50 protein-coding genes (2 of these 50 running past the window's edge) are annotated in these 57,063 nt (G+C 68.6%); 23 read left to right on the top strand and 27 right to left on the bottom strand.

The window, feature by feature from the left end:
• Window positions 1-301, bottom strand: partial view of a mannose-1-phosphate guanylyltransferase/mannose-6-phosphate isomerase gene (locus tag GBB76_RS12545; protein WP_152303612.1) — the 5' end (the start) only. Its footprint begins 1,148 nt before the window's first position; 301 of the gene's 1,449 nt are visible here — the first part of the coding sequence; its start codon is at window positions 299-301; its stop codon lies beyond the left edge, outside the window.
• Window positions 302-441: 140 nt separating this feature from the next.
• On the opposite strand from GBB76_RS12545, the gene GBB76_RS12540 reads away from it, so the two are divergent.
• Window positions 442-1,803, top strand: a complete 1,362-nt coding sequence (locus GBB76_RS12540) for a phosphomannomutase (protein ID WP_152303611.1) — start codon at window positions 442-444, stop codon at window positions 1,801-1,803.
• Here GBB76_RS12540 and GBB76_RS12535 read toward each other — a convergent pair.
• Window positions 1,800-2,729 (bottom strand): alpha/beta fold hydrolase, encoded by a 930-nt coding sequence (locus GBB76_RS12535; RefSeq protein WP_152303610.1) that lies wholly within the window; start codon window positions 2,727-2,729, stop codon window positions 1,800-1,802. The genes GBB76_RS12540 and GBB76_RS12535 overlap by 4 nt on opposite strands.
• 96 nt (window positions 2,730-2,825) lie before the next feature.
• On the opposite strand from GBB76_RS12535, the gene GBB76_RS12530 reads away from it, so the two are divergent.
• Window positions 2,826-3,440 (top strand): TetR/AcrR family transcriptional regulator, encoded by a 615-nt coding sequence (locus GBB76_RS12530; protein WP_152303609.1) that lies wholly within the window; start codon window positions 2,826-2,828, stop codon window positions 3,438-3,440.
• A gap of 122 nt (window positions 3,441-3,562) precedes the next feature.
• On the opposite strand, the gene GBB76_RS12525 is transcribed toward GBB76_RS12530, so the two are convergent.
• Window positions 3,563-3,757 (bottom strand): hypothetical protein, encoded by a 195-nt coding sequence (locus GBB76_RS12525; protein WP_152303608.1) that lies wholly within the window; start codon window positions 3,755-3,757, stop codon window positions 3,563-3,565.
• A gap of 294 nt (window positions 3,758-4,051) precedes the next feature.
• Here GBB76_RS12525 and GBB76_RS12520 point away from each other — a divergent pair, with 294 nt between their 5' ends.
• A complete protein-coding gene (locus GBB76_RS12520; protein WP_152303607.1) occupies window positions 4,052-5,302 on the top strand; it encodes a lipase family protein in 1,251 nt (416 codons plus the stop codon).
• Between the two features lie 25 nt (window positions 5,303-5,327).
• Here GBB76_RS12520 and GBB76_RS12515 read toward each other — a convergent pair whose 3' ends face one another.
• The 6 genes from GBB76_RS12515 to GBB76_RS12490 all read right to left on the bottom strand — a co-directional run bounded on the left by GBB76_RS12515 (window position 5,328) and on the right by GBB76_RS12490 (window position 11,494).
• Complete coding sequence (locus GBB76_RS12515; protein WP_202911097.1) at window positions 5,328-5,867, bottom strand: hypothetical protein; 540 nt, start codon at window positions 5,865-5,867, stop codon at window positions 5,328-5,330.
• A gap of 60 nt (window positions 5,868-5,927) precedes the next feature.
• Window positions 5,928-6,299: a response regulator transcription factor gene (locus GBB76_RS12510; protein ID WP_152303606.1), complete on the bottom strand. Its 372-nt coding sequence runs from the start codon at window positions 6,297-6,299 to the stop codon at window positions 5,928-5,930.
• A gap of 120 nt (window positions 6,300-6,419) precedes the next feature.
• A complete protein-coding gene (locus tag GBB76_RS12505; protein WP_152303605.1) occupies window positions 6,420-7,076 on the bottom strand; it encodes a response regulator transcription factor in 657 nt (218 codons plus the stop codon).
• Window positions 7,073-8,557 (bottom strand): nitrogen regulation protein NR(II), encoded by a 1,485-nt coding sequence (locus GBB76_RS12500; protein WP_152303604.1) that lies wholly within the window; start codon window positions 8,555-8,557, stop codon window positions 7,073-7,075. The genes GBB76_RS12505 and GBB76_RS12500 overlap by 4 nt, the downstream gene beginning before the upstream one ends.
• Before the next feature lie 151 nt (window positions 8,558-8,708).
• Window positions 8,709-10,286, bottom strand: coding sequence for a DHA2 family efflux MFS transporter permease subunit (locus tag GBB76_RS12495; protein ID WP_152303603.1), 1,578 nt, complete (start codon window positions 10,284-10,286; stop codon window positions 8,709-8,711).
• 11 nt (window positions 10,287-10,297) lie between these two features.
• Entirely contained in the window at window positions 10,298-11,494 is a 1,197-nt protein-coding gene (locus tag GBB76_RS12490) for an HlyD family secretion protein (protein WP_152303602.1), read from the bottom strand.
• 323 nt (window positions 11,495-11,817) lie between these two features.
• Between GBB76_RS12490 and GBB76_RS12485 the strand changes: the two genes are divergently transcribed.
• Window positions 11,818-12,699, top strand: a complete 882-nt coding sequence (locus GBB76_RS12485; protein WP_162375581.1) for a helix-turn-helix domain-containing protein — start codon at window positions 11,818-11,820, stop codon at window positions 12,697-12,699.
• A 100-nt stretch (window positions 12,700-12,799) separates the two neighbouring features.
• On the opposite strand, the gene GBB76_RS12480 is transcribed toward GBB76_RS12485, so the two are convergent.
• From GBB76_RS12480 to GBB76_RS12470, 3 genes are all read right to left on the bottom strand, one after another.
• Complete coding sequence (locus GBB76_RS12480) at window positions 12,800-13,363, bottom strand: cytochrome b (RefSeq protein ID WP_152304866.1); 564 nt, start codon at window positions 13,361-13,363, stop codon at window positions 12,800-12,802.
• On the bottom strand, window positions 13,360-14,493 hold the full coding sequence (locus GBB76_RS12475; protein ID WP_152303600.1) for a catalase family peroxidase: 1,134 nt from the start codon (window positions 14,491-14,493) through the stop codon (window positions 13,360-13,362). Before GBB76_RS12475 ends, GBB76_RS12480 begins: the two co-directional genes overlap by 4 nt.
• Before the next feature lie 177 nt (window positions 14,494-14,670).
• Window positions 14,671-16,185, bottom strand: a complete 1,515-nt coding sequence (locus GBB76_RS12470; RefSeq protein ID WP_152303599.1) for an MFS transporter — start codon at window positions 16,183-16,185, stop codon at window positions 14,671-14,673.
• A 422-nt stretch (window positions 16,186-16,607) separates the two neighbouring features.
• On the opposite strand from GBB76_RS12470, the gene GBB76_RS12465 reads away from it, so the two are divergent.
• The 3 genes from GBB76_RS12465 (at window position 16,608) to GBB76_RS12455 (ending at window position 20,303) form a co-directional block, all read left to right on the top strand.
• A complete protein-coding gene (locus GBB76_RS12465) occupies window positions 16,608-18,851 on the top strand; it encodes a TonB-dependent hemoglobin/transferrin/lactoferrin family receptor (protein WP_246668908.1) in 2,244 nt (747 codons plus the stop codon).
• Window positions 18,852-18,889: 38 nt separating this feature from the next.
• Window positions 18,890-19,471: a biliverdin-producing heme oxygenase gene (locus tag GBB76_RS12460; RefSeq protein ID WP_152303598.1), complete on the top strand. Its 582-nt coding sequence runs from the start codon at window positions 18,890-18,892 to the stop codon at window positions 19,469-19,471.
• A gap of 142 nt (window positions 19,472-19,613) precedes the next feature.
• The gene (locus tag GBB76_RS12455) at window positions 19,614-20,303 is read left to right on the top strand and encodes a YoaK family protein (protein WP_152303597.1); all 690 of its coding nucleotides are present in this window, start codon (window positions 19,614-19,616) and stop codon (window positions 20,301-20,303) included.
• Between the two features lie 22 nt (window positions 20,304-20,325).
• On the opposite strand, the gene GBB76_RS12450 is transcribed toward GBB76_RS12455, so the two are convergent.
• On the bottom strand, window positions 20,326-21,036 hold the full coding sequence (locus GBB76_RS12450; protein WP_152303596.1) for a LytTR family DNA-binding domain-containing protein: 711 nt from the start codon (window positions 21,034-21,036) through the stop codon (window positions 20,326-20,328).
• On the bottom strand, window positions 21,021-22,133 hold the full coding sequence (locus tag GBB76_RS12445) for a sensor histidine kinase (protein WP_152303595.1): 1,113 nt from the start codon (window positions 22,131-22,133) through the stop codon (window positions 21,021-21,023). Before GBB76_RS12445 ends, GBB76_RS12450 begins: the two co-directional genes overlap by 16 nt.
• A gap of 136 nt (window positions 22,134-22,269) precedes the next feature.
• Between GBB76_RS12445 and GBB76_RS12440 the strand changes: the two genes are divergently transcribed.
• The 3 genes from GBB76_RS12440 (at window position 22,270) to GBB76_RS12430 (ending at window position 30,590) form a co-directional block, all read left to right on the top strand.
• Complete coding sequence (locus GBB76_RS12440; protein ID WP_152303594.1) at window positions 22,270-23,997, top strand: type I secretion system permease/ATPase; 1,728 nt, start codon at window positions 22,270-22,272, stop codon at window positions 23,995-23,997.
• A complete protein-coding gene (locus GBB76_RS12435) occupies window positions 23,994-25,310 on the top strand; it encodes an HlyD family type I secretion periplasmic adaptor subunit (protein ID WP_152303593.1) in 1,317 nt (438 codons plus the stop codon). Before GBB76_RS12440 ends, GBB76_RS12435 begins: the two co-directional genes overlap by 4 nt.
• 147 nt (window positions 25,311-25,457) lie before the next feature.
• The gene (locus GBB76_RS12430) at window positions 25,458-30,590 is read left to right on the top strand and encodes a Calx-beta domain-containing protein (RefSeq protein WP_152303592.1); all 5,133 of its coding nucleotides are present in this window, start codon (window positions 25,458-25,460) and stop codon (window positions 30,588-30,590) included.
• 191 nt (window positions 30,591-30,781) lie between these two features.
• On the opposite strand, the gene GBB76_RS12425 is transcribed toward GBB76_RS12430, so the two are convergent.
• The 8 genes from GBB76_RS12425 to soxY form a co-directional block, all read right to left on the bottom strand.
• Window positions 30,782-31,198 (bottom strand): CBS domain-containing protein, encoded by a 417-nt coding sequence (locus tag GBB76_RS12425; protein WP_152303591.1) that lies wholly within the window; start codon window positions 31,196-31,198, stop codon window positions 30,782-30,784.
• Window positions 31,199-31,262: 64 nt separating this feature from the next.
• Entirely contained in the window at window positions 31,263-32,531 is a 1,269-nt protein-coding gene (locus GBB76_RS12420; protein WP_152303590.1) for an FAD-dependent oxidoreductase, read from the bottom strand.
• Window positions 32,532-32,539: 8 nt separating this feature from the next.
• The gene (locus tag GBB76_RS12415) at window positions 32,540-33,061 is read right to left on the bottom strand and encodes a DsrE family protein (RefSeq protein WP_152303589.1); all 522 of its coding nucleotides are present in this window, start codon (window positions 33,059-33,061) and stop codon (window positions 32,540-32,542) included.
• Window positions 33,062-33,113: 52 nt separating this feature from the next.
• On the bottom strand, window positions 33,114-33,785 hold the full coding sequence (locus GBB76_RS12410) for a c-type cytochrome (protein WP_152303588.1): 672 nt from the start codon (window positions 33,783-33,785) through the stop codon (window positions 33,114-33,116).
• The gene (gene soxC / locus GBB76_RS12405; protein ID WP_152303587.1) at window positions 33,769-35,046 is read right to left on the bottom strand and encodes a sulfite dehydrogenase; all 1,278 of its coding nucleotides are present in this window, start codon (window positions 35,044-35,046) and stop codon (window positions 33,769-33,771) included. Before soxC ends, GBB76_RS12410 begins: the two co-directional genes overlap by 17 nt.
• Before the next feature lie 75 nt (window positions 35,047-35,121).
• Window positions 35,122-36,816, bottom strand: a complete 1,695-nt coding sequence (gene soxB / locus GBB76_RS12400) for a thiosulfohydrolase SoxB (protein ID WP_152303586.1) — start codon at window positions 36,814-36,816, stop codon at window positions 35,122-35,124.
• 49 nt (window positions 36,817-36,865) lie between these two features.
• On the bottom strand, window positions 36,866-37,195 hold the full coding sequence (gene soxZ / locus GBB76_RS12395; RefSeq protein ID WP_152303585.1) for a thiosulfate oxidation carrier complex protein SoxZ: 330 nt from the start codon (window positions 37,193-37,195) through the stop codon (window positions 36,866-36,868).
• Window positions 37,196-37,259: 64 nt separating this feature from the next.
• On the bottom strand, window positions 37,260-37,724 hold the full coding sequence (soxY, locus tag GBB76_RS12390) for a thiosulfate oxidation carrier protein SoxY (RefSeq protein ID WP_152303584.1): 465 nt from the start codon (window positions 37,722-37,724) through the stop codon (window positions 37,260-37,262).
• A 226-nt stretch (window positions 37,725-37,950) separates the two neighbouring features.
• Between soxY and soxA the strand changes: the two genes are divergently transcribed.
• Entirely contained in the window at window positions 37,951-38,820 is an 870-nt protein-coding gene (gene soxA / locus GBB76_RS12385; protein ID WP_152303583.1) for a sulfur oxidation c-type cytochrome SoxA, read from the top strand.
• A gap of 11 nt (window positions 38,821-38,831) precedes the next feature.
• Window positions 38,832-39,482 carry a sulfur oxidation c-type cytochrome SoxX gene (gene soxX, locus GBB76_RS12380; RefSeq protein WP_152303582.1) on the top strand — a complete coding sequence of 217 codons (651 nt, stop codon included), beginning with the start codon at window positions 38,832-38,834 and terminating at the stop codon, window positions 39,480-39,482.
• 3 nt (window positions 39,483-39,485) lie between these two features.
• On the opposite strand, the gene GBB76_RS12375 is transcribed toward soxX, so the two are convergent.
• Both GBB76_RS12375 and GBB76_RS12370 read right to left on the bottom strand, forming a co-directional pair.
• On the bottom strand, window positions 39,486-40,043 hold the full coding sequence (locus tag GBB76_RS12375; RefSeq protein ID WP_152303581.1) for a thioredoxin family protein: 558 nt from the start codon (window positions 40,041-40,043) through the stop codon (window positions 39,486-39,488).
• Window positions 40,044-40,068: 25 nt separating this feature from the next.
• On the bottom strand, window positions 40,069-40,794 hold the full coding sequence (locus GBB76_RS12370; RefSeq protein WP_152303580.1) for a cytochrome c biogenesis CcdA family protein: 726 nt from the start codon (window positions 40,792-40,794) through the stop codon (window positions 40,069-40,071).
• 129 nt (window positions 40,795-40,923) lie between these two features.
• Here GBB76_RS12370 and GBB76_RS12365 point away from each other — a divergent pair, with 129 nt between their 5' ends.
• From GBB76_RS12365 to GBB76_RS12355, 3 genes are all read left to right on the top strand, one after another.
• Window positions 40,924-41,310 carry a thioredoxin fold domain-containing protein gene (locus GBB76_RS12365; protein WP_152303579.1) on the top strand — a complete coding sequence of 129 codons (387 nt, stop codon included), beginning with the start codon at window positions 40,924-40,926 and terminating at the stop codon, window positions 41,308-41,310.
• 53 nt (window positions 41,311-41,363) lie between these two features.
• Window positions 41,364-41,729, top strand: coding sequence for a metalloregulator ArsR/SmtB family transcription factor (locus tag GBB76_RS12360; protein WP_152303578.1), 366 nt, complete (start codon window positions 41,364-41,366; stop codon window positions 41,727-41,729).
• Between the two features lie 67 nt (window positions 41,730-41,796).
• On the top strand, window positions 41,797-42,918 hold the full coding sequence (locus GBB76_RS12355; RefSeq protein ID WP_152303577.1) for a YeeE/YedE family protein: 1,122 nt from the start codon (window positions 41,797-41,799) through the stop codon (window positions 42,916-42,918).
• A 21-nt stretch (window positions 42,919-42,939) separates the two neighbouring features.
• Here the strand turns inward: GBB76_RS12355 and GBB76_RS12350 are convergent, their stop codons facing one another.
• Complete coding sequence (locus tag GBB76_RS12350) at window positions 42,940-43,347, bottom strand: helix-turn-helix transcriptional regulator (RefSeq protein ID WP_152303576.1); 408 nt, start codon at window positions 43,345-43,347, stop codon at window positions 42,940-42,942.
• Between the two features lie 4 nt (window positions 43,348-43,351).
• Entirely contained in the window at window positions 43,352-44,005 is a 654-nt protein-coding gene (locus GBB76_RS12345; RefSeq protein WP_152303575.1) for a peroxiredoxin, read from the bottom strand.
• Between the two features lie 99 nt (window positions 44,006-44,104).
• Here GBB76_RS12345 and GBB76_RS12340 point away from each other — a divergent pair, with 99 nt between their 5' ends.
• The 3 genes from GBB76_RS12340 to GBB76_RS12330 all read left to right on the top strand — a co-directional run bounded on the left by GBB76_RS12340 (window position 44,105) and on the right by GBB76_RS12330 (window position 47,589).
• The gene (locus GBB76_RS12340; RefSeq protein ID WP_152303574.1) at window positions 44,105-45,046 is read left to right on the top strand and encodes an MBL fold metallo-hydrolase; all 942 of its coding nucleotides are present in this window, start codon (window positions 44,105-44,107) and stop codon (window positions 45,044-45,046) included.
• Window positions 45,047-45,112: 66 nt separating this feature from the next.
• A complete protein-coding gene (locus GBB76_RS12335; RefSeq protein ID WP_152303573.1) occupies window positions 45,113-46,804 on the top strand; it encodes a bifunctional protein tyrosine phosphatase family protein/NAD(P)/FAD-dependent oxidoreductase in 1,692 nt (563 codons plus the stop codon).
• A complete protein-coding gene (locus GBB76_RS12330; RefSeq protein ID WP_202911095.1) occupies window positions 46,801-47,589 on the top strand; it encodes a sulfite exporter TauE/SafE family protein in 789 nt (262 codons plus the stop codon). The genes GBB76_RS12335 and GBB76_RS12330 overlap by 4 nt, the downstream gene beginning before the upstream one ends.
• Before the next feature lie 616 nt (window positions 47,590-48,205).
• On the opposite strand, the gene GBB76_RS12325 is transcribed toward GBB76_RS12330, so the two are convergent.
• Window positions 48,206-51,340 carry an autotransporter domain-containing protein gene (locus GBB76_RS12325; RefSeq protein WP_162375579.1) on the bottom strand — a complete coding sequence of 1,045 codons (3,135 nt, stop codon included), beginning with the start codon at window positions 51,338-51,340 and terminating at the stop codon, window positions 48,206-48,208.
• 84 nt (window positions 51,341-51,424) lie between these two features.
• Here GBB76_RS12325 and GBB76_RS18970 point away from each other — a divergent pair, with 84 nt between their 5' ends.
• From GBB76_RS18970 to GBB76_RS12300, 5 genes are all read left to right on the top strand, one after another.
• Window positions 51,425-51,763, top strand: coding sequence for a hypothetical protein (locus GBB76_RS18970; RefSeq protein ID WP_162375577.1), 339 nt, complete (start codon window positions 51,425-51,427; stop codon window positions 51,761-51,763).
• A 1,471-nt stretch (window positions 51,764-53,234) separates the two neighbouring features.
• Window positions 53,235-53,771 carry a hypothetical protein gene (locus tag GBB76_RS12315; protein ID WP_152303569.1) on the top strand — a complete coding sequence of 179 codons (537 nt, stop codon included), beginning with the start codon at window positions 53,235-53,237 and terminating at the stop codon, window positions 53,769-53,771.
• A 67-nt stretch (window positions 53,772-53,838) separates the two neighbouring features.
• Entirely contained in the window at window positions 53,839-54,063 is a 225-nt protein-coding gene (locus GBB76_RS12310; RefSeq protein WP_152303568.1) for a helix-turn-helix domain-containing protein, read from the top strand.
• Window positions 54,063-56,258: a bifunctional DNA primase/polymerase gene (locus tag GBB76_RS12305; RefSeq protein ID WP_152303567.1), complete on the top strand. Its 2,196-nt coding sequence runs from the start codon at window positions 54,063-54,065 to the stop codon at window positions 56,256-56,258. The genes GBB76_RS12310 and GBB76_RS12305 overlap by 1 nt, the downstream gene beginning before the upstream one ends.
• A 359-nt stretch (window positions 56,259-56,617) precedes the next feature.
• Window positions 56,618-57,063, top strand: partial view of a site-specific integrase gene (locus tag GBB76_RS12300; protein ID WP_152303566.1) — the start only. The gene runs 784 nt beyond the window's last position; only the first 446 of its 1,230 coding nucleotides appear in the window; its start codon is at window positions 56,618-56,620; its stop codon lies beyond the right edge, outside the window.

Below are 57,063 nucleotides of genomic sequence, written 5' to 3'. Positions count from 1 at the left end.
ACTGCACGGCGGCGAGGATGGCGGGGGCGGTGTTGCGCGGGCTCGGCTCGATGAGGATGGCGCCCGGCTCGATCCCAGCCTCGGCGAGCTGCTCCGTCACGATGAAGCGGAAATCGGAATTGGTGATGATGATCGGCGGGCGGATGTTGGGGCCGCTGGTCCGCCGCGCCGCCGCCTGGAAGAGCGTCTCGCCTTCGCCGAGCTTCACGAACTGCTTCGGGAAGCTCTTGCGCGACAGCGGCCAGAGCCGCGTGCCGGAGCCGCCGCACAGGATGACGGGGTACAGATTGGAGACGCTCACGGGGGCGATTCGCTGCCTGGAGGAAGGTATGGCGAGGCTACCCTGCCGCGCCGCAATGGAAAAGCGAGGAGCCCGAATTGGCTTGACCGGGCTCTGTCGCCGGGGTTAGCGGCAGGATGCGGCTTTTCCGGGACTGCGCCATGCTTACCTGCTTCAAGGCCTATGACATTCGCGGACGCCTCGGCGCCGAACTGAACGAGGACATCGCCCGCCGGATCGGGCGCGCCTTCGTCGAGGCTCTCTCCGCCCGGCGCGTGGTGATCGGGCGCGACTGCCGCGCCTCCTCGCAGGCGCTGGCGGATGCCTGCATCGAGGGCCTGCTCGCCGGGGGCGTGGAGGTGCTCGATCTCGGCCTGTGCGGCACCGAGGAAATGTACTTCGCCGTGACCCATTTCGCGGCCGATGGCGGCATCGAGGTGACGGCCTCGCACAACCCGATGGACTATAACGGCATGAAGCTGGTGCGGGCGGGCTCGGCCCCGCTCGACACGGCGACCGGGCTTGCCGCCGTGCAGGCGCTGGCGGAAGGCCCGGAGCCCGCGCCCCGGCCGGGCGGCTCGGTGCGCCCGGCCACTGGCGCCCGCGCCGCCTATGTCGAGCGCGTGCTCTCCTTCGTCGACCTCGCGCGGCTGCGCCCGCTGACCATTCTGGTGAACGCCGGCAACGGCGCCGCCGGCCCGACCTTCGACGCCATTGCCGCCGCGCTGGAATCGCGCGGGGCGCCGCTGCGCTTCGTGCGGCTGCATCACGAGCCGGACGGGACGTTCCCGAACGGCATTCCCAACCCGCTGCTGCCGGAGAACCAGCCGGTCACCGGCGAGGCGGTGGTGGCGGCCGGCGCCGATATGGGCGTCGCCTGGGACGGCGATTTCGACCGCTGCTTCCTGTTCGACCAGTCCGGCCGCTTCATTCCCGGCGAGTACATTGTCGGCCTGCTGGCGGCGGTGTTCCTGTCCAAGGAGCCGGGCGCCACCATCGTCCACGATCCGCGCGTGGTGTGGAACACGCAGGATGTGGTGGTGGGCGCCGGCGGGCACGCCGTGCAGGCGCGCACCGGCCACGCCTTCCTCAAGCAGGCGCTGCGCGACACCGGCGCGGTCTATGGCGGCGAGATGTCGGCGCACCATTATTTCCGCGACTTCATGGCCTGCGATTCCGGCATGATTCCCTGGCTGCTGGTGGCCGAGCTGATGGGCCGCACCGGGGAGAGTCTGTCCGAGCTGGTCTCCGAGCGCATGGCGGCCTTCCCTTCCTCGGGCGAGATCAATTTCCGCCTCGACGATCCCGGCGCCGCCATCGCCCGCGTCGAGGCGGCGTTCGCCGGGCAGGGGCCGGCGCGCGACGAGACCGACGGCATCTCGCTGGCCTTCGCCGACTGGCGGCTGAACCTGCGCCGCTCCAACACCGAGCCGCTGCTGCGCCTGAATGTGGAGGCGCGCGGCGACGGGGGCGAGATCGGGCGCCGGGTGGCGGAGCTGACCGGGCTGATCCGGGCCGGCTAGCCGCCGCCTTCCCCCGGCTCCCTGCGCGCCACCACGCGGTCCGGCCACGGGTTGCGCCCGTCGCGCAGCCAGATCAGCGTGTCCAGCCAGAAGCCGGCGGCGTGGCTGTCGTGGAACAGGCTGAAATGGCCGAGCGCGTCGCGTCCGTAATCGGCCGGGTCGATCTCGACCTGGGTGCGCGCGGCGCCGGCATAGTAGGCAAGGGCGCGGGACAGCGCCGGCACCGTGCCGAAGGGGTCGTCCGAGACACCGACGGCGAGGATCGGCGCGCGCACATGGGCCATGCGCTCGACGACCGCCGCCCGCTCGGCGCGCGGATGGCTGGTCTCGAAACGGGGCCCGCGAAAGGCCCATTCGCGGGCGACGCCGGCCGGCAGGTCTTCCAGCCATCCGAGCCGCCGACCCGGGAAATAGCCGAACAGCGCGGTCGCCGCCGGCATGGCGAGGTGCCAGCGGGCGAGCAGGCCGAGCCGGTGGCCGGGCGCGTAGTCCGCCCACCACGCATATTGCGCGCCGACGGTGAGCATGCGGTCGATGCGGTGCCCGGCCGGCGCGAGGCCGGGCAGGAAGCCGCCAATGCTGTGCCCCACCACGGCGAGCGGCCCGGGCCGCGCCCGCCCGGCGAGTACGCGCAGCGCGGCGTCGACGTCGCGCTCGCCCCAGTCGCGCCAGCGATAGCGGCATCCGCGCATCCGCGCCGGCCGCGAGGCGCCGATGCCGCGATAGTCATAGGTCAGCACGTCGAAGCCGTGGCCGGCGAGGAAGCGCGCATAGCGGTGGTAATAGCGCGCCAGCACGCCGGTCGCCGGATTGACCAGCACCGCCCCGTTGCCCGCCGCGTGTCCGGCGCCGGGCCAGAAATGGCCGCCGAGCACGACGCCGTCGCCGCAGGCGATCTCGATCGTCTCGGGTGTGATCGCGACCATGCTCCTCTCCCGGTCCTGCCGGGCCGCCGCCCGGACGACCCTGCATAGGGCGGCGCGGCGTTGCTGTATATTCACTGGTCAGTATACCTTGGCCGGATGGAGACCGTCCCCGCACCGACGCGCGAGCGCATCCTTCAGGCGGCCGGGAGGCTGTTCCACGGCGAGGGCATCCGCGCCGTCAGCGTGGACGCGGTGGCGGCGAAGGCCGGCGTCACCAAGCGCACGCTATATTATCATTTTCGCAGCAAGGACGACCTGATCGCCGCCTCCCTGGAGCGGCGCGACCAGCCGAACCTCGCCTGGTTCCAGCGCCACTACGCGCAGGCCGAGGGCGACGTCGCCGCCCGTATCGAGGCGCTGTTCGGCGCTCTGGCGGCCGCGGCCCTCAGCGCGCGCTGGAAGGGCTGCGGCTTCCTGCGCACCTCGGTCGAATTGGTGAACCTGCCCGGCCATCCCGCGATGCGCGCCGCGCGCGCCCACAAGCGGCGGGTGGAGGACTGGCTGTGCGCGCTGTTCGCCGGCTCCGGGGCGCCGGAGGACCTTGATCTCGCGGCCGCCCGCGAACTGGCGCGGCAGGTGATGCTGCTGATCGACGGCGCCTTCGCCGTGGTGCTGCTCAATCGCGACGCCAGCTACATGCACAGCGCCGGCCGTGCCGCCGCGGTGCTGGTGCGCGCGGCGCTGGGTTCCGGGCGAGGGACGGCGGACTGAGCCTGCCCCCGCAAACGCGATCGGCCCGGTCTTGCGACCGGGCCGAGGGACCACCGTCCGCGCCGGGGGGTGCGCGGGGCGAGGGTGCGGGATATCAGCTGCAGGCTGTCGCCCGCAAAATGTCACCGGGTCGTGCGGGCGTTGCCCTCGACCTGCTCGCGAATGGCGGTCGCGGCATTGTCGGTGGCGACGGCGGCGTTGCGGCCCTCGAACACGACAGTCTTGGACGGCTGGTAGGAATAGGTGGCCGCCTCGGCGGAAGCCGCGCCCATGGCGACGGTGGCCGACAGGATGGCGAGCGCGATGATCTTGTTCATGACAGTTCTCCTGGGATCGCCGGGACCGGGGGGGTGTCCCGTCGTGTTTCCAAGCTAGGGGGCGGCGCGGCGGGCCGAAATCATCCCGAGGCGTGGCCGGATGACGACTTGGGCTGGTTGACTCATATCTTCGGTTAGGTGCGGCGCCGATGGCGGCCGGTTGCGTATTCGGCCACCTTCAAACGTGACGCTGCGGAATGAAAAGACGCGGGAGCACCGGCGCGTCCCAATGGCATGCCGCCGATGGGGCGGTGCGGCCCGGCGCTCCGCCGGGCGACAGGCGAGGGCCCGGCCATGCCGCGCGAGGTGACGTCGAACAAGGTGACGTCGAACAAGATGACGTCGAACACGTTCAGCCGCACGCCCGCGACGGCGATCTGCCTTGGCGCGATGGTGCTCTCCCTGCTGGCCGCGCCCGCGCAGGCCGGCGCGGCGTCCGACTTCTACGCGGTCGCCCCCTCCGAGATCGCCGGGCCGCCCGGCACCCTCCTTCGCGCCGAGCCGGTCGCCCCGCCCGGGGGCGCGGCGGCGGCCTACCGCATTCTCTACCGTTCGCGCGGGGCCGCCGGCCAGCCGGTCGTCGTCTCCGGCGTCGTCGCCGCGCCGCCGGCCGGCGCCGGGCCGCACCCGGTCGTCACATGGGGCCACGGCACCACCGGCATCGCGCCGGTCTGCGCGCCGTCGCGCTTCCCCCAGCGCGACTTCGCCCGGATCGCCGGGCTGGGGAGCCTGCTGGCCGATGGCGACGTGGTGGTCGCCACCGACTATCAGGGCCTCGGCGCCGGCCGCGAGCATCCCTATCTCGTCGGCGCCAGCGAGGCGCATGCGATGATCGACGCGGTGCGTGCCGCGCGGGCGCTGCCCGGCCTGCGGGCCGGCCGCCGCTTCGCCAGCTGGGGCTTCTCGGAAGGCGGGCAGGCGGCGCTGTTCACCGGGGCGGTGGCGCGCAGCTACGCCCCCGAGCTTCGGCTGGAGGGCGTCGCCGCCGTCTCCGCGCCGACCGAGCTGCGCCGGCTTCTCAATGGCGACATCGGCTCGCTGGCCGGGCAGGTGGTCGCCTCCTTCGCCGCGGTCACCTGGAGCCGCACCTACCGGCTGCCGATCGGCGAGGTGGTGCGCCCGCAGGCGATGCCGACGCTGGAGCACATCGCCTCGCTGTGCAGCTCCGACCTGCCCGAACGGGTGACCCTCGGTCTTGCCGCCGCCGCCTATGCCGGCGAGGGCGGGCTGCTTGTGCCCGGCGCCACGCAGCGCGCCGAATGGCGCCGGCTGATCGCGGCCAATTCGGTGCCGGCGCGGCAAGGCGCGCCGGTCTACCTCGCGCAGGGCGACGCCGACGATCTGGTCGCGCCCGCCGCCACCCGCGATTTCGCCCGCCGCCTGTGCCATGACGGCGTGGCGCTCGACTATCAGGAAGTGCCCTTCGCCGACCATGGCGGCGCCGAGATCGCCAGCGCCGGCGGGGCGACCGGCTGGCTCGCAGCCCGCCTGTCGGGCGCGCGGCCGGTCAGCGATTGCGGGCAGGTGGACACGGCGCGGCGTTAGGACCGCGCGGTGGGGTGGCCGCCGGTCAGCGCCGCCAAGCTCGCAGCCACGCGCGCAGTCCGGCGCGCAGGCGGCGCAGCTGCCCGGCGATCCGCCGTTTCACCGCGTCGAGATGCAGGGTCTCGTAGATGCGCCGCTGCACCGCGCTCGCCGTCACGATCACCCACGCCATCCACGGTATGGTCATGAGCTGGCCGCGCCCGGCGGTGAAGACGCGCTCGATCACCACGAAGCTGACGAGATAGGCGACCAGGAACAGCGCGGTGCCGCGCTTTTCCCAGCCATTGGCGATCCAGATCAGGCCGACGAATTTCAGCGGCTCGACGATGGCGTAGGGAATGGCCAGCAGGGCCAGCACCGCGAAGGGGTGCAGGCGCGCGACCCAGCGCTCGAAGGCCTGCATGATGCGCAGCGCCGCGAGGCGGGCGAGGAGCGGGCGATAGATCGGCCGCACCAGCTCGTCGAGGATGATGACGAGGGCGCAGACCAGCCGGAACAGGAAGGCGGGGACGACCAGCAGCGGGTGGCGCCGGCGCGCGCCGGAAGAGGGACGGGGAACGAGCATGTCGGCGCGATGATGCACGCGGAATGCGGCGCGGTCATCCGCCGCCGCATGGGAGTCGGCTCAGGCGTCGGCGCCGTTGCGCACGCCGAGCGCCCGGTCGAGGCAGTCGATCATGGCGTTGCCGTCGAAGGGCTTGGCGAGAAAGCCGAAGGCGCCGCCGGCATCGACCTGACGGCGGATGCGCTCCTCGGGAAAGGCGGTGATGAAGATCAGCGGGGTGCGGTCGCCATGGGCGCGCAGGTGGCTCTGAAGCTCGACGCCGCTCATGCCCGGCATCTGCACGTCGGTGATCACGCAATCGGTCTCGCCCCGCAGCGGCGAGGCAAGAAAATCCTCGGCCGAGGCGAAGGTACGCGCGGTGAAGCCGAGCGAGCGGACAAGGCTTTCGGTGGCGGTCCGCACGGACTCGTCGTCATCGATGATCGTGATCATCGGAATGGAGGACACTTCTGGACACCTCGTCTGGAGCTTCCGGAGCGGCGCTGCGCTGTCGGGTTGCGCCAGATATAGACCCGAGCCGCCCTTCTTCGAATTATACGCAGGTTTGTCGAATTATCTCTTTGAGCTGGAAAGACCCAACGTTTCGGCCATCCGCACCAGATCGGCGAGCGACTGGGCGCCCATTTTGCGCATCACATGGCCGCGGTGGATCTTCACCGTGATCTCGCTCAGGCCGACCTCGGCGGCGACCTGCTTGTTCATCAGGCCCGAGGTGACGAGCGCCATCACCTGCTTCTCGCGCGGGCTCAGCGTCTCGTAGAGCGCCTGCACGCCGGAGACCGCCTTGTGCGCCTCGCGCCGCTCGCGGTCGACGGCGATGGCGGTGGCCACCGCGTCGAGCATGTCCTGGTCGCGGAACGGCTTGGTGAGGAAGTCGACCGCCCCCGCCTTCATCGCCCGCACGGTCATCGGGATATCGCCGTGGCCGGTCATGAAGATGATCGGCATGTCGATGTCGAGCCGGGCGAGCTGGCTCTGGAAATCGAGGCCGCTGACGCCCGGCAGGCGGATGTCGAGCACGAGGCAGCGCGGCACGTCCGCCAGCTTCTGCGCGGTCAGCTCGGCCGTCGAGGCAAAGAGCTGCACCTGCAGCCCGACCGAGCGGAACAGGCTGGAGAGCGCCTCCCGCAACCCCGCATCGTCGTCGACGACGATGACGAGCGGGTCGGCGGGCGGCGCGGGCGGACGGGCGGGCGCTCGGCTGATCACGACACTCTTTCCTTCGGCAGGTGGCTCTTTGTCGGTTCGTCCCCGGACGCCGGAAGCGCGACCGTGAACAGCATGCCGCCCTGATCGGCGCGGGCGGCGGCGATGCGGCCGCCATGCGCCTCGATGATCGAGCGTGAAATGGAAAGCCCCATGCCCATGCCATCCTTCTTGGTGCTGTAGAAGGCGTTGAAAAGCTTGGGAAGGCTCTCGGCGTCGACACCCGGCCCGCTGTCGCGCACCTCGACGACGACGCAGCCCCCGTCCGGGCGGGGCTCGAGGCGCGTGGCGATCCAGAGCTGCCGGCGCTCCGCACGGATGGCGGCCATCGCCTGCACGGCGTTGAGCATCAGGTTGAGCACCACCTGCTGAAGCTGCACGCGGTCGCCGAGAACCGGCGGCAGCGTGTCGGCGAGCGCCAGATCGAGCGCCACATGCTGCCCGGTGCGCTCGCTCTCGATCAGCGGCAGCACCTCGTCGATCACCTCGTTGACGTGGACCGGGAATTTCTCCGGCTCGTCGCGCCGGGCGAGCGAGCGCAGACGTGCGACGACGTCGCTGGCGCGCCGTCCATTGGCGATCATGCGCTCGACCGAGGCGCGCGCCTCGCCGACATCGGGTTCGGCGCGGCCGAGCCAGCGCAGGCACGCCTCGCCATTCGTCACCACTGCCGCCAGCGGCTGGTTGACCTCGTGGGCGATGGAGGCGGTAAGCTCGCCCATGGTGGTGACGCGGGTGACATGGGCCAGTTCCGCCCGGGTCTGGTTGAGCGCGTTCTCGGCCTTCTTGTGCTCGCTGATGTCGCTGTTGGTCTCCATCGCCGCCAGCGGGCGGCCCTTCTCGTCGCGCTGGAGCGACCAACGGCTCATCACCGTGACCTGCTCGCCGCTTTTGCGGGTGTGGACGAGCTCGCCCTCCCAGCGGCCGGTGGCGAACAGTTCGGAACGGATGTCGGCGAGCGGCTCGGGGAAGACGGTCTTCAGCAGGGCGCTGGCCGGCTGGCCGACGGCTTCCTGGCGCGTCCAGCCATAGAGCCGCTCGGCGCCGTGGCTCCAGTAGAGCACGGTGTCGGAGGTGTCGCGCACGAAAATGCCGTCATGGGTGAGATCCAGAAGGTCCGCCTGCGAACGCAGCGACTGGGTGGCGATCTGGTTCTCCAGGCACAGCAGCGTCGTCACCGTGATGGCGGAGATCGACACCAGCGCGCGCATGGTCGAGCCGATGTCGACGTCGTCGGCATGCATGATGACGAAGCTGAGGACGGTGAGGCCGACGCACAGGCCGGCGATGACCAGCAGGCTGCGGCGGTCGGAATAGGTCGCCGAGAGCAGCACCACGACCACGTAGAGGACCGCGATCGCCATATCGAGCGAGGAGAAGGTGTCGATCATGAAGATCGCCGCCGCAAGCAGGGCGGCGATGACCGGCATGAACCACCGGCTTGACGGCCTCTCGTCCACGTTGGCGCCTTTCGAGATGAACATCGTCTCCCCCGTGCCGGGCAGGCTCCGCCGGCGTTTCCGGACGGCGTTACTCTAGGCGAGCACGGGCGAGGGCGCGAGATTGCCGGCGGGAGACGGCGCGGTCTTTCCCCCGTGCCGTGCGATGGCGGAATCGCACGGCGCCGGTAGGGGCTCAGGCCGGCCGGCGGGTGAGGGCGACGGCGGCCGCGGCGACGAGAAGCACGCTGCCGAGCACGGCAAAGGTGTCGGAGAATCCCATGATCAGCGCCTGCTGGTGCACCAGCTGGCCGAGCTGTATCTGCGCCTGGTGATAGGCGCTCGCAGGGTCCGTCATGCCGTGGCTCATGAAGTAGTGCTGCATGTCGGTCAGGTAGGCGCGCACCGTCCCGCCATAGGGCGTGACCGACTGGCCGATGATGTTGGAATGGAACTGCTCGCGCTTGGTGATGATGGTGGCGAGGATCGCCGTGCCGATGGCGCCGCCCAGGCTGCGCATCATGTTGAACAGCCCCGACGCCTGGCCGGAGAATTCCGCCGGCATGCCGGACATGGTGATGTTGGCGAGCGGCGAGAGCACGATGGCCTGGCCGAACGCGCGCACGATGTTGGTGGTCATGAGCTGGTCGCCGCCATCGTCGAAGCTCAGATGGGTGTTCATGAAGCAGCTCGCCGCGAAGATGGCGAGGCCGATCATCACCATAAGCCGCGCGTCGATGCGCTTCATCAGCGCCGGCACGAAGGGGATGATGAGGAGCTGCGGCAGTCCCACCCAGCCGAGAACCGCGCCGATCTGCTGCGCGCTGTAGCCCTGCACCGCGTCGAGATAGGTCGGCAGCACATAGACCGAGCCGAACAGCGCGAAGCCGACGATGGTGTTGGCGAGGATGCCGAGCGCGAAGTTGCGCCGCGCCAGCAGGCGAAGCTGGATGATCGGCTTTTCCACCCGGAACTCGATGACGATGAAGACGGCGAGGCACACCGCCGCGATGACCGACAGCCGCACGATGAGCGGCGAGCCGAACCAGTCGTCCTTGTTGCCCTCGTCGAGCACGGTCTGCAGGCAGGCGAGGCCGACCGCCATGAAGGCGATGCCCCACCAGTCGCCCTCGCGCAGCAGGGAGAGCCGCATCGGGCTCCGCTCCAGCGTCGGCATGAGCAGCCCCAGCATCGCCGCGCCGGGAACGAGGTTGATGAAGAAGATGGTGGGCCAGCCATATTGCTCGGTGAGATAGCCGCCGACGGTCGGGCCGATGGCCGGGCCGAAGGTGGCGGTGAGCGCGAAGGCGGCGAGCCCGATGGGTCGCTGGTGCGCCGGCAGCCGGGTGAGCACGCTGGTGAAGGCGAGCGGGATGAGGCAGCCGCCGAAGAAACCCTGCAGCCCGCGCGAGGCGATCATCTGGTTCAGATTGGTGGCGAAGGCGCAGGCGATCGAGAAGACGAGGAACAGGCTGGTCGCGGCGAGGATGAAGCGGCGGAAGCCGAACACCCGCGTGAAGTAGTCGGTCAGCGGGATCATGATGATCTCGCCGATCAGATAGGAGGTGGAGATCCAGGTGCCGTTGTCGGAGCCTGTGCCGATGCCGCCCTCGATCTGCGGCAGCGAGGAATTGGTGATCTGGATGTCCAGTACCGCGATCAGGGCGCCGAGCAAGCAGCCGCACACGGCGATCCAGGTGGCGAGGCTGGCGCCCTGCGGGCGGGCAGCGGGCACCGGCAAGGCGCCGGGGGGGAGGGCGACGGCATTGGCCATGGCGGGGCTCCTCAGCGTGCCGTGCCGGCGGGGGCGCCGTCGACGCGGATGGTTGTCGTCACCGACATGCCGGGGCGCAGGCGGCCGGCGAGCGGATCGGTGGGGTCGATGTCGACCCGCACCGGGATGCGCTGGACGATCTTGGTGAAGTTGCCGGTGGCGTTGTCGGGCGGCAGCAGGGCGAATTCCTGCCCGCTCGCCGGGGCGAGGCTGGTGACGAAGCCACGCACGCCGACGCCGGGGAAGGTGTCGACCGAGACGGTCACAGGCTGGCCCGGCTGAACGTCGGTGAGCTGCGTCTCCTTGTAGTTGGCGATGATGTAGGTCGCCTGCAGCGGCACCACGGCGAGGAGCTGGTTGCCGGGCTCGACGAACTGGCCGACCCGCAGCGTGCGGGCGCCCACCACGCCGTCGACCGGCGCGCGCAGCACGGTGTAGCCGAGGTTCAGCCGCGCGGTGTCGAGCGCCGCCTCGTTATGGCCAAGGGTCGCGCGCGCCTCGGCAAGCTGGGCGGTAAGCGTCGCCACCTGCTTCTGCGCGGCGTCGAGCGCGGCGGTGTCGCGCGCCAGCACGGCCTGCGCCTGGCCGATCTGCGACACGGTCTGCTGGGCCGTCTCAATCGGCCCGTAGCCGTCCTTGGCCAGCTTGGCGAAGCGCTCGTTGTTCTGCTGCGCGAAGGTGAGGGCGGCCTGGTCGGACTCGATCTGCGCCTTTGCCTCGGCGATGAGCGCCTGCTGCTCGTCGATCTGCGCGGCGTGGTCGTCGATGGTGGCGCGGGCCTGCGCCACGTCGGCGCTCGCCTGGTCGACCGCCGCCTGATAGTCGCGCGGATCGATGGTAGCGAGGACGTCGCCCTTGTGTACGGCCTGGTTGTCGGTGACGTTGACCGTGGTCAGGTAGCCCGAGACCTGCGGCGCGATCGTAACGACATCCGCCTGCACATAGGCGTCGTCCGTCGACACCTCGAAGCGCCACGTCGTCCAGTATTCATAGCCGGCAAATGACAGCGCGGATATGAGCGCGAGCGCCCCGACGCCGATCAGGACGCGGCGCCGCAGCCGGCCGGCGGTGTGGGCGGCGGGCGTCCCGGCCGGGGGCGCGGCGGCAAGACGATCAGTGGCAAGGGGCGGGGTGGAGAGCGGCAGGTCGGCCGGAGGCGTCGCCAACGGGCGGGCATCCAGCTTGGCCGGGTCTGTGGCTGCGTTCATGGCGTCGCTCCAGCGTTCGGGTGATGTTCACCGAAAGCTGCGCCGCCCCCACCGGCGGGTCTTTCCCCTCGCCACGCGGCTTTCTCAAACGCACCCGCGTCGCCGGCCCCGACCATACCAAAGTATGGACCGTGCAAACTCATCATATAGGGCGCCAAACCCACGTAGAATGGAGGCATTTCCCCCGGTCGATAGTCTTCATTCCATCACCAGGCGCTGCCCGGACGGGCCGCCGGAGAAGGTGCTCAGCCCTCCCGGGCCGACCTCTTCCCCACGCAATGTCCGGCCCCGCCTCCCGCTTCGAGGACGATGGAGTCCAGGCCATGTCGATTCACGTTTCGCCGACCGCAAGCCGTTTCCAGTCGCGCCGTGCCGACGCGCCGGTTTCCACCTATTCCCTCGCCGGCCTTGCCGCCCCCGCCCGCCGACCCGCCCCGTCCGATCTGCCGGACGACGGCTTCTCGGTGCGCCTCGGCCATATGGGCGTCGTGGTCGCCATCGGTACCGCCTCGGCGGCGACCCCCGATTTCGCCTTTGGCGACGAGGCCGAGACGATCCGCCTCGAGGTCACGCCGGACGGCATGGGCCGCTGCGCCGGGCTGCTTTCCGGCCATGGCCGGGACACGGGCACACACGCCGCCGACCCGGTGGTCCGCCGCCTGTCGCGGGCTCTCGAGGCGGCCGAGCATGAGGGCCGCGAATTCGGCGGGCTCTATGCCGACGCGCTGCGCCTCGCCATCGTCACCCGCCTGCTCAGCACGCCGGACCTTGGCGGCGCGCAGACGCAGGACGCCCCCCGCGCCGACGAAATCGGCCGGATCGAGGCTCCCACCGAGACCCCGGCCACCGCGCCGCGCCGGCCCAAATCCGGCCTGCCCAAGTGGCGGTTCAAGCGTGTCACCGCCTATATCGAGGAGAATATCGGCGAGAGCGTCACGCTGGCCGGCATGGCCGCCGCCGCCGGTCTCAGCCGCATGCACTTCGCCGCCCAGTTCCGCGTCGCCACCGGCATGCGCCCGCACGAATTCCTGCTGCGCCGCCGCGTCGAGCGCGCCCAGCAGATGCTGCTGGAAACCCGCGATCCGCTGGTGGAGATCGCGCTCGCGGTCGGCTTCCAGACCCAGGCGCACTTCACCACCGTGTTCCGTCGTTTCGTGGGCGACACCCCCTATCAGTGGCGCTGCGCCAACCGCGCCCGCAACTGACCGCTGCGCCGACCTTCTCTTCCTTCCCCCAGGCTCTTTCCCCGGAGCCCCACTTGACCCCGGCTCTCGCGAGCCGGGGTCTTTTTCTTGCGCGCGGCGCTCAGCCCCGCTCGCCGGCGGGACCGCGCCCGGCGCGCAGCGAGGCCATGCTGGGCAGCACGCCGTCGCGAAACACCAGGCCATGGGCGAGCGCGGCGGCAAGGTGGAGCAGGAAGACGGCGAACAGCGCGAAGGCCAGCACCGTGTGGGTCTCCCTCAGCCACGCATAGGCCATGGCGTTCTGCGGCAGGATCGGCGGCAGGGTGAGCGTGCCGTAGAGCACCACGGGGTAGCGCGCCGCCGACAGCATCGCCCAGCCGACCAGCGGCACGGCGAACATCAGAGCATAGAGCGCGACATGGGAGGCATGCGCGGCCAGCCGCATCGGCGCCGGCATGTCGGCCGGCAGCGGCGGGGGCGGGTTGATCAGCCGGTTGGCCAGACGCACCGCCACCAGCGCCAGTATGGCGATGCCGAGCGGCCGGTGGATGGACAGCAGCCAGTGATAATCGGCCAGCGACGACACCATGCCGATGCCGATGAACAGCATGGCGAGGATCATCGCCGCCATCAGCCAGTGCAGAAGGCGCGAGAGAAGCGGAAAGCGTAGCGTGCTCATGGTCAGCCTCCCGTGGAAGGGTTGGGGGTGTCGGCGGGCGAGGGGGGCGGCACCGCGACCTCGCTCGGCGACTTCTCCTCGCCGGCGCGGCGGGTGAAGGAGACGGAATAGGCGGCCGAGCGGGCGCTCAGCAGCGGATCGTCCGAGGGCGCTATCCCGTCCGGCAGCACCAGCGGGTCGTAATTGATGTCGCGGCAATTGCCGGGGCCCTCGGCCTCGGCGTGGTCGAGGGTGAGCGTGCCGGCATCGATCTGCTCGCGCCCCGACGGCCAGGGCAGGGTCGCGTCGCCGGTCGGATCGCCGCTCTCGCCCACCGTCACGACGAGGTGGTAGCGCAGCGGACCCGCCGCCAGCCGGGCCAGCAGGTCGTCGAAGAGGTAGTCGGGATCGCGCGCCGCGCCGGGTTGCGGTGCCTGCGCCACATAGGGATCGACCGCGACCATCGACCAGCGCACCGGCGTCGAGCGGCCGGCCGCGTCAAGGAAGCGGAAGGCGTCGAGCCCGTTATAGCTGGCATTGGCGAAGCCGGTGGAGAAGGGCCGTGCGTGGATGAGATCGAGCGCCCGCACCGTCTCGGGATGGGCACCGAGAAACGCCTTCATGCGGGCGGGATCCGGCTTGCCGGTCGCCGGATCGGGGGCGGAGGCCGCCAGCAGGCCGTAGAAGCCTTCCGGCGTCCGGACCGGAAAGACCGGAATGTCGTTCATGCCGGTGCGCCACTCCTGCCCGTCGGGGGTGCGAAAGCTCAGCGCGAGGCTGCGCACCTCGGTCTCGTTGTCGGGCAGGAAGGGCTTGCCGATACCGACCGCGAAGCGGCCGACGACCGGGGTCGTGCCGGGCGCGAACACACGGGCGCGGGAGAGGCGGGCGCCCGCGCCATTGCTCTCGAAGGTGCCGGTCACGCACACGCCCTTGGCGTGGTTGCGCCGGAAGCCGGGATGCACGCCGTTGACCGCCTCGAAGCGGTCGATGATGCGCGCCTGCGTCAGCCGGCCGGGCGACAGGAAGCCGCCCGTATAGGCGAAGGCGCCGGCCACCGTGGCCAGCACGAGGCCGGTGGCACCGAGGCCGGCGAGGGTGCGCGGTCCCGGCGGCCATAGCCGGTAGCGCGAAGGTGCGGGGTCTTGAGGGGTCATCGGGTCGATCTCCTGCGTCAGAGGTCGCGCCCGGAACCTGGCGCCGGGCGCCGATCGTCGCATCATGGCGGTGGCGCGATCACGACGGAACAGGAGAGGAGCGAGGCCCGGCGCGGTCTACCGGCTTCGAACGGCCGGCCTTCGGGCAGCCGGCCTTTCAGATACGGCTCAGCCTTGTCAGATGCGGCGCAGCCGCGTGCGCGCGATCAGCAGCGCCAGCAGCGTCGCCGCCACGCAGGCGAGCGCGGCGTAGTCGACCGCCCGCCCGAACGCGGCATGGGCGGCGTCGAGCAGCGGCCGGGCGACCGCTTCGGGGAGTTTCGCCGACGCGATCACGGCGGCATCCAGGGTGCGCTGCGCCGGGCCGAGCAGATCGGTCGGAAACCCGGCGGGGGCGACGGCCTGCATGGCGACGCGGTAGCTGGCCGCCACCAGGCTGCCCAGCACCGCGATGCCGAGCGCGCCGCCGAACTCGAAGCTGGTCTCCGACACCGCCGAGGCGGCGCCCGCCCGCTCGGGCGGGGCGAGGCGCATCACGAGGTCGGTGGTGATGGTGCCGACGGGGGCGAGGCCGAGGCAGATCAGCGGGATGGCCCCCATCAGCACCGGCAGCGGCGCGCCGGCATCGAGCCGGGTCAGCAGCGCGAAGCCGAGCGTGGCGAGGACGAGGCCGACCGAGAGCACGTCGACCGGCCGCCAGCGCCGCACCAGCGCCGGGGTCGCCATCGATCCGATGGCGAAGCAGACCCCGGAGGGAGCCGTCCACAGGCCGGCTTCCATCGGGCTCATGCCGAGCACGAGCTGGAGATATTGCGAGATGAACACGAAGATGCCCATGGCGCCGAGCATGGCCGTGACGTTGATCGCCAGCGCGGCGCCGAGGCCGGGCTGGCGGAACAGGACGAGGTCGATCATCGGGTCGGCGAGCCGCTTCTGGCGGGCGACGAACAGGGCGCCGACGACGAACCCGAGCGCGATGGCCGCGAACGCCTCGACGCCGGGGCCGTGCTCGGCGACGTGCTTCATGCCGTAGATCAGCGCCAGCGCGGCGAGGATCGACTGCGCGGCGCTGAGGATGTCGAGCCGGCCGGCGCTCTCGTCACGGAATTCCGGCAGCAGCAGCGGCCCGACGACGAGAAGGCCGAGCATCACCGGAATCGCGGCGAGGAACACGGCCGGCCACGAGAAATAGGTGAGAATCACCCCGCCCACCAGCGGGCCGAGCGCCGCGCCGGAGGAGAAGCAGGCGATCCACACGCCGATGGCGAAGGTGCGCTCGCGGTCGTCGAGGAAGATGTTGCGGATCAGCGAGAGCGTCGAGGGCGCCAGCGTCGCCCCGGCGATGCCGAGCAGGGCGCGGGCGAGGATGAGCTGTTCGGCGCTGCGTGCCAGCGCCGCCAGCCCGGAGGCGCAGGCAAAGGCCGCCGCGCCGATCAGCAGCAGCCGGCGGCGGCCGACGCGATCACCGAGCGTGCCCATCAGCATCAGCGTGCCGGCGACCATGAAGCCGTAAATGTCGATGATCCAGAGCAGCTGCGAGGCCGAGGGCGACAGGTCGAGCGCGAGCTGGGGAACCGCGAGGTTCAGGACCGTCAGGTCCATCGCATAGACGAGGCAGGGCAGCGCGATGACGGCGAGCGCCAGCCAGTCGCGCGGGGTCGCGCGGACGGAGCGGGTCGTCGCCGTGTCCATGATGCCTTGCCTCTCCTGCGCCGGTCGTCCGGCCCCGCCGTGACGCGGGGGAGGGCTGGATAACCCATGCCGGGACGCGGGGCGAGTCCGGTGACCGAAGGGGCCCGCGATTCGGCCGGGGTTCGCGGTATGAGGGTAGAGCGTCTGCAATGTAACGGTGAGATGCATATTTATAGTTATTACAGAAATAGTAAGTCTCCCTCACTGGAACGATTCAACCAATTCCTCCTATAGACGTTCTAAACAAGAACACTTATTTTAATTCCTAAAAATAGACTTTATACGTGATTTGACGTTGTTTATTACTTGCCGTAACCGTCCATCAATCGACGTTACCGCAGCGTCCGGGCAGCCGGGGCTGCCTGGGCAATGGGCCCACGGGAAAGGCCGCGCCGCTGGCGGACGTGGCCCGGGGATGGACAATGATGCGCACGACTGGCCGACGCCTTCGCCTTCTCTCGACTCTCGGCCGCACCGCCGGCTGGGGTGTCTCGTGGCTCGCCCTTCTGGCGGCCGTCCCGGCGATGGCGCAGCAGGCTTCCGCGCCAGCGGAGGACCCCGCCTCGACGGCGGCGGTCGTCGCCACGGACGAGTTCGTCGAGCTTGACCCCATCACCGTGGTGGCCACCCGCACCGCCGAGAGCTGGATCGACACGCTGGCGGGCGTCACCGTGCGCCGCTCCGAGCAGCTCGACATGCTGATGCCCGCGCGCACGGCCGACCTGTTCCAGGGCATGCCCGGCACGACGGCGATCCAGAATGCGAACACCAGTCAGACGCAGATCAACATCCGCGGCCTGCAGGATTTCGGGCGCGTGGCGGTGATCGTCGACGGCGCGCGCCAGAACTTCAACCAGCTCGGCCATGCCGGCGCCGGCGGCTTCTTCGTCGAGCCCGGCCTCATCGCCGATGTCGACGTGGTGCGCGGCCCGGTGTCGAACATCTACGGCTCGGGCGCCATCGGCGGCGTCGTCACCATGCGGACCAAGGATGCCGCCGACATCATCGCCCCCGGCCAGACATGGGGCGTCGAGGCGACCGGCGAGGCGGCCGGCAACGGCTTCATGGGCTACACCTCGGTGCTCGGCGCGACGCAGGTGGGCGAGAATGTCGACCTGTTCGTCGGCGCCACCTACCGCAAGGCCGACGACTATTCCGACGGCAATGGCGACGTGGTGCAGGACAGCGGCTACGAGACCTGGACGGGCATCGCCAAGGCCACCTTCCGCCCGGCCGACTTCCACGAGGTCAAGCTCACCGCCCTGAACTACGAGACGCAGTTCTCCACCCAGACCGATGCCGATTCGGCGACCGTCTATTCCACCACCGCCGCCAACCGGACGGTGACGGCGAGCTGGAACTACTCGAACCCGGACGACAACCTGTTCGACTGGCGCAGCTCGGTCTACTGGAACCAGGTCGATCAGGACCAGGTGAAGTCGACCGGCTCGTCGAACCCCATCACCGGCGCGGTCGGCGACCCGCGCAGCTTCGTCATCGACACGGTCGGCTTCGACGCCAACAACACCAGCCGCTTCGGCAGCGGGGACTGGGCGAACGCCATCACCTATGGCGGCGACTATTTCCAGGACGAGATCGACAACACCGACGATTACGGCTTCGGCGAGGGCTACAACCCCTCGGGCGACCGGGGCGTGGGCGGCGCCTTCGTGCAGTGGAAGGCCAATTACTCGACCTGGCTCGAGGCGATCGCCGCCCTGCGCTACGACGCCTATTCGCTGAACTCCGACGATGGCGGCGGCACCAGCGGCGAGCGCCTCTCGCCCAAATTCACCCTCGGCGTCACCCCGTGGTCGTGGCTGACCCTCTACGGCACCTATGCCGAGGGCTATCGCGCGCCGACCGTCACCGAGGCGCTGGTCTCCGGCCCGCACCCGCTGCCCTTCGACACCCCCGGCACCATGTTCTACTTCCTGCCCAATCCGAGCCTTCAGGCGGAAACCGGCAAGAACAAGGAAATCGGCATCAACATCAAGAAGGACAATCTGTTCTTCGATGGCGACAAGCTGCGCGCCAAGCTGAATTACTACCAGAACGACGTGGAGAACTACATCGAGCTGGTCGAGTTCGGCTCCTCCACCGGCACGATCTGCCCCATTCCGGGCCGCCCGACCACCTGCTTCCCCTTCGACTGGGGCGTGCCGGGCTATGCGCAGTACCAGAACGTGCAGGAGGCGCGGCTCAAGGGCTTCGAATTCGAGGGCACCTATGACGCGCGCAAATGGTTCGTCGGCCTCTCGGGGCAGGTGAGCGAAGGCGAGATTTCGGCCGGCGTGGACGCCGGCCAGCCGCTCTCGACCATCCAGCCCGACCAGGTCACCACCACGCTCGGCTTCCGCTTCATGGAGGAGAAGCTGACCGTTGCCGTGCGCTGGACGGCGGTGGCGGCGGTGACGGCGTCGGACCTGCCGGTCAACTCGGTCTACGAGCCCACCGACAGCTTCAATCTGGTCAGCGTCTATGCCGGCTACCAGCCCAACCCGAACACGCTGTGGCGGCTCTCAGTCGAGAACCTGCTCGACGAGCAGTACACCCAGTACGAGAACTTCCTGCCGAGCGCCGGCCTGACCGTGAAGGGCGCGCTCACGCTGCGCTTCGGCGGCGGGCAGACGGCCGGGCTCTCGGATCCGGCCTACGTGAAGTGAAGAGTCTCCCGCGACGCGGGAGTGAGAGGAGCAAGAGCATGTCGTCTGTCACCGATGCCGAGGCGCCCAGCCGCGCCCGGCGTCTCAAGGCCGTCTCCGCCGCCGCGCATGAGCGCGTCGACACGGGTGTGATGCAGGCCGCGCCGTTCGCGACGCCGGCAAAATATGCCGACTTCCTGCGGTTCCAGTACCGTCTCCACCGCCGGGTGGAGACGCTCTACGCCGACCCGGCGCTGCAGCCGCTGCTGCCGAACCTCGCGGACCGCTCGCGGCTGGCGGCGCTGGAGGCCGATTTCGGCGATCTCGGGCTGGTGCCGCCGGAAGCGCCGCCCGGTCCCGCGCTCGGACGGGCCGAGGCGCTCGGCTGGCTCTATGTCGTCGAGGGCTCCAACATGGGCGCCGCCATTCTCGCCAAGGAAGCCGCCAAGATCGGCTATTCGAGTGAGCATGGCGCGCGCCATCTCGCCGGCCATCCGGAAGGGCGCGCGCTGCACTGGCGCCGCTTCACCGCCGCGCTGGACGCGGCGGAGCTGACGGAGGACGAGGAGCGCCGCATCGAGGCGGCGGCCACGGCCGCCTTCAACCATGTCGAGGCGCTGATCGGCGAGGAACTGGGCTGATCCCGCCCGCGTCGTCGCCCCGCCGCCGGGAGCGCGGGGCGACGACTCCACGGGGCGGCACGGGCCGGCGGGCCGTCCGGCCTTGCATCGCGGCCGGTCCGGGCTAAGGATCCCCGCGCCCTCCCGCCGGTCCGATTCGCCCATGAAGCGCCTTCTCCCCAGCCTGCTCTGCTTCAATGCGGGCTTCGTGGACACGGCGGGCTTCGTCACCCTTCATGGCCTGTTCACCGCGCACGTCACCGGCAACATCGTCACCTTCGCCGCCGCGATCGCGGATGGACGCATGCCGTCCATCTCCAAGATCATCGCGGTGCCGGTGTTCGCCTTCGTGGTGGTCTGCGCGCGGCTCTTGAGCCACGCCATGGCCGAGCGGGGACAGGACGATTTCCGCATCCTGATGGCCGCCAAGCTCGTCCTGCTCGCCCATGCCGCGCTGGTCGCCATCCAGTTCGGCGTGCCGGAGCTGGCCGATTCGCCCAGTGCCGTGATGATGGGGATGACGCTGGTCAGTGCCATGGCGCTGCAGAACGCGCTCCACCGCACGCATCTGACCGACGCGCCGCCCTCGACGGTCATGACCGGCACCATCACCCAGCTGCTGCTGGACGCGGCGCATCTGTGGAAGCCGCGGGCCGGCATCGACCCGGCGCAGGTGCGCGACCGGCTGCGCCGCTTCGGCCTCTTCCTCGCCAGCTTCTGCGCCGGCTGCGCGGCGGCGGCGGTGTTCTATCTCGCGGTCGGCGTGTGGTGCTTCCTGGTGCCGCCGCTGGTGGCGCTGGCCGAGATATTCGCCCTGCCGCCCCCGGCGCCGGCCGCCCCCGCCAAGGGCTGACGCCTCCGGATCAGACACAAGATCAGCCGCGCCGCGCCGCCAGCGCCTGCTTGAGCCGCGCCGCCGCCGCGCGGCCGAGCCCGATCGGTTCGGCCAGGCCCTGCAGCAGGAGACGGGTCTCGTCGCGCGAGCGCGTCTCGAGGCCGCGCACGCGGTCGCAATTGACGATGATCGAGCGCCCGAGCCGCAGGAAGGGCGGTGCGGGCAGCTCGGCTTCGAACTGCCCGATGCTGCGCAGGATCATCAGCGGCGACTGGTCGGCGAAATGGACATGGCTGAAATCGCCCTCCGCGCGCACGGCCAGGATGTCGGCCGGTCGCGCCCGCACGATGCGGGCCGGCGCGCGCAGTTCGATCATGCCGCCGTCCCGGTCGGGGAGCGGGACGAGACGGCGGGCCCGCTCCAGCGCGGCGTCGAAGCGCGCCTGCGCCACGGGCTTGAGCAGATAGTCGACCGCCTCCACCTCGAAGGCGTCGACGGCATATTCGGCGAAGGCGGTGACGAAGATCACCCGGGGCGGGGAGGGGATGGCGGCGAACAGCTTGAAGCCGTCGCCATCGTTCATCTCGATGTCGAGGAGAACCAGGTCGGGGCGCTCACGGACGACGAGGTCGATGGTCCGGGCGAGGCTGTCGGCCTCGCCGATGCAGTCGACATCGGCGTGCGGCTCCAGCAGGCGGCGCAGGGCGCGCCGGGCCAGCGGTTCGTCATCGGCGATCAGGACGCGGAGCACGGCTCGCCCTCCAGCAGCAGCGTCGCGGCCACGCGCACCCCGCCCCCGTCTGCGGCCTCATCCGCGCACCCGCTGGCGTCGAGGCTGAAGACGTGGCGGTGCGGGTAGTGGACGTCGAGCCGGCGCCGAAGATTTGCAAGGCCCAGGCCATGCGAGGCGCGCTTGCGGTGCCTGGGGGTGAGCGAACCGCTGTTCTCGACCGCGATCCGCAACCCGTCGCCCGCGAGGTCGATGCGCAGCACCACGTCGAGCACCTCGCTGCGGTCACCATGCTCCACGGCGTTCTCCACCAGCGGCTGCAACAGGCTGTTGGCGATGCGGCGGCCGGCGGCGGCGGGGTCCATCTCCACCCGCGTGCGCAGCCGCGCGCCGAAGCGCGCCTGCTGGATGCGCAGATAGGCGGTGAGCGCCTCGACCTCGGCTTCGACGGTGACCACCGGGGTACGGATGCCGGCGAGCACATGGCGCAGATAGTCGGTCAGGTCGCGCAGCATTTCGAGCGCGGTCGCTGGATGCTCGGGCACCTCCTCGGCGATTCCGTTCAGCGCGTTGAACAGGAAATGCGGGTTGATCTGCAGGCGTAGCTGCTGGATCTCGGCGCGCAGGGCATCGGCCTGCGCCGCGATGGCGGCCTCATGCTCCATCCGCCGCAGCCGGTCCGCGCGAATCCAGAAATAGAGCAGGCTCCAGCCGAACAGGCAGATCGCGTAGTGGAAGAAGGGGAGCGCGATTTCCTCCAGCGGCCGCCAGTTCGGAATGCTCCAGCCGAACGTTGCGCGCGCGCCCGTCAGCATCCCGACGACGACCGCCGCGCCCGCCGAGGCGAGCAGCGCCATCGCGAACAGGGTCGGCAGGCTGAGCACGGTGCTGGCGAAATGGCGGTCATAGATGCGGCGCAGCGCGACCGAGAGCACGATCATCGTCGGGTAGACGATGGCGGTGAGCGCGACGGCGGCGGCGATGTCGAGATAGGCGAGCTGCCGGTTGACCAGATCGATCAGGGCGAAAAGCGCCCAGCCGATGATCTGGATCCGCAGGAACGGCGACAGGCCGAACCGGAGCCGCGGCGGCTTCGTCGATTTCTGCGTCCCGTTCATCGACTTGGTGCTGCCGCCGAGGTGATGCGAAGCCTAGGCAATGGCATCTTTCCGCCGTCGTGCCTAGCCGTTCGCGAGGCCGGCCCGATCCCGTCATCGGGACGCCGCCTTCCGCTTCCCGTCCCGAGGTTTTCCGATGGCTGCCGCCTCCCCCGTCGCGCGCGCCCTGTCCGCCTGTCGCGGCGCCCTGCTGGCGGTGGGGGCGTTCTCGGCCGTCATCAATCTGCTGATGCTGTCGGGCTCGCTTTACATGCTGCAGATCTACGACCGCGTGCTGAGCTCGCGCAGCGTGGCGACGCTGGTCGGCCTGTCGCTGCTGCTGCTCGCCGCCTATGCGCTGCAGGGTTTCCTCGACGCGGTGCGGGTGCGGATGCTGGCGCGGATCGGCGCCCGCTTCGACGAGATGGTCTCGCCGGCCGCCTTCGCCGCCGCCCAGCGCCTGCCGCTGCTCGGCTGGCGCTCGGGGGCGGCGCTGCAACCCATTCGCGACCTCGACCAGATCCGCGCCTTCCTGTCCTCGCTCGGCCCGACCGCGCTGTTCGACATGCCGTGGATGCCGATCTTCTTTGCCGGCTGCTTTCTGCTGCATCCCTGGCTCGGCTGGCTGGCGCTGGCCGGCGGCGCGATGATCCTCGCCCTGACGCTGCTGACCGAATTCGCCAGCTGTGGCGCCGGCCGCGACCAGGCCGCCAGCCGGGCGGCGCGCGAGGCCGTCGCCGAAGCCTGCCGCCACAATGCCGAGGCCGTGGCGGCGATGGGGATGGGCGGCGCGCTGCGCGTGCGCTGGCGGGAGGCCAACCTCGCCCATGTGCGCGACTGGCTGGCCGGCGCCGACATCACCGGCACGAGCGGCGCAATCGCCAAGATCTTCCGCATGGTGCTCCAGTCGGCGGTGCTGGGGCTGGGCGCCTATCTCGCCATCCATAACGAGATTTCCGGCGGCGCGATGATCGCCGCCTCGATCATGACCTCGCGCGCGCTCGCCCCGATCGAGATCGCGGTGGCGAACTGGAAGGGCTTCATCGCCGCCCGGCTCGGCCTGCGGCGGCTGCGGCAGGTCTTCGCGCTGCCGGCGCTGGCCGAGCGCGTCCTGACGCCGCTGCCGGTGCCCCGGCAGGGGCTGAGCGCCGACAGTCTCGTTCTCGCCGCGCCGGGCCAGCAGGTGCCGATCCTCAATGGCGTGACGCTGCGGCTGGAGGCCGGGCAAGGGCTGGCGGTGATCGGGCCGAGCGCGTCCGGCAAGTCGACGCTGGCGCGTGCCCTCGTCGGCGTCTGGCGCCCGCTCAAGGGCGAGGTCCGGCTCGACGGCGCCGCGCTCGACCAGTGGAACCCGGACGATCTCGGCCGGCATGTTGGCTATCTCCCGCAGGATGTCGAGCTGTTCGACGGCACGGTGGCCGAGAACATCGCCCGCTTCGAGGCCGGCGCGCCGGGCGAGGCCATCGTGGCGGCCGCCCGGGCCGCCGGCGCGCACGAGCTGATCCTGCGGCTGGCGGAAGGCTACGACACCCGCATCGGCGAGGGCGGCGCGGCGCTTTCCGGCGGGCAGCGCCAGCGCGTGGGGCTGGCGCGGGCGCTCTATCGCGACCCCTTTCTCGTCGTGCTCGACGAGCCCAATTCCAATCTCGACCATGAGGGCGACGAGGCGCTGACCCGCGCGGTGGAGGCGGTGCGCGCCCGCGGTGGCATCGCCGTGGTGGTCACCCACCGGCAGACCGCCCTTGCCGGTCTCGACCGTGTCGCGGTGATGGCGGAAGGGCGTCTTCAGGCGTTCGGGCCGAAGGAGGAGGTTCTGCCCAAGCTCGCCCGCCAGGGGGGTCTCGCCGGTCTTCCCGGCCTGCGGCGCCCGGCGGTGGCCTCGTGAGCGCGCGCCCCGACACTCCCTCGGCCTTCGCCGGCTCGCTGCGGGGGCTGGGTCTCGGGGGCGGCGCGGCGGTGTTGCTGTTCGCCGGCACGGCCGGCGTGTGGGCGATCACCGCCACTCTGGGCGGCGCCGTCGTCGCCTCCGGCCAGTTCGTCGTCGACGGCAATGTGAAGAAGGTCCAGCACCCGACCGGCGGCATTGTCGGCCAGCTCAATGTGCGCGAGGGCGACGCGGTGGCGGCCGGCGATGTGCTGATCCGGCTCGACGACACCGTGACCCGCGCCAATCTCCAGGTCGTCGCCAAGCAGCTCGACGAGTTCGCCGCGCGGCGCGGCCGGCTGGTCGCCGAGCGCGACGGCAGCGCCGCCATCGCGCTTGCCCCCGAGCTGACCGTCCGTCGCGGCGAGAACGAGGTCGAGGCGCTGATCCGCACCGAGCAGAACCAGTTCGAGGCCCGCCGCGCGGCGCGCGAGGGCCGCAAGGCGCAGCTTGCCGCGCGCATCGCGCAGCTCGAGGACGAGATGGCGGGGCTGCGGGCGCAGCAGGCGGCGCGCGACCGGCAGTCGGTGCTGATCGCCGAGGAGCTGGAGGGGGTGCGCGACCTCTACGCGAAGAACCTCGTCGTGCTCAGCCGCAAGGCCGCCCTTGAGCGCGAGGCGGCCGAGCTTGACGGCGAGAAGGGGCGCCTCGTCGCCGCGCTTGCGCAGGCGCAGGGCCGGATCGCCGAGACCCGGCTGCAGATCATCGGCATCGACGACGGGCTGCGCGAGGAGGCGATGAAGGAGCTGGCCGAGATCGAGGCCAAGGCGGCCGAGCTGGTCGAGCGCCGGGTGGCGGCGCAGGACCAGCTGCGCCGGGTCGACATCCGCGCGCCGAGCGCCGGCCATGTCCACCAGCTCGCCGTCCACACGGTGGGGGGCGTGATCACGCCGGCCGAGCCGGTGATGCTGATCGTGCCGGCCGGGGAGGCGCTGGAGGTGGAGGCGCGGGTGCTGCCGCCCGACATCGACCAGATCGTGCCCGGCCATGCCGCCGAGGTGCGCATCCACGCCTTCAACCAGCGCACCACGCCTGAGCTTACCGGCGTGGTCACGCGGGTCTCCGCCGACACCAGCCGCGACGCGCAGACCGGCGCGGTGTTCTACACGATCCGGGTGTCGGTGCCGGCGGCGGAGCTTGCGCGCCTCGCGCCGCAGCGTGTCAGCGCCGGCATGCAGGCGGAGGTGTTCGTGCGCACGCAGGACCGCACGCCGTTCGAGTTTCTCGTCAAGCCGCTGCGCGATCAGGTCGCCCGCGCCTTCCGCGAGCGCTGAACGCCATCCCTCGCGGCGCGCTCGTCGATTTCCCGGCCGGATTCATCGACTCGCGGGCCCGCCCACGGTGATGATGACGAAGGCGCATGCGATGCCTTTTACGCTCGGGAACGGGCGCGATGTGGCGGACAGCTTGGGGCACACGACATGGCCGGGACCATCTATTCAGCGGAACTTCCCTCTTCGGGCCAGCGGCGGATCGAGGGCTTCGATCCGGCTAAGGACAAGCTCGACCTTGGCGACAACTCGGTGCATGCCTTCATCGTGGTCGACACGGCCGAGGGCGTCGCCTTCATGGATCCGTGGAGCGGCAAGCAGACCCTGATCGTCGGCGTCTCGCTCGGCCAGCTCACGGTCGACAGCTTCGTCCCGGTCCAGAACGACCATCTGCGGCAGGACCTCAGCGGCGCGCTGGCCTGGGAGCACGGCATCGTTCAGAAGCCGAACACGGTCTATGCCCGCTCGCACGAGATCGGCCAGATCGACCGCGTCGCGTTCGATGCCGCCACCGACGTGGTGGATTTCCGCTATTACGGCACGCGCGAGCAGCTCTACATGGTCGACGGCGCCGAGGGCGTGGTGATCGGCAACTACACCACCGGCCAGACGCTGATCCTGCTCGATACGACCATCGCCGAGCTTTCGGCCGAGAACTTCCTGTTCCATTTCGCACAGGCCCGCGAGGACCGGCTGTGGCTGCAGCTCGGCTTCGACCAGGTGCCGGATTCGCAGGTGATCGGCCGCGACGACATCCCGACCGTCGGCACCGATGCCTGGCCGACCGCCGCCGGTTCCGGCGTGCCCCCGGCCGGCGCGCTCGGGACCACCTTCGAGATCGACTGGGACTATGGCGCCAATGTCGTGCTGGACTTCGACCCGGCGACCGACCGGCTCGACTTCCGCTATTTCCGCCCCGCCGAATTCACCGTGACCGAGGTGAACGGCTCGGTCGTCATCGCCATTGTCGGCCAGAACCAGACCTACACGCTGGACGGGGTCTCGCTGGGCGAGCTCGACTACAACAACGTCATCGCGGTGGAGGACGCCACCTACCAGAAATGGCGCGGCCTGATCGAGGCGGCGCAGGTCGACGAGCCTTCGCTCTCGGTCGCCGACGCGCAGATCGCCGAGGGCGATGACGGGCGGACGCTGATGAGCTTCACCGTCAGCCTGTCGCGCGCGGCGGCCGGCGTGGTGACGGTGAACTATTCGACGCTGAACGGCACAGCGCTGGCCGGCACCGACTATCAGGCGGCGCTCGGCACCCTGACCTTCCAGCCGGGCGAGACGGTGAAGACCGTGCAGGTGGCGGTGAGCGGCGATGCCGGCTTCGAGTTCGACGAGCGCTTCGACCTCGTGCTGTCCTCGCCCGCCGGGGCGCGGCTGGCGGACGAGCGGGCGACCGGCACCATCCTCAATGACGACGCGCAGGCGCCCGGCGTGCTGCCGGCGGTCTCCATCGCCGACCTGACCATCGCCGAGGGCGACGGCGCCCATGTCCACTTCATGTTCGCGGTCACGCTCGACAAGGCTTCCACCGAGCCGGTGACGGTGAGCTACCAGACCGCCAACGGCACGGCGCTGGCCGGGGCCGACTATGCGGCGACGAGCGGCACCATCACCTTCGCGCCGGGCGAGACCGCCAAGCAGCTTCATGTCGACGTGATCGGCGACCTCGTGGCCGAGGCCGCCGAGAGCTTCACCGTGACGCTTTCCGACCCGGTCGGGGCGAGCATCGCCGATGGGCAGGCAACGGGCACCATCCTCAATGACGACGACGAGGCCGCCCCGCCGGCCGGCGGCGACGCGGTGGCGTTCACGGTCAAGGACAATTGGGGCGCCGGCTTCGTCGGCTCGATGACGCTCACGCCCGAGGCGGCGCTGAACGGCTGGACGATCGAGTTCGACGCCTCCTTCGACATCTCCAACATCTGGAACGCCGTGATCGTCAGCCATGTCGGCGACCATTACGTGATCGCCAACGCGGCGTGGAACGGCAAGGTCGCCGCCGACGGCACGGTGGAGTTCGGCTTCCAGGCGGCGCCCGGCGGCGCGGCGGTCATGGCCGACGACTTCCTCGTCAATGGCCACCCGGTGGGCGGGCACGACCATGAGCCGGAACCGACCCTGCCGACGCTTTCCGTCGCCGACGCCAGCGTGAGCGAGGGCAATGGCGGCACCGCCTATCTCGACTTCACGGTGACGCTGTCGCAGGCGGCCACGGCGCCGGTCACGGTGGCCTACGCCACCGCCAACGGCACGGCGGGCGCGGGCTCGGACTATCAGGCGCTGACCGGCACGCTGACCTTCGCCGCCGGCGAGACGTCGAAGGTCGTGCGCGTGCCGGTGACGGGCGACGCGGTGGTCGAGGCGAACGAGACGCTGACGCTCTCCCTCACCAATCCTGCCGGCGCCACCCTCGCCGACGGGGCGGCTACCGGCACCATCGTCAATGACGATGTGGCACCGCCGACACCCACCCTCTCGGTCGCCGACGCCAGCGTGAGCGAGGGCGATGGCGGCACCGCCTATCTCGACTTCACGGTGACGCTGTCGCAGGCTGCCGCCGGCCCGGTGACGGTGAAATACGCCACCGCCAACGGCACGGCGGGCGCCGGCTCGGACTATCAGGCGCTGACCGGCACGCTGACCTTCGCCGCCGGCGAGACGTCGAAGGTCGTGCGCGTGCCGGTGACGGGCGACACTTTGGTCGAGGCGAGCGAGACGCTGACGCTCACCCTCACCAGCCCGACCGGCGCGACCATTGCCGACGGTTCGGCTACCGGCACCATCGTGAATGACGATGTGGCGCCTCCGCCGGTGGTGTCAGTGTCGGGCACAACGGTGATCGAGGGCGATGCGGGCGGCGGCGGATCGGGCGGGGCGGCGGAGGGCTGGTTCTCCACCTCCGGCAACCAGATCGTCGATTCCGCCGGCAACCCGGTGGTCATCGCCGGGGTGAACTGGTTCGGCTTCGAATCCTCCAACGCCTCGCCGCATGGCGTGTGGACGCGCTCCTACACCGAGATGATGGACCAGATGAAAGAGCTGGGGTTCAACGCGATCCGCGTGCCCTTCTCCACCGACATGCTGCACGCCGACAGCGCCGGCGGCATAGACTACTCGCAGAACCCGGATCTTCAGGGCCTGACGCCGCTCGAGATCATGGACAAGATCGTCGCCTATGCCGGCGAGGTCGGGCTGAAGATCATCCTCGACCATCACCGCTCCTCCTTCGGCGGCGGCGCCTCGGAGAACGGGCTCTGGTACGATTCCGCCCATCCCGAATCCCAGTGGATCGACGACTGGCAGATGCTGGCCGAGCGCTATGCGGACGATCCGACCGTGATCGGCGCCGACCTGCACAACGAGCCGCATGCCGGCACCTGGGGCGGCGGCGGGGCGACCGACTGGGCGGCAGCGGCCGAGCGGGCCGGCAACGCCATCGGCGCGGTCAACCCGAACTGGCTCGTCTTCGTCGAGGGTGTCGGCTCCTATCAGGGCGAGAACTACTGGTGGGGCGGCAACCTCATGGGCGTGCGCGACCGGCCGATCGAGCTCGACGTGCCGAACAAGCTGGTCTACTCGGCGCATGACTACGGCAATTCGGTCTACGCCCAGCCCTGGTTCCAGAGCCCGGACTTCGCCGAAGATTTGCCGGCAAAGTTTGACGAGATGTGGGGCTACATCTACCGCGAGGGGATCGCGCCGGTGTTTATCGGCGAGTTCGGCACCAAGCTGCAGGACCCCAAGGACGCGCCGTGGCTGGAGGCGCTGACCTCCTACATGGCCGGCGACTTCGACAATGACGGCACCATCGACCTCGCGCCGGGCGAGGAGGGCATCAGCTGGACCTACTGGTCGTGGAACCCGAATTCGCGCGACACCGGCGGCATCCTCGCCGACGACTGGCGCACGGTCTACACCGACAAGCTCGCCTATCTCGAGCCGATCCAGTTCGATCTCGAGGAGGACGGCGGCGGCACCGGCGCGGGTGCCTATGCGGTGTTCACGGTCAGCCTCTCGGCGGCGTCCACGCAGGCGGTGAGCGTGAACTACCAGACCGTGGCGGGCGAGGCCGGCGCGGACGATTTCACCGCCGCGAGCGGCACGCTGACCTTCGAGCCCGGCGAGACCACCAAGACCGTGCGCGTCGCCATCACCGGCGACACGCTCGCCGAGGCGGACGAGCGCTTCACGCTTCTCCTCACCAGCCCGCAGGGCGCGGTGCTCGGCGTCGCGCAGGCGGCGGCGACTATCCTCGACGATGACGAGCCGGCCCCCGTGCTTCCCGCGCTCAGCGTGGCGGATGCCGGCGCGGCCGAGGGCAGCGCTGCGGCACCGGGCTTCCTCACCTTCACGGTCAGCCTGTCGGAAGCGGCGGACGGGCCGGTGAGCGTGAGCTACGCCACTGCCAACGGCTCCGCCGTGGCCGGGCAGGACTACCAGGCGCTGACCGGCACGCTCATTTTCGCGGCGGGCGAGACGAGCAAGACCGTCAAGGTGGCGCTGATCGGCGACGGGGTGCTGGAGGGCAACGAGACCTTTACCCTCGCCCTCTCCAACGCGTCCGGCGCCACGCTCGCGGACGGGCGCGCCACCGGCACCATCCAGAACGACGATGCGGCGCCGCCGGCCGGGGGCGACGAGGTGGCGTTCAAGGTCAACGACAATTGGGGCTCGGGCTTCGTCGGCCAGATGACGCTGACGCCGGAGGCGGCGCTGAACGGCTGGACGGTCGAGTTCGACGCTTCCTTCGACATCTCCAACATCTGGAACGCCGAGATCGTCAGCCATGTCGGCGACCATTACGTCGTCCGCAACGCTTCATGGAACGGCAAGGTCGGGGCCAATGCCGAAGTGACCTTCGGCTTCCAGGCCTCGCCGGGCGGGGCGGCGATCGTCGCCGACGATTTCGCGGTGAACGGCCGCGCGGTCGGCGAGGACGCGGCGGCGACGCTGGCGGGCGCGGCGCGCTCCGTCCTCAGTGACGACGTGATCGACGCCTCGGTGTCGCTGGTGGAGAGCGACGTCGACGGCTTCACCGCCGAGGTCTCGCTGCACAATGACGGCGCCGCGCGGCAGGGCTGGACGCTGGAGATCGACACCTCCTACGAGATCGCCGCGATCCACGGCGCCGAGATCGTCTCGCGCAGCGAGGAGGGCTATGTCGTGCGCAACCTCGCCACGAATGCCGACCTCGCTTCCGGCGGAACGGTGGAGTTCGAGCTGGTCGGGCTGGGCACCTTCGACAGCTCGCAGTTCCACTTCGTGATCTAGTCGAGGCCGAAGACGGGGCTCGTTTGCGCCTTGAAAAAAGGGACGCGGCCTAAGCCGCGTCCCATACCGGCCATGTCCCCACATGGCGGATTCCGGCGAAACAACCGGAATATCGTAGCTCTCGCCGAGGCATAGAGGGTCGAACGACGGCGCCGTTCACCGGCGCCTTCCGGGCCGGCGCGTCGGCCCGGTTACAAGGGTTCTTCCGTCCCGGCCTTGGCGATCGCCGCCGCGACAGCGTCCTGCGTCAGCAGGCCCAGTCCCGCATCGCCATCGACCACCAGGACCGCGCGCAGATTCTCCTCGTTCATCCTGCGCACGACGGTCGACAGGCGGTCGCGGCTGGAGCATTGCGGCAATTCGTCATTCGGTGCGGATCGGGCGACACGCGCCGCCCTGCAACCCGTCTCGAAGCCGGGTGTTGCGAAATAATCGACGATGTCCCGTTCGGTGAGCAGGGCGACGGCGCGACGACGGCCGTCGATGAGCACGAGGGCGGGCAGGCCGGCGAAGCCCATCAACGCAACAGCGGATTCAATCGGCTCATCCGCGGCGAGTTCGATGACGGGAACGGCGTCGTGGCGCAGAATATCGCGGACAAGAAGCATTGTATCGCCCTCTATGTGTAAAAGACGGCATACTGGATCGCAGTATTAATTTAACTAAATCAATCTAATTGAATATCTCAGTTTCAAGTTTAGCAAACCAAACTGAATTGTCATCTGCGGTTACTTGTCGCAACTGTGCCGTTTCATCAATGGCGGATACGGTCTCATCGTACTCTTCGAATTTATTCGACACCGCTGCAAAGCGTGAACTCGACTTCACGCCGTCGCCTTTGGCCAGAAGGCTCCAGCACCGGCTCTCATATTCGGGCGGGCCGCCACTGCCACCGAGCAGTTCGGCCGCCACGGCGCGTGCCGCCACGGCGGACTGGCTGTTGGCGGCAAAAGCGGATTTCGGCATCGCGCCCGCATGGGCGGCATCGCCGAGCACGAAGATGCGCGAATCGACGGCGGAGCGCATGTCCTGCGCCCCTACCGGGCAGAAGCCGGTCGCGTCCGCGAGCCCTGATGCGACCGCGATCCGCGGCGCCGTCTGCGCCGGGATCACGTTTACCAGCGCGCAGTCGCGATAGGTTTCGAAGCCGGTCTCGACGCTCATGGTCGAGGGGTCGACCCGTTTGACGCCCTCATGGATGGAAGGGGGCAGCCAGTCGATCATGCCCGGGTAGTATTTCTCCCAAGCATCGAGAAACAGCGCCATTTTTGCGAAGCGTTCCTTGACGTCGACGATGAATATCCGGCATTCGCCGCGCCCCGACGCCTTCAGCGCGAAGGCCATCATCGAGGCCCGCTCATAGGGTGCGGGAGGGCATCGCGACGGATCGGGCGGAGGCAGGATCACGATCCGCCCGCCGTCCGGCACCGCGTCCAGCTGCCGCTTCAGCAGATGGAACTGTTCGGTTCCCTTCCAGGCGTGCGGCATGACGGCGGCGGCTTCCCGGCTCCAGCCCGGCACGCTGCCATAATCGAGCGCGATTCCGGGGGCGAGGACGGCCATTTCAAAGCCAAGCCGGCTACCATCCGCGAGGACGACCTCCCGGCGGTCGCGGTCGAGCGCCACGGCCCGCGCCGCGACCCATTTTATGCCGGTGCGGCGGGCGAGCGCGTCATAGCCGGTCCAGATCTCCCGCGTCTCGATCATCCCGCTGAGCACAAGGTTCGAGCGATAGAGCGCCAGATAGCCCGCGGCCGGCTCGACCAGGACGATCTCGCCGGCGCCCTTGAGCAGGCGGGCGGCATAAGTGGCGAAGGAAGCGCCCGCCACGCCGGCGCCGATCACGACGACGCGCGGCGGCGCCGCACGCGCCACATGCGGCAGGGCGAGCCCGCCCAGAGCGCTCAGGAGCAGCGCGCGCCGCGTCCGCGAGGTCGGCACCGGCCGCCTCATCCGACCTTCATATAGGCGAAGCCCTTGCCCTGGAGCGCGGCGCAGGTCGCGACGCCCGAGGGCACGAAGGAGATGAAGTCGGCCTGCTTCGCCCGCGACAGGTCGAGCTGGTTCCGCTTGAAGGTGATCTCGCAGAGATAGACCTTGAGGCCGGTCTTGGAGATCGCCTCGGCACGGGCGAACAGTTCCGGCGGAAGCTTCTCGTCGGCCCACATGGTGCCCTCGAGACTGTCGAGGAAGAACTTGATGCCGCCGGCATGCACCACCAGCACGATCTGCAGCGCGAAGGGATCCGCCCCGTAGACCGAATAATGGTTGCCGATATTGTTCAGCGTCTGGGCGAAGCGGTCGGGATCGCCATAGTCGCAATGATAGAGGCAGGCGACCTCGGCATCCTTCCGGATGTCGTCGAGCGTGACCTGAGCGGGGGCCGCCGCAGCCTTGGCAATGGTCAGTCCGGCGCCGCCGGCGGCGAGGCCGGCCATCACGGAGCGGCGGTTCAACTCCTGAAGGGGCATGGCGTTTTCCTTCCTGTCTGTCCGGCGTCGCGGCAGGCTTGCCGCGACACCCTCACTCGACCGCGCCGGCGGGCTTGTCGCCTTCCTTCCCGGCATCGGGCGTGACGTCGAGCACCGCCGCATGGCTGGTGATCTCGACCTTGGGCTTGCAGTCCTTCATGCAGGGATTGGCGTTCCAGAACGCCTTCTCCGTGGTCTCGCGGTCGTCGTCGTAGAAGTTCGCCCGGTTGGGCAGGGCGATGGTCGGGAAATTCTCCTTCGAGAGGACATAGTCCTCCGGCACCACGTCGTTGAGGTAGAGAAGATAGGCGACGATGGCATAGACCTCGTCCGGCTGCAGCGTCTGTGCGGCGCCGAACGGCATGGCGCGGTGCACATAGTCGAACACGGTCGAGGTGTCGGGCCAGAAGGAGCCGATGGTCTTCTCGGGGCGCTCGGACTTCAGCGTGCCCTGTCCCCCGGCCAGCACCGGCCAGCGGCCGACGCCCTCGCCGAATTCGCCATGGCAGGCGGCGCAATTGTTCTGGAACACTTCCTCGCCCTGTGACACCGAGCCCTTGCCCTCGGGCAGGCCGAGCCCGTCCGGGCGCACGTCGATGTCCCACGCCTTGATCTCCTCCGGCAGCGCCGGCCGGCCGAGCTTCACCGCTTCCGCAGCGGCAAGGCCGGTGAAGGCGATGAGGAATGCGCCCGCGACAGCGCAGGACCTAGCTGACCTCGACATTCTCGGCCTCCCCGTTGCCGCGCACCAGCCAGGTCTGGATGCCGTTGTTATGGTAGATGGAATTCACGCCGCGCACGGCGCGCAGTTCCGCCTTGGTCGGCTGGACATAGCCGGTGTCGTCCATGGCGCGGGACTGCAACAGCAGTTCCTCGCCGTTCCAGTCGAAGTCGAGATAGAAGCGGGTCATGGCGCGCGGCAGCGCCGGCCCCTCGATGCGGGCGGTCGTCCAGTTCTTGCCGCCGTCGAGGGTGACGTCGACCCGGGTGATGGTGCCGCGTCCCGACCAGGCGACGCCGGAGACCACGTTCGGCCCCTTCGCGCGCAGCGGCGCCTGCGGGCTCGGGCTCGTCACCACCGACTTGGCGTCCATGATGAAGGTGAAGCGACGCGAGCGGCCGTCGGCGAGCAGGTCGGTGTATTTCGACGTTTCCTCGCGCTGGCCCCAGGGCTGGTCGCCGACCTCGATCCGGCGCAGCCACTTGATCCACATATTGCCTTCCCAGCCGGGCACGACGAGGCGCAGCGGGTAGCCCTGCTCGGGGCGCAGCGCCTCGCCGTTCATCGCCCAGGCGACGAGGCAGTCGTCCATCGCCTTCTCCAGCGGGATGGAGCGCGTCATGGCCGAGGCGTCGGCGCCCTCGGCGAGCACCCATTTTCCCTTCGACTTCACCCCGGCGGCTTCGAGGAAGGCCCGCAGCGGCACGCCGGTATAGACGACGTTATGGATCATGCCGTGGGTGTACTGGCAGCCATTGAGCTGGGCGCCGCGCCATTCCATGCCGCTATTGGCGGCGCATTCGAGGAAATAGACCCGGTTGGTGCGCCCCGGCATGCGCTTGATGTCCTCCATGGTGAACACCAGCGGCTTGTCGACCATTCCATGGATCATGAAGTGGTGGCGCGCCGGGTCGATTTCCGCCTCGCCGCCATGGTGGCGCACGAAGCACAGGCCGTTCGGCGTGATGATGCCGTCCAGCGCGTAGAGCGGGGTAAAGCTCACCGAGCTTTCGCTGCTGGCGGTGAGCCACGTCACTTCGCGCCGGACCACGTCCTTCTCGAAGGGCGAGGGAATGCCATAGGGATGATTGTTCACCCCGGCGCCGAGCGCCTGGGTCCATGGCGGCAGGTTGACGATATCGGGATCGGGCGTCGCCTCGGCGGCGGCGGGCCGTACCCCGGTGGCCGCTCCCGCACCGGCGAGACCGGCGAGGGTGAGGAAGCGGCGGCGATCCACCCGCGTCCCCGGCTTGGTCTGGTTCATCGCATCCTCCCGGACGGATATTCAAATTCGCATTTGTGAATGAATTGAGCGTGCATCGGAGCCACCATCACCGTCTCAGGCCCCGGAGACCTTGACCGAGGCGGTCGGCGCGATGTCCACGGTCTTGGTCGCGGCGACATAGCGCTCGACCAGTTCCCAGATCGGCGGACCTTCCACGCCCTGATTCACGCTGGCCCAGCCGGCGACCGCATAGGTCTTTGACGGGTCCAGCGGCTGGCCGGTCTTCAGGTAGGTCAGGTCGCTGATGCGCCTGCCCATGGGCTGGCCGATGTCGATGGCGTAGCCGACGCCGCCGACGCGCACCATGTCCCCGCCGCCCTGGAAATAGGGGTCGGCGTTGAAGATGTTGTCGGCCACGTCCTCCAGCACATCCTTGAGCTGCTTGCCGGTCATCATGTTGCGGTAGCAGGCGGGATAGGTGATGGCAGTGGCGTTGGCGATCGCCTCGAAGGTGATCGGGTCCCCCGGCCGCAGCGTGCCGCCCCAGCGGAAACCGGGCGAGAGGGCAATCTCGGCGTCGCGCTCGGCGATCATGGCCTGACAGATCATGTCGTCGAAGGTGCCGTTGAAATTGCCCCGCCGGTAGAGAAGGCTGCCCGCCTGCCCGACCACGCGGCCGAGATCGGCGGCATAGGGCGCGCGCAGTTCCTTCACCAGCGCCGCCATCTGCGCATCGGGGGCGATGGCGTCGGAGAACACCGGCAGCAGGCCATAGCGGAAGCCGGCGACCTTGCCGTCCTTCACGTCGAGGTCGAGCCGGGAGATGAACTTGCCGTGCGAGCCGGTGGCGATGAGAAGCGTGGAGCCGACCATGACCGGCGCCGGCAGCGCGTCATGGGTATGGGCGGTGAGGACTACGTCGAGGCCCTTCACCCGGCCGGCCAGCTTGCGGTCGACATCGAAGCCGTTATGCGAGAGCAGGACGACCACATCGGCGCCGGCGGCACGGGCCTCGTCCACCTGCTTCTGCAGTTCCTCTTCGCGCAGGCCGAATTCCCAATCGGGAATCATCCAGCGCGGGTTGGAGATCGGCGTGCGCGGAAAGGCCTGACCGATGACCGCGACCCTGGCGCCGCCGCGCTCGAACATCTTGCGCGCCTCGAAGACAGGCTCCTGCCACTCCGCGCTCCGGATGTTCTGGGCGAGGAAGGCGAAGGGCGCCTTATCGACGATTTCCTGCACCCGCTCGGCGCCGTAGGTGAACTCCCAATGGCCGACCATCGCATCGAGACCGAGCGCGCTGAAGACGCGCACCATGTCCTCGCCCTTTGTCTGCAGCGAACTCCAGCTTCCCTGAAGGCCGTCGCCGCCGTCGAGCAGCAGGACATTGCCCTCCCCGCGCGCGGCGCGGATGGCCTTTACCAGCGTGGCGATGCGGTCGGCGCCGCCCATGCGCCCGTACGTCCCGGCCAGCGCGTCGAAGTCGAGGCTGGTGAGGGAATAGGCCTCCGGCCCGCCGGCGGCGATCTTGTAGTAGGCGAGGAAAGCCTCGTCGACGAGGTGCGGCGGCAGGCCGCGCGCCTCGCCCACGCCGATATTGACCGAGGGTTCGCGGAAATAGATCGGTTCGAGCTGCGCGTGCAGGTCGGTGGTGTGCAGGATGGTCAGCGTGCCCACGGGGTCGAAGCGCAGTATGTCGTCCTGCGTCATCCGTCCCGCGCGGGCCGCCTGGGCGAAGGCGCCGCGGGCGCCGGATGCAAGCATACCGGCGGCCATCGCGGCGATCACGAAATCGCGGCGTGAGATCATCTGGCAAGTCTTCCCTGCTGGTCGCCGGCATGCGGCCGGCGCGGACGGATCAGGCGACGGTGAGCTTGGCACTCGCCGTCTGCTCGGAACCGTCATCGTCCTTCCAGGCGAAGGTGAACTCGCCCGATTCGGACGCCTTGTAGAAGAACGCCTGATAGGGATTGGCCGAAACGGCGGTGAACCAGTTCGCCTCGAAGAAAGGCTTGCCGTTGAAGCTCGCGGTGAACTTGTTGATGATGGCGCGCGGGATCGGCTTGCCGGACGAATCCTTGCGCTGACCGCTTTCCATCTCGTGCGAGATGAGGGTCTTGATCTCGATGATCTCGCCGGCCTTCGCCTCGGAAGGCACCTTGATGCGCGGCTTGGACTTGATGGCCATGTTGGCGTTTCCTTGTCGTTTCCCTTGATGTCCCTGCGCGCGGCGCTGACGCCGGGCGCGCCGCTCAGCCGCCGCAGCCGCCGATGGTGACCTTCACCTGCGCCTTGGCGCTGTAGAGCGCGCCATTCGACATCTCGGCCACGGCCACGACGTTCTGCGTCTGGGCGAGGCGCATGCGGACCGAAGCCGCCGCCTTGCCGGACTGCGGCGTGAACATGTAGGTCACGACCTGCGGCAGCGGATTGCCGTCGGCGAAGACGTGGACCGCCTTGACGTAGTCGCCATCGGTCATCGGGCTTTCCACATCGACATTGAGCGGCACGACAAGGCCGTTTTCGGCGATCTCGGGCAGATCGAGCTTGATCCGGCCTTCCGCCATCGGCTTGTCGCCGTAGAGCTTCTTGAGCTCGGCGGCGACGGCTTCCTCGGTCGCCAGGACGAGACGCGGCGCCAGCGTCGCCGCCAGCAGGGCGGTCAGCCCAAGTCCCATGGTTTCCCGTCGCGACGGAGTCCAACTGCGAAGTTGCATCAGGCGTCCTCCTGCTGGCGTCGAGCGCCAACGTTTTGTTTTTGCTTTGATTTAATCGTTCGCGAGCCAATTTGGCGAGCGACGAACATACATATTGTGATATTAAATTTTTTGAATGTAAAGTGAGTGATCGAGCGATCGCCAAAGCCTATCATCGCTCGCCACGGAGACCGCTTCAACACTCTCGCGAGAAGGGTGCGGTGCGGCTCAACAGCTGGGGAAGCACATGCCCAAGGAACCGATACGACCCAAGGAGAGCTGGCAGCCGACACGGCGATTCATCGCCGGTTGCCTCGCCCTCGTCCTCCTCGCCTTGCCTGTCATCCTCACGACCGCGCAGGGCGCCGAGGACGAGAGCGAGAAGGAAATCGAGCGCTACCGCCAGATGATCGAGGACCCGATGGCCAATCCGGGCTACCTCAACGTCGACCGCGGCGAGGCGTTGTGGAGCGAACCGCGCGGGACCAAGAACGTGTCGCTGGAGAGCTGCGATCTCGGCGAGGGGCCGGGCAAGCTGGAAGGCGCCTACGCCCATCTGCCGCGTTATTTCGCCGATGCGGACAAGGTGATGGACCTCGAGCAACGCCTGCTCTGGTGCATGCAGACCCTCCAGGGCCTCGACACCAAGCCGATCGTCGCCAAGCCGTTCTCCGGCCCGGGGCGGACGTCCGACATGGAGGATCTCGTCGCCTTCATCGCCAACAAGTCGGACGGCATGAAGCTGCATGTCGAGCTGGCGACGCCTCAGGAACAGGAAATGTACGCGATCGGCGAGGCGCTGTTCTTCCGCCGCTCCTCGATCAACGATTTCTCCTGCTCGACCTGCCACGGCGCCGCGGGCAAGCGCATCCGTCTTCAGGCGCTGCCGCAGCTCGACGTGCCGGGCAAGGACGCCCAGCTCACCATGGGCACCTGGCCGACCTACCGCGTCTCGCAAAGCGCGCTTCGCACCATGCAGCACCGCATGTGGGACTGCTACCGGCAGATGCGCATGCCCGCGCCCGACTATGGATCGGATGTCGTGACCGCGCTCACCCTCTACCTGACCAAGCAGGCTGAGGGCGGTGAGCTCAAAGTGCCGTCGATCAAGCGTTGAGGGAGGGGAAAATGACCGTTTACACGTTCCTGGCCCGCGCGGCGCTGGCCGGCGCCGTCCTCCTCCTGCCGCTGGCGGCTACCGCCCAGGAGGCCCCGCCCAAGGCCGCCGTGTCGCCTCACGCCGTCGATCCGGCACGGGTCGACGCCGTGGTAAAGGCCGGCTTCACCAAGCTGCCGGAGGGCTGGGAAGCGCGCCTCCAGCAGGATGAGACGCAGCGCATCTGCTCGCTGACCCGCAACAGCCCCTCGCCCGAACAGGCAAGTGCGATCATGAAGGCCGAGGAGGTGCGGATCACCTTCCCGCAGGGCTCGGTCCTCGGCAACTGGAAGGAAGGCGCCAAGGTGGCCCAGAACGGGCGCGGCGGCCAGTTCAGCGATCCGCCGGGCACGGTGAGCGGCGGCAATTGCTATGCCTGCCACCAGCTCGACCCGAAGGAGGTGAGCTACGGTACGCTCGGCCCGAGCCTTGCGGGCTATGGCCGCGAGCGCAAGTTCGACCCGGAGGACGCCAAGGCCGCCTACGCCAAGGTCTATGACGCGCAGGCCTCGCTCGCCTGTTCCAGCATGCCGCGCTTCGGCGTCAACGGCGTGCTGACCGAACAGCAGATCAAGGATGTCGTCGCCTATCTGTTCGACCCGGAATCGCCGGTGAACAAATAGCCCCTAGGGCGCCTTCTGCGCCGCCAGCCACGCCTCGAAGCCGGTGCTGTCATAGGCACCGGCTTCGACATAACGGAACATGGCGAGGAATTCCGGCTTGGGCAGCAGGCCCGGCAGCCGGGCCACCTCCACCACCTTGCCGTCGCGCATACCGAAGAACTGGAAGGTGGGCGTCGCCCGCACGGCGTACTGCCCCGCCAGTGCCTTCTCCGAGAGTGCCGCGCCGTCGAAGCCCGTCACCTCGCGCGCGCCGAAAATGTCGAGATGCACGACGCTGAAATGGTCGCGCACATAGGATTCGATCGCCGGATCGGCGAAATATTCGGTGTGCAGCCGCTTGCAGAGCGGGCAGCCGCGCTGGCTCCATTGCAGCGCAAAGCCCTTTCCCGACGCCTTCGCCGTCGCGAAATCCTCCGGCAGGTCGAGGAAGCTTTCCAGATACCAGTCCTGCACATACAGCCCGTCATCGCCGAGGCGGGTGGCGGCGTGGCCGGCGTGCGGTGCCAGCAGGAGCGCCCCCGCGCCGAGGGCGAGCGAACGGCGGGTCAGGCAAGCATCCATGATCGGCTCCATAGCGTGGCGCGCCTCATCCGATGGCGCCAAGTGTGGGAAAGGCCTCGAGCAGCCAGGCGGATAATTCCGGCATCCAGCCACCGATGAAGACGATGCCGGTGGCGACCAGCAGCACGCCGGACGCCTTCTCGACCAGGCCGAGGCGCGAGCGCATCGCCGCCGACCAGCGCAGGAAGCCGGTCGAGAACGCCGCCGCGGCGATGAAGGGCAGGCCGATCCCGGCGGCGTAGGCGCAGAGCAGCAGCATGCCCTTGGCGAGGGAATCCTCGGTGCCGGCAATGATGAGGATCATCGACAGGATCGGCCCGACGCAGGGTGTCCAGCCGAAGCCGAAGGCGAGGCCGACCAGATAGGCGCCGGCAAGCCCGGCAGGCGCGCGCGCCACATCCGGCGCCACCCGGCGGTAAAGCAGCGGAAGGCACAGCAGGCCAAGGAAATGCAGCCCGAACAGGATCAGCATCGCGCCCGCGACGATGGTCAGCGTCGGTGCGTGCACGGCGAGCCACTGGCCGAGCTGCGAGGCGGTGGCGCCGAGCAGGATGAAGACGCTGGAAAAGCCGGCGACGAAGACGGCCGCGAGCGCGACCAGCCGCCCGCGCGTCGCCGCCTCGCCGGAGAGACCGCGCCCCGCTCCGCCGAGAAAGCCGAGATAAGCCGGCACCAGAGGCAGCACGCAGGGCGAGGCGAATGACAGGAGGCCGGCCCCGAAGGCCCCCGGCAGCGTGATGTTCAGCGACACGGCGTTTCCCCAGGGTCCGTTCCGCTCTGCGGCGGATTGACCATCGAAATCATATTCGAATGCGTTTATATAACGAAGACGAGACAACGTCATCCGGCAGAGGTCATGCGGGTACGGAATCACGGCAAGATGAGCGGAAGGCGTCGCATCGCGGCGCTTGCCCGCGCGGCTGTCCTGGGGGTCCTGGCCGGCATGCTGGCGGGCGTGGCGCCTGCGGGGGCGGCGGAACTGCTCATGTTCGAGCAGGCGGGCTGTGTCTGGTGCCAGCGCTTCGACCGCGAGATCGCGCCCATCTATCCGCGCACCGAGGAGGGCCGCCTCGCGCCGCTACGCCGGGTCGAGCTGGGCGACGAGGACGCGGTGTTCGCCGATCTTGCCGCACCCGTGCGCTTCGCCCCGACCTTCGTGCTGGTGGAGGACGGGCGCGAAGTGGCGCGCGTTCCCGGCTATGCCGGAGAGGAAGCCTTCTGGGGCCTGCTCGCCGATATGACGAAGAAACTGTCCCGGACACAGTAGCGCTGTCGCACAGGGTGCGAGTCCGGTAGGCTGGAGTTGAAAGCGACGTGGTGATGACCGGAATAGTTTCGAAACGCATAGAGGACGAACTGCGCGACGGCCCGGAGGTCTCGCCGGAACTCGACCGCCTGATGCGCAATGCGCGCGAAGCCAGCGACTTCCTCAAGGCGGTCTCGCACGAGAACCGCCTGCTGCTGCTGTGCCTGCTGGCGGAGCGCGAGCGGTCCGTCACCGAGCTGGAAAACATTCTGTCGCTGCGCCAGCCGACCGTCTCGCAGCAACTCGCCAGGCTGCGGCTGGACGATCTCGTCAGCACCCGCCGCGACGGCAAGACGGTCTATTACAGTCTGGCCGACGAGGATGTGCGGCGGCTGATCGGGGTGATCTACGACATCTTCTGCGGAACCAAGGAAGACTGAGCCGCATAAGCGCCGGCCGGACGGGCATCAATGCCCGCGGGAGCCATGGTACGGGAGGACCGGGCGCATGGACGACCTCAATGCGTGGTGGGCCGCCCTTGCCGGCCTCGCCATCGGCGTCGCCGTGGGCTTCACCACCCGCCGCGCGCGCCTGTGCAGCTTCGGCGCCATCGAGGATGCGCTGGTGGGTTCCGACACGCGCCGCCTGCGCGTCTTCGGCCTTGCCCTCGGCATCGCCCTCGCCGGCACGCAGTTCCTCGTCCTCACCGGCCTGCTTGACCCACAGGCGACGTCCTATGTCCCCAATGCCCTGCCCTGGATCGGTATCGCGGCCGGCGGGGTGATGTTCGGGCTCGGCATGGCGCTGGTCGGGACCTGCGCCTTCGGCAGCTGCATCCGGCTCGGCTCCGGCGATCTGCGCAGCCTTGTCGTGCTCCTCGTCTTCGGCGCAACCGCCTACGCCATGCTGCGGGGCACGCTGGCGGACTACCGGATCGGCTTCGGCGAGGCCTGGGCTCTCGCGATCCCGCGTTCCGGCCAGGCGGACCTGCCGGCGCTGGCCGAGCCCGTGCTCGGCGCATCGAGCCGTGCCCTGCTGGCGGCGGTGCTGGCGGCCATCCTCATCGCGTTCGCGGTGACCGATGCGCGCCTGCGCAAGGCCCGGCGCCTGCTCGCCGCCGGCGCCGTGCTCGGTGCCGGGGTGATCGGCGGATGGCTGGCGACGCAATATCTGGTCGACGAGTTCCTGCAGGCGGCGCGGCCGCAGAGCCTGACCTTCGTCGCCCCGGTCGCGATCACCCTGCACGGGCTGCTGCTCGACGGCGCGACGCTGCTGAATTTCGGCACCGGCTCGATCGTCGGCGTGATTCTCGGGGCCTTCGCCGCCGCGCGGGCGGGCGACGAGTTCCGCTGGGAAGCCTTCGACGACGCCCGCGAGATGAAGCGGCATCTGCTGGGGGCGGTGCTGATGGGCGCCGGCGGCGTGCTGTGCGGCGGGTGCACCATCGGTCAAGGCATCACCGCCGGCTCGCTCATGGCGCTGTCCTTTCCCCTCGCGGTCGGCGGCATGATTCTCGGCGCCCGGCTCGGCATTGCGTTTCTGGTCGAGGGTCGGGCCCTGTTCTTCCTTCCACGCCGCCCCTCCGCTCTCCGCTCGCGCGTTGCGGGCGGGCGGCGTCCGCGGCCCTGAGTGGCAGGTTCACAGCGCAGCTTAAGCTGCTGCTCCCCCGGGCCTCACGATGCGGGCGAACAGGGCGGCGCTGCGATTGCGCGGGCTCTGTGGCGCGGTGAGCGGGGCGGCATCGGGCGGCGGGGCGAGGTCGACGGCGGGCGCCCCGCCGAACTGCGCCTCGATGGAGCGCACGCACAGCGCCACGCCGGCATCGGCCAGCCGGTAGAACACCTGCTTGGAGGCGCGCCGCGTGGCGACGAGGCCGGCCCGCCGCAATTCGCCGAGCTGCTGGCTCAGCGCGGGCTGGCCGATGCCGGTGACGGCGTCGATCTCGCCCACCGTCATCTCGCCCGTCTGAAGATGGGAGAGGATCATCAACCGCTGCGGCTGGCCGAAGCTCCGCAGCTTCTCGACCGCCTTGTCGGCTTCCTCGCGGGTTAGCGGCATCGCCTCACTCCCGCTCGGCCAGCTGGCAGAACCAGGCCGGATCGTCGGTCGCGCGCAGCGTCTCGTCGGTGAGAGACCGGAGCACCGGATCGCCCGGCTCCCAGCCCTCGGGCGTCACCCCGTCCCCCCGCTCGACGCGCTTCAGCGCGGCGGCGAGACGCAGCATCTCGCGCGCCGAGCGGCCGACCGACATCGGGTACCAGTTGATGGCGCGGACGATGCCGGCGGGGTCGATGAAATAGCTCGCCCGCACGGTGGAGGAATCCTGCGCCGTCTCATCCAGCATGCCATAGGCGCGGCTGATGACGAGCGAGGTGTCCTCCACCACCGGGAAGGTCACCTCCACATCGAAGGCGCCGCGGATCGCCCGCAGCCAGCCCATATGGGAGAACAGGCTGTCCACCGACAGCCCCATCAGCGCGACGCCCATGGCCTCGAACTGCGGCGCCAGCCGGGCCAGCGCGATGAACTCGCTGGTGCAGACAGGCGTGAAGTCGGCGGGATGCGAGAACAGCACCAGCCAGTGCCCGCGATAGTCGCTGAGTTGAACCTGGCCCTGTGTCGAGCGTGCGCTGAACACCGGCGCGGCATCGCCGATCCGCAGCGGGCGCGGCGCGGGCGCGGCGATTCGAGTCTCGGATGAAAGTTCCCCTGTCATGCCCTCTGATTGCCCCGAGCGTGAAAGTGACGCAATCCGGATTTACAATTACACATATTATGTAATTATGAAAATCAGGAAACCCTCGGAGGAACGCCAATGTCCGATCCGACCGTCACGACCGACCTGCCGCTCGAAAAGGCCGCCGCCCAGATCCGGGCCGCCCGCGCCACCGACAACCGCCTCGCGGTCGAAGCCTTCTTCGACGAGCCGACCAACACCGCGAGCTATGTGATCCACGACCCCGCCACCGGACGCGCGGCGGTCGTCGACAGCGTTCTGGATTTCGACGCCGCCTCGGGCCGCACCTCCACCGCCTCGGCGGACGCGATCATCGCCTTCGTGAAGGCGCGCGGCCTCACGGTCGACTGGCTGCTGGAGAGCCACGCCCATGCCGACCATCTCTCCGCCGCGCCCTACATCCAGCAGGAACTCGGCGGAAAGCTCGCCATCGGGCGCGAGATCATCACCGTCCAGAACGTGTTCGGGAAAATCTTCAACTTCGGCACCGAATTTGCCCGCGACGGCTCCGAGTTCGACCGGCTGTTCGAGGATGGCGACACGTTCGCCGTCGGCTCCATCCCGGCCACGGTCCTTCACGTGCCCGGACATACGCCGGCCGACATGGCCTATGTGATCGGCGACGTCGTGTTCACCGGCGACACGCTGTTCATGCCTGATTTCGGCACCGCCCGTGCCGACTTCCCCGGCGGCGATGCCCACCAGCTCTTCCGCTCGATCCGGCGGCTGCTGACGCTGCCGGACGAGACGCGCCTCTTCCTCTGCCACGACTACAAGGCGCCGGGCCGCGACACCTATGCGTGGGAGACCACGGTCGGCGCCGAACGGGCCGGAAACATCCATGCGCGCGACGGGGTGGACGAGGCCGCCTTCGTCGACATGCGCACCCGGCGCGACGCCACGCTGGCTATGCCGAAGCTCATCCTTCCTTCGGTGCAGGTGAACATGCGCGCCGGCCATCTGCCCGAACCGGAAGAGAACGGCCGGCGCTACCTGAAACTGCCGCTCGATACGCTCTGAAACGGCACCGGCCGGCGCGCCGTCGCCGGCCGGCCGATCCAATCAACGAAAAACCGAGGAACGCCCATGACGCCGAAACAGATCGTGTCGGATTTTCACGTGTCCGGCCCATTGGCTACGCAGGATCTCGCCGCCATGGCCGCCGCCGGTTTCCGCGCGGTCATCTGCACCCGCCCCGACGGCGAGGAGCCGGGGCAGCTTCCGGCCGACGAGGTGGCCACGCTGGCCGAGGCACTCGGCATGGCCTTCGTGCATATCCCGGTGACGCCCGGCACCTTTGCCGATGCCGACGTCGCCACGATGCGCACCATGCTCGACCGGCTGCCGGGCCCTGTCCTCGGCTATTGCCGCACCGGCACAAGGGCGGCGACGCTGTGGGCGCTTGCCGAGGCGGACCGGCGGAGCCCGGACGAGATAACGGCGCTGACCGCCGCCGCCGGCATCGACGTTTCCGCGCAGCGCGCCCGCCTCATGGCGCGCGCCAATGCGCCGCGCCCCGGCGCGCCGAAGACCTACGACGTGGTCATTGTCGGTGGCGGCGCGGCCGGCATCGCCACCGCCTCCAGCCTGCTGAAGCGGCGGCCCTCGCTCGACATCGCCATCGTCGAGCCGGCCGAGTGTCATTACTACCAGCCGGGCTGGACCATGGTCGGCGCCGGCGTGTTCCAGCCGGACACGACCCGCGTGCCTATGGGTGCGGTGATGCCGGACCGCGTCACCTGGATCCGGCAGGCGGCGGCGGGTTTCGCGCCAGACACGAAGGAGGTCGCGCTCGCCGACGGCGCGTGCGTGCGTTACCGCGTGCTGGTCGCCGCGCCGGGCCTGCGTTTGGCCTGGGAGGCCATCCCCGGCCTGCCAGAGGCGCTCGGGCGCAACGGCGTCACCTCGAACTACCGCTTTGACCTCGCGCCCTACACCTTCCGCCTCGCCAGCACGGTGAAGGCGGGCCGGGCGCTGTTCACCCAGCCGGCCATGCCGATCAAATGCGCCGGCGCGCCGCAGAAGGCGATGTACCTGTCCTGCGACATCTGGCGGGACGCCGGCGTGCTGCCGCGCCTGGAGGTGGAGTTCCACAATGCCGGTGGCGTGCTGTTCGGCGTGCCGGCCTATGTGCCGGCGCTGATGGAGTATGTGGAGCGCTACGGCATCGACCTCAATTTCGGCTCGACCCTCGTCGCCGTCGATGGCGACGCGCAGGTCGCGACCTTCGAGCGCAAGGCGACCGACGGCAGCCTGGAGCAGGTCGAGCGCGGCTTCGACATGCTGCACGCGGTGCCGCCGCAGAAGCCGCTCGATGTCGTGGCCGCCAGCCCGCTGGCCGGTGCGGGCGGTTGGATCGAGGTGGACCCGGCGACGCTGCGCCATATGCGCTTTCCCGACGTCTTCGCGCTGGGTGACGCCACCAACACGCCCAACGCCAAGACCGCCGCCGCCGCCCGCAAGCAGGCGCCTGTCGTGGCGGTCAACGTGCTCGCGGCGCTGGAGGGCAAGGCACCGGCCGCCCAGTATGACGGCTACGGCTCCTGCCCGCTCACGGTGGAGCGGGGCAAGATCGTGCTGGCGGAATTCGGCTATGGCGGCGCGCTGCTGCCCACCTTCCCGCGCTGGGTTCTCGACGGCACCCGCCCGACCCGCCTCGCCTGGTTCCTCAAGGACCGCATGCTGCCGCCGATCTACTGGCACGCCATGCTGAAGGGCCGCGAATGGCTGTGCCAGCCCCAGCCGGTCGCCGCCGCGCCGGGCCGCGAGGCGGCGTGATGCTGGAGCCGCTGCAATACGGGCTCGGCGCGGGCGCCGGCGTTCTCGTCGGCTTCACGCTCGGGCTGGTCGGCGGTGGCGGCTCCATCCTCGCCGTGCCGCTGATGGTCTATCTCGTCGGTGTGCGCAACCCGCACATCGCCATCGGCACCAGCGCCTTCGCCGTGGCCATCAACGCGGCGGCCGGCCTGTTCAACCACGCGCGGGCGGGCACGGTGAAATGGCGTTGCGGCGGCATGTACGCCACCGCCGGCGTCGTCGGTGCCTTTGCCGGGTCGAGCCTCGGCAAGCTCGTCGCCGGCGAGAAGCTGCTGTTCCTGTTCGCGCTGCTCATGCTGGTGGTCGGCGTGCTCATGCTGCGCGGGCGCGGCAATCCCGGTGAGCCGGGCGCCGAGTGCAACCGCGCCAAGGCGCCGAAAGTGCTCGGCTTCGGCCTCGGCACCGGCGCCTTTTCCGGCTTCTTCGGCATTGGCGGCGGCTTCCTCATCGTCCCCGGCCTGATCGGCTCCACCGGCATGCCGATCCTCAATGCCGTCGGCACCTCGCTGGTGGCGGTGACGGCGTTCGGGCTGACGACCGCGTTCAACTATGCGCTGTCGGGACTGGTGAACTGGCCGCTGGCCTTCACCTTCATCGCCGGTGGCGTGCTCGGCAGCGTCGCCGGCATGAAGCTCGCCCGCCGCCTTGCCGGCCGTACCGGGCGGCTTACCACGGTCTTCGCGACGCTGATCTTCGTGGTGGCGAGCTATATGCTGTTCAAGAGCGCCTCGGCCCTGTTGGCCTGAAGTCTCAGGCGGCGGCACCGCCACCTCCGCCCCGTACGGGATGCCTGTTCGGCCCGACCATGTAACCGGCGTGTAACCGCGCGCCTCGCCGGTCGCTGCATCACGCGTGGAATCGCCAAGGCCCAAAACGACAAAAGCCCCGCTGGCGCGAGGCTTTGTGTCTGATGGGAAACTGGAGCGGGCGATGGGATTCGAACCCACGACCCCAACCTTGGCAAGCAACTAATTAGAACGTTAACGTATTGAAGCGAAATGTCTCACAGTTAACTCGGATTTACAAGAGTTCGAACCACCGCGCGACTCGCGAAAGTTGTTATTTTTGAACTGAATTGTACGGATATGAATTGGCGTGAAACTGGCTTAACGCGTCAAGTTGTAACCGGGCGGCAACCGCGTTGAGTGGCACGGGCACATAGTGGAAAAAAAGCGGAGGATGACCCGAAGCGGCAATTTCGGCACGGTGTGCGAATGGCGGCTTTGCTCCGCTATTCAGGTCGTTGAGGCAAATTTCGCCTGCGCCTGAAAGCGGCCGTCTGGCCGTTTCGGCTGACGGCAGAAATATACCCCCCAATGTCGACGTCACCAGCGCAAAGCCGCAATCCTAGAAGCTGCTATATCAGAACTTGAGAGAAAACTGCGCGCTGAAAGTGTTCTGGTTGCTCTGCTCAGCGAGTTGACCAGCGTAGTTGAACTGCATCTGGGCGCTGTCGGACAGCTGGTAACCCAGCCCGAGGCCGACCAGCGCCACGTCCTGCGCGATCGGCACGCCCTGGATGGTGAACGCGGTGGTGCCACCGCTGGCGAACAGCATGTCGGCCGACGACGTCGTGTCGCCGAAGGCATGCTGCCAGCCCAGCGTCGCGCTCGGGGTGAGGGTGCGTCCCGCCACGGTGAAGGTGGTGGCCGCCCGCACGCCCAGAGTGGAATAGAACGTGCTCTGCGAGGCTCCCTCTACCGCCAACGCTGAGGCAAGCGTGCCGCTCTCGGTGAGGTTGTCGCCGGAGATGTGGACATAGGCGAGGCCGACAAAGGGTTCGAAGGCATAGGCCCCGACCGACAGGTCGTAGCCGATCTCGCCGAACAGCTGGGTGGTGCCCAGCATGTCGTCGCCGTCATTGGAGCCGTAATAGCCGGGGAAGACCACCGCGCGCGACACCGACATGTCGTGCCAGGTGTAGGAGGCGCCGCCGCGCAGCGCGAGGGCGTCGAACTGGGCGCCGGCATAGAGGCCGATATCGTAATTGTCCATCGAGCCCTGGGAGGAGCGGGCGTCGACGTCGAACGAGGTCCGGCTGTAGCCGCCGACGAGGCCGACCCGCAGATGGTCGAGCACGGCCACGTCGATGCCGCCGAAAACGCCGCCGACCGTGGTGCTGATGGAAGCCGCGTTGCCGTTGCCCGAGGTCTCGCCCCAGCCGCCGAAGCCTTCCGCCCAGAGCGTCGGGGCGAAGCCCTGGGACAGCTGGGCCGTGGCCGGGCCCGCCGCCTTGGCGGCGTAGGACAGCGCCCCGGCGGACGGGGCGATGAGCGACTGGCGCAGCCGGCTGCCGACAGCGTCGCGCAGATAGATCGACTGCTGCTGGATCACCGTCAGCGCCGAGGCATGGATCTCGCCCGAGAGCTGGTCGAGAGCCGGCGCCACCGCTCCTTCAGGCAGGGCGAAGATCGCCTCGAAGACGGCGTTCCCCGTGCCCAGCGCCTGCGCCGCGACGGCCACGCTCGCCTCGTTCGGCGTATGGGCATAGTCGGTGAAGGTGAACCCGTTATAGACCAGCGTCAGGAACACGTTCTGCATGTCATAGGTCAGTTCCGGGTCCAGAAAGGCGAAGTCCGACGTGACCGACCCGAAGGTGCCGGTCACCGTGCCGGTCGTGGACAGGATGGCGATCTGGCTCGTCGAGGGATAGCGCCCCGGGCTCGCCAGCACCTCGACGCTCGCGTCCGAGGACAGCGTCACCGCCCCGGTGGCGAGGATCAGGTCGTGCTCGCCTTCCGCGTTCACCTCCACCTGGTAGACCGAGCCCGCATTGAAGGCCACCGGACCGTTCACGGTCAGCGTGCCCGGCGAATAGCCCGGCCCGACAAGGCCCCCGGCATTGACCGTGAGACCGCCGATCGCCGCCGTGCCGCCGAGCACGCCACCATCATTGAGGGTGAAGGCCGACAGGTTGCTCGACCCCGACGCCAGTTGCACGGTGCTGTCGTCCACCGTCACCGCCCCGGTATAGGACGCGGAGAACAGCACCGTGCCGCCGCCGGTGAACGTCACCGCGCCGCTGCCGGTAATCGCATCGGTGAAGGCGTATGTGTCGGACCGGTCGAAAACCAGGCTCGCATTGTTCACCACATCGCCGGCGAGGGAGCCGGTCGTGCCGCCATCGCCGATCTGCAGCGTGCCGGCCGAGATGGTCGTCACGCCGGTGAACGTGTTTGTCCCGGTGAGGATCAACAGGCCGTCGCCGGTCTTGGTCAGGCCGCCGGCGCCCGCGATGGTCCCGGAGAATGTCGTGGAGCTGTCATCGCCGCCGGCGGTCAGCCCGCTGGAAGCGGCCAGCATCACCGAGCCCGCGCCGGCCAGCGAGCCGATGGTCTCCTCCGCGTTCACCGTCAGGGTGGCGCCGCTCGCCACCGTGACAGCGCTGGAATCGCCGATGGCCGAACCGCCCGAAGCCACCAGCGTGCCGACTGAGACCGTCGTGGTGCCGCTATAGGTATTGGCGCCGGAGAGGGTCAGTGTGCCGATGCCCTGCTTGGTCAGCCCGCCGATACCCGCCAGGTTGCTTCCCAATGAGACGTCGTTGCCATTGGTGTCGAACACGGCGCCGTCGGAACCGATCGCGGCGAGCTTGCCGGAGATGTCGGCGGTGTTACCTGTGGCCCATTGGAGGCCCCCGCCATCGAGGGTGATGGATCCGGTGCCAAGGTTGCTCACGTTGCTGAAATTGATGAGACCGCCAGTGACCGCCGTGCCGCCGCTATAGGTGTTAAGGCCTGAAAGGATGGTGACGCCACCTCCGGCCTGAACGACGCGACCGGTGCCGCTGATATCGGCGGCGAAGGTGTAGGAGCTATCCGACTGGTTGAAATTGATGACGCCGTCATTGGTCAGGCTGGACAGGCCCGAGATCGCGCCGGCGCTGGCGCCTCCCGCGACGTCGTTCCCAAGATTGAAACTGCTGCCGGCATTGATCGTAAAGGTCGTGCCGCTCCCCAACGTCAGTGAACCGCCGAGATTGAGCGTGCCGGCGCCTCCCGTGCCGCCGGCCGTTGTTATTCCGTCCTGACCATCCGCACCGCCGATGACGAGGCTGCCGCCGTCTGCGATGACGATGGACGAGGTGGCATCGACCGAGACCTCGCCGACACCGCCGTTGCCGCCGATGGCGCTCCCGTTGCGCCCGCCACCGCCGGCGCTGCCGCCGATCAGAAGCGTTTCCGAGACCGTAAGCGCGCCACCGTTGATGATGGCGAGCGTACCGTTTCCGCCGGCGCCACCGTTTCTGAAGCCGCCGGCGCCGCCGCCGGCGCCGCCCACCAGGATCGACCTGTCCACGGTCAACGCGGCGCCGTCCACCGTTAGAAGACCGCTTGAGCCCGCCGTGGCAGAAGTATCGTAGCCGCCACCGCCACCACCACCGCCGACGCCGACGAAGTCGTAGGTCCGGCCCGAGGTGATCATGCCTTCGGTCGCACCGACCGCGCCGAGGCCGGGCGCCTTGCCCGAAATGTCGCCCCCGGACAGATCGACCACTCGGCCCCCGCCTCCACCGCCGCCTCCAACGTTGTTGACGCTTGCCGAGCCGCCGCCACCATAAAGGCTGCCCCCACCCCCGCCTTGCCCGGCGCCATTCTCTCCAGATCCGGTTATGGGGTCGGCACCGGCGATTCCCCCGGCGTCCCCGAAGGGACCTGTGCCGCCGGCACCACCGATGGCTCCGCCGCCCGGTCCATCGAGGCCGCCGCCGCCGCCGCCGACGCCGCCGTCGCCGCCAGAAATCCCCACCCTTGTCCCTCCGGCGCCGCCGGATGCCCCGCTTCCACCGTCCCCGCCCTGTATGCTCACTACGGCTCCGCCACCGCCGCCGACACCACCGCCGCCGCCACCATACTGCGCGCCGACACCACCGCCTCCGCCGCCAATGCCCCCGCCGCCGCCGCCGCCGCTTACGCTTGAAGTTTCGGCCCCGCCGTTTCCGCCGGCTCCGATCAGCAGGCTGTCCGCGTCGGCGGTCCCCGCGGCGAGAATCAAGGCCAGGATGGAAACGCCGGCCAGCACCCTTCGGCGCCGCACTTTCGCTCGCGTCAGAGCCGGCCGCATGATTTCCCCCCGCATCACGTCCCACCCTGCCCTGCGGCCTTACGCCTGCGGCATTCCTCGCGTTGCCGTCGCCTCGGGCACCCGGATGGTGCGCTGATGCCCCAGGATAGGTTATGCAAGGCAAAGCGCTGATGGGGAAGATTTAGTTCCTATGATTTTTTCAGGGAATTATGCGTTTTGCCGACCCGGAGCGTCGGTGGATCAGCGGCTTCTGGCAGCGCGGCGCTGGGTATCGCCCGGTGTCTCGCCAAATTGACGGCGATACGCGACCGAGAAGTTGGTGACGTGGTTGTACCCGGCCTCTTCCGCCGCGTGGCCAATGTTGAAGGGTCTACCTGAGCAGGTCATCCTCGACCATACAAGCGAGCCTGCAAAGGGTATGATTTTGGGTACCTGTATGCCGTGCTTCAGAGGCGCGACCCAGCTTCAGCCGAAGGCGCTAACGCGGGAGATCTACCACCAAAAATACGACGCCAGCGGTATCCCTCCTGCTGATTTAGACAACGTGTGGAACACGTTCGAAGCAAGTGTGCCCGGAGGCGAAGACCTCTACGCAGTACTAGAACCTGAAATACCGGCTATACGAAAGCTTTTCGGGAAGTGGGGGGAGACGCCTATCAAACAGCTCGAACTAAACTCCGTGGGGATTGCGATTGGCCACGCAAATGCCTCGCGGGTTGTGGGGTTTGCAGCGCCGCTAGATATCTGGATAAAATAGCACGGAGTTGCCACCGACTGCTTTGGGGAAATCGCAAGTTCAGGCTGAGCGGCGGAATTGGGACACGCTGCCGCGGATGTCGGTAGGGTAGCGAATGGCGGCTTTCGGGTCTTCGAGAACCTGCCTCGAATGGCTGAAATGGGGTCGGCTACAGAACGGCGGCTATCTGCATAGCGGCAGCCAAAACCGGCCAGTCCGCTCCCGGCCCCAAACTGGCCATTCGGCGTTGTCGCAGCGAACTCCCGCTTTTGGCGCTAGGTCGAATAGCGGGAAGTACCGTTGCCCAGATTAGCCTTTTACCAATAGCGCCTGGCCTCGGGCGAAAGGACAGAGGTCGGGTTCAAGTCTCCGTACGCATCGTACCTCAGTACGTTTGGCTTCCCCGGGCTACCCAGTATCCAAATTTTCATAGGGCGGGGGCGGATACGCACGGGACCCCTCCTAGGCCGCCGCGCTGCCCGGGGCTAGCGCGCCTACACCGCCGTCACTACCGTCACCTCGGTGCCGCAGCGTGTAGGTGGTGCAGGCAGTGACGGCGCCTAGCACGCAGCAGCGGGCGGCGCGCAGGGTAGTAGGGGGCCTAGGTGCGGAGCCTTTGGAGCAGCGACGTTGAGCGCGAAGACAGCAGGTGATGCGAGTGGGCCGGACCTCCTGGCGCCTCGGCATGAGCGGGCGTTGCGAACGGTCGTCCGGGCGATCGTTGCGGCTAATCCAGATGACCGGGACGACGAGACTCGCGTTCTGGAAGTCATGAGCGCGCTTCTTGGTAAGGCCAAACGACGGGGGCCTCGCAGTGCCGCCTACAACGACCTTCTTGAATGGATCGCGTTTGATTATTCGGTGGAGACCCAATGGAAGCAGCGAATGGACGTCAGTGTGACGTCGATCGTGCGAAATGTCGTTGAACACCATCATCTGACGCGGACCAAAGCGCAGCGTGAGTCGATCATCCGCAATCTTGAGCGCACCTTTAGCGCCCATAAAGATGAACTTGTCTCGCTATACAGCTACGACGGTGCCGAGGGATTTGAAGAGTTTTATGATCCGATCGTGCGGGCGCTCCGCGCTCTCAGCGAATCGGGCGTTCCGGTCGATCTCACCGTGATCCCGCCGATGGCTGTCAACGGAGAAAATTCCGCGAAATAGCTCCGATGCACCGCGGCCGGGGATGTGAAATTTGGAAGGCCTTGTCCTCGAAACAAAGGAAAGGCCTATGGCCTACATCACCTCTTCCTCGCCGGTCGGCCAAGCCAACCCTCCTGAGAAGCTGCTCACCTTGCAGCAAGCTGCCGACGTGCTCGGCCTGCACCTCTGGGCGCTCCGCCGCGCCGCTAAACGCGGGCTGATCCCGACCTACAGCCCGTTCAACTCCCGCCGCTTCGTGCTTCTGTCTGAAGTGTTGGCGTTCATCGAAGCCTCTCGCACGGGAGGTCTGTGATGGGTGCGGACATTTTCGCTACAGAAGCGCCGAAGTACTGGGACAAGGGTCTGCCCATCGTACCCGTAGAGCCTGGGACGAAGCGTCCTGCCCGCAGCCTCAAGGGCTGGGACGGCTTCTTGAGTTCGCCGGCTTCCGAAGCGACCAAGTCCAAGTGGCTGAAGAATTTCAGCGACCATGGCGTGGGACTGCTTTTGGGTCACCCCGTGGGCGACGGCACGTCGGTTGTCGTGCTGGATATCGACGACGACCGGCTTGTCCGTGCCGTTCGGGGATTTCTCGGGTTCAACCGTACAGAGCAGCGAGCATTGCTCGTTGCCAAGCGCGGCAAGAAGGGCCTGACGATCTTTCTTCGTGCACCGAGCGAGCCGAAGTTCAAGTCGACGACGGTTCGGGGCGCGGAGGGCATCGGCAACATCGACGTCCTCAGCGCCGGTAAGATGACTGTCATGCCGCCGTTCGACCATCCGGAACCTGGCATCCGGTACGTGTTCGAAGGCGTGTCGGTCTTGGACATCGAACTGGGGTCCCTGGTTAAGATTTCATCGCGCGAGATCAATATCCTGAGAGCCTTCGTCGGCTCCGAGCACACGCTCGCACTTTTGGAAGGAAGCGAAACCCACAACGCCGGCCTTCAGGTCGTGCTTGCGATGGTGAGGGCGGGCGCAACCGACGAGGAGATTTCCGACACTATTCTCGGCCTGCTTCCTGAGAACTACGACGGAAACTCCGTCAAGGAACTCCCCGGCTGGATCACTTGGGCACGTGAGAACGGTGACGTCGCCGAACAGCCCGACGGCGAAAGTCTGACGGCCGCGCTTGTGAAGCTGTTGCGGGACGGCGCGGAGCTGTTCCATGATGGCCAAGGCAATGCATTCGCTACAGCCGAGGGCCTGACACTGCGGGTGCCGTCCCATGCGCTCGGGGTGAAGCTTCGGAGTCGGGCCTACCACGCCCTCAGCAAGCCGATCGGTTTCGGGCCGCTGCGAGAGGCCATGGCGACGCTTGAAGCTGTGGCACTGCACGGCGACACGGTCTACCGGGTGCACACCCGGACGGCGGGCGACGTTCGCGGCATCGAAGTAGACTTGGGGCGCAGGGACGGACGCGTGGTGCAGATCACGCGCGACGGCTGGGCAGTGACAAGCGCCGCCAGCTTCCGCTTCGTGCGCGGAGACGGCTTCGGCGAGTTGCCGGAGCCGGTTCGAGGCGGCCGCCTGCGCGACTTGCAGACCTTCCTCCGGCTCGACGAGGAGAACTTCCTTCTCATCGTCGCCTTCCTTCTGAACGCGCTGCGGCCCGGGGGGCCGTTCTTCATCCTCCTGGTCGAGGGTGAACAGTCCTCCGGCAAAAGCCTGCTGGCTGAGGTCATCAAGCGGATACTCGACCCGAACAGGGCGGTACGCATGCGGCTCCCGGAGAAGGACCACGACCTGATGATCCAGGCGAAGGAGTTCGCCGTCCTGAACTTCGACAACGCGTCGGGAGTCAAGGCGGACATGTCCGACGCCCTCTGCACTCTGGCGACGGGCGGCGGCTTGGCCGTCCGGCGTCTCTACACTGACGGGGAGCTGAGCGTGCTCAGCTTCTGCAGGCCCCTCATCATCAACGGTATCGGCGGGTTCGTTACCCGACCGGACCTGATGGACCGCTCGATCCCGATCCGCCTGCCGCCGCTTCCCGAAGGGACGCGGCGGACCGAGGAGGAGATCTGGCGGGAGTTCGACCGGCTTTTGCCGGGCCTGCTCGGGGCACTTTACGAGGCGGCGGCGAGCGCCATGCGCAACTACGACGCCGTCGAGCCGCCGACAACCCTGCGCATGGCTGACGCCGCGCGCTGGATTAGGGCTGCAGAGGAAGCGGTTGGCGTTCCTCCCGGCGGGCTCGTCCAGGCGATCCGCGATGCGCAAGACGCCTTCGTCGTCGAGAGCGTCAACGACGACCCCATCGTCACGAAGCTGCGTGCGGTCCTCAAGAAGGGCCCGTTCAACGGCTCGGTGGGAGACCTCTTCGACCGTTTCGACTTCGTGGAGACGCGGAACCTGCCGAGGACGCCTTCCCAACTGTCCAGACATCTGAAGCGGCTGCGGCCGGCCCTGGCTAAGGTGGGAATTGGAGTCGAGTTCCTGCCGCGCACACGGCAAGGGCAGCTCATCCGTATCGAAGCCACGCCTTCGAACGACGGTGGCGTGTAGGCAGTGTAGGCGGTGACGGCGCTTCGTCGTCGTCACCGGCCCGCCCAGGGAGAGGAGAAGTACCCCCTCCCTACCGGCGCCACCACGCGCGGCTGCCGGCCGCCTACACCTGCTACACCACCTGCACTCGGCACACGCGAGACCTCCGCAGGGCGATTTCAACCTCGGTGGCCGCGGATTCGGAATTGGCGCGAGACCCGTCGCGACGCGGCTTTGAAGTAGGCTGCATTTCTTGGTTACAAGACTGGTTACAAACCGGGTGTCTTCCAGCGCTTTTGGGGGGCATCTTGACGATTAATTGTGCCGGTTACTTCGGCGTGTTTCCGTTTTGCTAGGAATTGGCTTTCTCGGATACTTCAATGGACTTGTCAGTTTCACTTACGCAGCGCACCCGGCGCCGCACCTTGACCTCCGGCGAGGTCGTCGTGCAGGAGCGTTGGGTGCTCAACTTCCGCGACCCGAATTCGCGCGACCGCCGGCAGCTGTTCTTCTCTCGGAAGAAGGACGCCGAGGCGAAGCTCCGCGAGTTGGTGACGAAGGCAGCGGCCGGGGCCTACGTCGACGAGCGGAACGTGCCCACCGTCGCCGTGGCGCTGGACCACTGGCTCTCCGATAAGGAGGGTAAGGTGAAGCGCTCAACCCTCGACGGCTATCGCGTCGTCTCGAAGGCGATCCGCGGCCCGCTTCTGGTCGGTACCCGTCTGGAACGCCATGACTTCACCGAGCGCGGCTTGAAGCCGAAGAACGCGCGCTTCCTGCCGATGCTGGGCGAGGTGCGGCTCGATAAGCTGACCACGGCGATGAT

Source organism: Ancylobacter sp. TS-1, from assembly GCF_009223885.1.
In the GTDB taxonomy this organism is placed as follows: Bacteria; Pseudomonadota; Alphaproteobacteria; order Rhizobiales; family Xanthobacteraceae; genus Ancylobacter.
Note: the sequence above shows the minus strand (reverse complement) of the source record. Positions and strands in the feature narration are given on the sequence as shown.

Bases quoted from the DNA above. Each gene is read 5' to 3' on its own strand.
- GBB76_RS12540 (WP_152303611.1), top strand. From the start codon at position 442: ATGCTTACCTGCTTCAAGGCCTATGACATTCGCGGACGCCTCGGCGCC.
- GBB76_RS12535 (WP_152303610.1), bottom strand. From the start codon at position 2,729: ATGGTCGCGATCACACCCGAGACGATCGAGATCGCCTGCGGCGACGGC.
- GBB76_RS12530 (WP_152303609.1), top strand. From the start codon at position 2,826: ATGGAGACCGTCCCCGCACCGACGCGCGAGCGCATCCTTCAGGCGGCC.
- GBB76_RS12525 (WP_152303608.1), bottom strand. From the start codon at position 3,757: ATGAACAAGATCATCGCGCTCGCCATCCTGTCGGCCACCGTCGCCATG.
- GBB76_RS12520 (WP_152303607.1), top strand. From the start codon at position 4,052: ATGCCGCGCGAGGTGACGTCGAACAAGGTGACGTCGAACAAGATGACG.
- GBB76_RS12515 (WP_202911097.1), bottom strand. From the start codon at position 5,867: ATGCTCGTTCCCCGTCCCTCTTCCGGCGCGCGCCGGCGCCACCCGCTG.
- GBB76_RS12510 (WP_152303606.1), bottom strand. From the start codon at position 6,299: ATGATCACGATCATCGATGACGACGAGTCCGTGCGGACCGCCACCGAA.
- GBB76_RS12500 (WP_152303604.1), bottom strand. From the start codon at position 8,557: ATGTTCATCTCGAAAGGCGCCAACGTGGACGAGAGGCCGTCAAGCCGG.
- GBB76_RS12495 (WP_152303603.1), bottom strand. From the start codon at position 10,286: ATGGCCAATGCCGTCGCCCTCCCCCCCGGCGCCTTGCCGGTGCCCGCT.
- GBB76_RS12490 (WP_152303602.1), bottom strand. From the start codon at position 11,494: ATGAACGCAGCCACAGACCCGGCCAAGCTGGATGCCCGCCCGTTGGCG.
- GBB76_RS12485 (WP_162375581.1), top strand. From the start codon at position 11,818: ATGTCGATTCACGTTTCGCCGACCGCAAGCCGTTTCCAGTCGCGCCGT.
- GBB76_RS12475 (WP_152303600.1), bottom strand. From the start codon at position 14,493: ATGACCCCTCAAGACCCCGCACCTTCGCGCTACCGGCTATGGCCGCCG.
- GBB76_RS12470 (WP_152303599.1), bottom strand. From the start codon at position 16,185: ATGGACACGGCGACGACCCGCTCCGTCCGCGCGACCCCGCGCGACTGG.
- GBB76_RS12465 (WP_246668908.1), top strand. From the start codon at position 16,608: ATGATGCGCACGACTGGCCGACGCCTTCGCCTTCTCTCGACTCTCGGC.
- GBB76_RS12460 (WP_152303598.1), top strand. From the start codon at position 18,890: ATGTCGTCTGTCACCGATGCCGAGGCGCCCAGCCGCGCCCGGCGTCTC.
- GBB76_RS12455 (WP_152303597.1), top strand. From the start codon at position 19,614: ATGAAGCGCCTTCTCCCCAGCCTGCTCTGCTTCAATGCGGGCTTCGTG.
- GBB76_RS12445 (WP_152303595.1), bottom strand. From the start codon at position 22,133: ATGAACGGGACGCAGAAATCGACGAAGCCGCCGCGGCTCCGGTTCGGC.
- GBB76_RS12440 (WP_152303594.1), top strand. From the start codon at position 22,270: ATGGCTGCCGCCTCCCCCGTCGCGCGCGCCCTGTCCGCCTGTCGCGGC.
- GBB76_RS12430 (WP_152303592.1), top strand. From the start codon at position 25,458: ATGGCCGGGACCATCTATTCAGCGGAACTTCCCTCTTCGGGCCAGCGG.
- GBB76_RS12425 (WP_152303591.1), bottom strand. From the start codon at position 31,198: ATGCTTCTTGTCCGCGATATTCTGCGCCACGACGCCGTTCCCGTCATC.
- GBB76_RS12415 (WP_152303589.1), bottom strand. From the start codon at position 33,061: ATGCCCCTTCAGGAGTTGAACCGCCGCTCCGTGATGGCCGGCCTCGCC.
- GBB76_RS12410 (WP_152303588.1), bottom strand. From the start codon at position 33,785: ATGTCGAGGTCAGCTAGGTCCTGCGCTGTCGCGGGCGCATTCCTCATC.
- soxC (WP_152303587.1), bottom strand. From the start codon at position 35,046: ATGAACCAGACCAAGCCGGGGACGCGGGTGGATCGCCGCCGCTTCCTC.
- soxB (WP_152303586.1), bottom strand. From the start codon at position 36,816: ATGATCTCACGCCGCGATTTCGTGATCGCCGCGATGGCCGCCGGTATG.
- soxZ (WP_152303585.1), bottom strand. From the start codon at position 37,195: ATGGCCATCAAGTCCAAGCCGCGCATCAAGGTGCCTTCCGAGGCGAAG.
- soxY (WP_152303584.1), bottom strand. From the start codon at position 37,724: ATGCAACTTCGCAGTTGGACTCCGTCGCGACGGGAAACCATGGGACTT.
- soxA (WP_152303583.1), top strand. From the start codon at position 37,951: ATGCCCAAGGAACCGATACGACCCAAGGAGAGCTGGCAGCCGACACGG.
- soxX (WP_152303582.1), top strand. From the start codon at position 38,832: ATGACCGTTTACACGTTCCTGGCCCGCGCGGCGCTGGCCGGCGCCGTC.
- GBB76_RS12375 (WP_152303581.1), bottom strand. From the start codon at position 40,043: ATGGATGCTTGCCTGACCCGCCGTTCGCTCGCCCTCGGCGCGGGGGCG.
- GBB76_RS12365 (WP_152303579.1), top strand. From the start codon at position 40,924: ATGAGCGGAAGGCGTCGCATCGCGGCGCTTGCCCGCGCGGCTGTCCTG.
- GBB76_RS12360 (WP_152303578.1), top strand. From the start codon at position 41,364: ATGACCGGAATAGTTTCGAAACGCATAGAGGACGAACTGCGCGACGGC.
- GBB76_RS12355 (WP_152303577.1), top strand. From the start codon at position 41,797: ATGGACGACCTCAATGCGTGGTGGGCCGCCCTTGCCGGCCTCGCCATC.
- GBB76_RS12350 (WP_152303576.1), bottom strand. From the start codon at position 43,347: ATGCCGCTAACCCGCGAGGAAGCCGACAAGGCGGTCGAGAAGCTGCGG.
- GBB76_RS12345 (WP_152303575.1), bottom strand. From the start codon at position 44,005: ATGACAGGGGAACTTTCATCCGAGACTCGAATCGCCGCGCCCGCGCCG.
- GBB76_RS12340 (WP_152303574.1), top strand. From the start codon at position 44,105: ATGTCCGATCCGACCGTCACGACCGACCTGCCGCTCGAAAAGGCCGCC.
- GBB76_RS12335 (WP_152303573.1), top strand. From the start codon at position 45,113: ATGACGCCGAAACAGATCGTGTCGGATTTTCACGTGTCCGGCCCATTG.
- GBB76_RS12310 (WP_152303568.1), top strand. From the start codon at position 53,839: ATGGCCTACATCACCTCTTCCTCGCCGGTCGGCCAAGCCAACCCTCCT.
- GBB76_RS12305 (WP_152303567.1), top strand. From the start codon at position 54,063: ATGGGTGCGGACATTTTCGCTACAGAAGCGCCGAAGTACTGGGACAAG.